Source organism: Paenibacillus sp. JT31N17, assembly GCF_056269255.1.
In genome coordinates this window covers 403701-461371 of sequence record NZ_JBWDNP010000005.1, presented here as the reverse complement: position 1 = coordinate 461371, position 57671 = coordinate 403701, and the positions used below count along the sequence as shown (strand labels likewise).

The window sequence follows — 57671 nt, the reverse complement described above, 5'->3', positions numbered from 1 at the left end:
GGGAAAATTGAACTGATGTATTACAATAAGCAGGATTTGGAACGTCTTCTTGAATTACTGCAATAAATTATCGGATTTAATGGGTTACTGATCTAAGCACTTCTGACATTGAATAAGGCGGCTAGATGAATAGATATAATGAGGAAAGTAATTGCTGCCATACGATGATGTTGTGGCCAATGATATACAGGAAGAGCCAAAGCAACAGATTGCATTGATTATCGATTTTACACGGTTTCGGGTTGATGTTTTGTTATTCACCCTGAGGTCAGCAATCGGACAATAATAGCGCGGCCTTTATAGCATACTTGAGCGGAGCCTTGAGATTTAAGGTTGATGCTTAAGTATGCTATTATTAAGAGGAGGGGCATGTAGTTCTTAAATAACAGGCGGAATCAGGCCGAACCTCAGTATTCTGATGGTTAAGAATAAAATGACCCTGTCGCCAGAGGATAGCGACAGCCGGTGCTTTTTTGGTTTCAATTCCTATCATTTTCTATGAGGATTGAGGGAAAATTAACGCTGCAGACAAAGGTGTGACAGAACAGGTTCTTCTTGAAACATATGAAGTATATTATCAGTATCAGGTTATACTTTGTATATTGTCGAGGGTGAAGAAGCCTGCTGTGCCTGAGAAGCAAGTTCCTAACAGTTCCTTCTTTGATGTTCCTATATAATAGAAGAATATAATCTACGATAACTTTAATAAAAGGAGTGGTACTGCCGATGCGCGCAGATGATCAAGATCCCGTCATCTATTTGGATCATGCCGCCACCTCATGGCCTAAGCCGCCAAGCGTTATTGATGCGGTTATCAAGGCAATGGAGCATGATGCGGCCAATCCGGGCAGAGGCAGTCATCAGATGGCTGTACGGGCCAGTAGAATCCTGTTCGATACCAGAAAGACGATTGCTAAATTGTTTCATATATCCAACCCCAATGATATAGCATTTGCGATGAATACAACCATGGCATTAAATACGGCTATCAAAGGTTTCGTGAAACCAGGCGATCATGTCATTGCTACCGGCGTTGAACATAATTCAGTGCGCCGTCCCTTGGAGCTGTTAAAGAAGACATTGGGCATAGCCGTCACCTATGTGGAAGCTGACGAGCAGGGTGGAGTAGCTGCCAGACAGGTGGAGCAGGCTATCGTGCCTCATACAAGGCTTGTTATTGCCAATCACAGCTCCAACCTGACAGGGGCGATTTTGCCGGTTGCAGAGATTGGGGAAATCACAAGGAAACGCGGTATCAAATTGCTTGTGGATGCTGCGCAGACAGCAGGGGCGGTTGAAATTGATGTTGAGGCGATGGGAGTGGATATGCTCGCGTTTCCGGGCCATAAAGGGCTGCTGGGGCCTCAAGGAACGGGCGGGCTGTATATTCACCCCTCAGTGGATCTGGAGCCGCTCCTGCACGGCGGTACGGGCAGTCAATCGGAGTCACCGGAACAGCCAACCGTGCGGCCGGACCGATACGAGGCAGGGACGCAAAACACGCCTGGACTGGCAGGACTTAGAGCGGGTGTGCAGTATGTTCACCAGGAAACTGCAGCCAGGATTTATCAAAAGGAATGGCAGTTGGCCCAGTTAATGATGGAAGGACTGATTGCCGTGAATGGCGTGAGGGTGCTGGGGCCGGATGCAGGCAAGCCCAGAACGGGAATTGTCTCATTTGTCCTTGAGGGTGCCGATCCTTCCGAGACAGCGTTTATTCTGGATCAGCATTATAAAATAGCGGTTCGCTCCGGTTTTCATTGCACGCCTCTCGCGCATCAGGCTGCCGGCACGATGGAGACGGGCGCAGTCCGAGCAAGTGTAGGCTGCTTCACAACGGAGCAAGAGGTTGAGGCGTTCATTCAGGCGATCAAGGAAATCAAGCAGCATTACAACTGACAGGACAGCTCTTATGGGCAGACAAGTGGGGGAGCGAAGTTTAAGATGGAAGTAGTCATACAACGGCCGATGGATTGGGTAACGGTCGCATTGGTCCTTGCCGTCCTGTTTCTTTTCATTAGAACGTTACGTTTAGGCAGCAGATTGAAGAAGCTTACAGCCAGCTATGCCCGGTTTATGGGTGAGACCGGTGTAAATGATCTGGAACAGGTTATTATAAGCATTAAGGAAAGACTCGACCTGCAGGAGCAAAATAGCACGGCTGTGCGTGCTGCTCTTCAAACGTTCGAGCACGCGCTCAAAATGAAAAAGGGCAATATAGGCTTGCAGCGCTATAACGCCTTTGCGGAGAGAGGCAATGATCTTAGCTTTTCACTTGCCATTGTGAACGAACAGAATGACGGTATGGTCATGACCGGTCTTCACAGCCGCGATCAGACGTTTATGTACGTCAAACCGCTGAAGCGGGGAGAGTCTCCCTATCCATTGACTCCGGAGGAGCAGCAGGCGATTACTCTGGCGTCGCAGCCGGAATAGAAGCGGATCGAACGGATTTGACAATAGCCGAGAACAGGCATTGCGCGATAATATCCGCCATACGCACAACCAGATGAAGCCGGGTATTTTGCAGCACAAAATATTCCATGAAGCCGCCAACGTTGACGATACCCGTAATATGGATGTCACCAACAGGCGGCAGTTCTTTATTTACCCCGGCTCCGGGGCGAACGGGTCCGCTGCCCACCTGGATGCATCCGACGCTGGTAGATTGGCCAAGGCAAGCATCAATTCCAATGACAAAGGGTTTGTGGACGAAACGGTTGATGTCCTGCAGAGTCTCATCCAGATTCATCGCGTGTACTGGCTCTTCAAGCGTGCCGTAGAGGTCGAAGTACGGACTGCGGTACTTGCTGAGCGAGGCGCCTACCAGAGGGCCCAGAGCGTCGCCTGTGGAACGGTCAGTGCCCACGCAGACAACAACCAGCCTGCGGTCTGAAGGCACATGATCAAGAAGATACATCAGTCGATTGACGAGCATGACGGAGACGTTCGGCTCGGTATAAGGCACTTTCAAAGGGGTATCTTTCGTTCCTGCTAATTTCATAGAATCTCCTCCCGTCTATCTGTGTTACTAGTATATGGATGGGACAACCATTTTATACTTGAAACATCAGAAAGGTGCGCATTGCATAGCATCGTTCCGTTGTACGGGATGGAGGGCGCTTGCACTGCCTGCAGAGGAATCTAGAGCCGGTTCATCATACCACTAATAAGGATAAAAATGAGCGGAGGCGCAAGGCATGCTGATTGCTTTTGATTCTACACAACAGGCGCTGCGGGCGGAGATGCTGCTAGAATATGCCGATATTGAGATAGACCTGTTTCCCACTCCGAAGGAAATTACAGCCGGATGTGCGCTGACGATTCATTTTCCAGATGAAGAGCTGATCCAGGTGAACCAGATTCTTGTGAATGAGCATGTGGAAATAAGGGGATTGTTTGAGCAGGTGGAGGGCGGTTATAATCAGGTTCATATTTGAGGATTTGCAGCAGTAGAGGATAGTTTGAAAAAAATCAGTTGAAACAGAAAAAAGAGTGGAGAGAATGCGGATGGAGCGTAAACAATTTGAGCTCGGCGATGTTGTACAAATGAAGAAACCGCATCCTTGTGGAACCAACGAGATGGAGATCATCCGGATGGGAATGGATATTCGAATCAAGTGCGTGGGCTGCAAGCACAGTATACTGATCCCCCGGGCAAAATTCGAGAAAAACATGAAAAAAGTGCTGCGTTCAGCCGCAGCTCCGGATGGGCCGGTCGGGGAGCAAAGTCACTAATATTTGGCTTGCAATCGGACGGGCATCATGATATGATAATTCTCGCTGACGCAAATGGAGAGGTACCCAAGAGGCCCAAGGGGGCTGACTCGAAATCAGTTAGGCGTGTCACAGCGTGCGTGGGTTCGAATCCCACCCTCTCCGCCATAACTTACCTAAGATGACGGTTCATCCATGAATCGTCTTTTTTATTTTCATCCTGCAGTATAAATATAAAAGAAGAGCTCTTGCGAGCTCTTCCTGACGGTGGTTCATTGAATAGGCACACGTATTACACTTCATGCTTTTGGTTAGAAACCTCGGTACGCCGTTTTTATCCGGCGCATGTGTGTTGCAGACAATGTCTTTGGCACAACCCTTTGCTTCTAAGCTGAGTGAACAACATTACCTTGCGGTCCTTGCTCCATAAGGTCCAACGGAACCACACCTCTCTTTACACCGTCAAACCTATGATGCTCCACCGGACGATTTCTTATGCATGAAATTTTTTAAAATATAAGAAAGTACAATTTCGATCTATACTTTGCTTATATTTATAAAGGTAAAACCTTGGCTCATTCGCCTAAAGACGGCATTAGCCGGTTCTTCCAGCTTCGATTAATGAGTCATCTTCTTCCACTTGCGGTCGCTGTTGGATGTGCTTGGAAATTTCTCGCCTTTATCCAAATGTACCTTCTTGGGGTTGTTGATTCCCATATGGAAGGAAGCTTCTCCTACCTCAATATAAGTTCCTTCATTAGGAGCGCGGTCACCCGGTCTGAACTCGGTCCATTCACCCATTGTCTTTGGCACCACCTACATAAGATTTGGCCGGCTGTACAACCCGGCACATTAGTGTGTGAATGCGGCGAGCAGAACATGAACGGAAGAATACGGAAGAGGATGCAGCCGAAATGCTTGCTTGCCAGGAGCCCTGTAAATTGATATAGTAGTTAGGTATGCGAGTTAAAACTCGCTCCTTGCTCCCATTCGGGGGCCGCTAGTCCAAGAGGAGGTGAAACAAATGCGCAAATATGAAGTGATGTATATCATTCGTCCAGATGTGGAACAAGAGGCGGTTCAAGCAATCACCGACAAGTTCCAAGGCATCATCGGAAACGGCGGAGAAGTCACAAAGCATGACGTGATGGGCAAACGCCGACTTGCGTATGAGATCAACAAGATTCGTGACGGTATTTATGTTCTGGTCCATTTCAACGCAACTTCTGAAGTTATTGCTGAAATTGACCGCGTCATGAAAATTACGGATGAAGTTATCCGTTACTTGATCGTCAAAGACGTTGCTTAATCAAGCGATACGTTAACGCAAGGATTGTTCGATTGGAGGCGATAAACGATGTTGAACCGGGTTATTCTCATTGGCAGATTAACAAAGGACCCCGAAATGCGCTATACACCCGCAGGCGTTGCGGTAACGCAATTTACGCTTGCTGTGGATCGTCCTTTTACCAGTGGTGGTCAAGGCGAGAGGGAAGCGGATTTTATCCCGATTGTCACATGGCGTCAGCTGGCTGAAACATGCGCCAATTACTTGCGCAAAGGCCGTTTAACCGCGGTCGAGGGCCGTATCCAGGTCAGGAACTATGAGAACAACGAAGGCAAGCGCGTCTATGTGACGGAAGTTATTGCTGATAACGTGCGTTTTCTGGAGTCTCCTAACCGCGATGGCGGAAATTCGCGTGAGGAAGGCAGCAGTGGAGGCGGCGGCTATGGCGGCCAAGGCGGAGGAAGCTCGCAAGGTGGCGGCAATCAAGGCGGCGGCTACGGCGGCGGAGGTTCGCAAGGCGGTGGAGGCCGTTCCGGAGGATCACCGAGGAACGACAATCGCGATCCGTTCTCAGATGACGGACGCCCGATCGATATATCGGAAGATGATTTGCCATTCTAAATGAAAGGACGGATGAACAATGAGTTTCAAACAAAGAGATAGTGGTGGCGATGAGCGTCCAGAACGCAAATTCGGCGGCCGTAAAGGCCGTAACAAGCGCCGTAAAGTATGTTACTTCACTGCTAACAAAATTACACACATTGACTATAAAGATACGGACTTGCTTCGTAAATTTATCAGCGAACGCGGGAAGATCCTTCCGCGTCGTGTAACCGGAACAAGTGCGAAGTACCAACGTCTGCTGACCATTTCCATCAAACGTTCGCGTCAAGTAGCTTTGCTGCCATACACAACGGAATAGATTGGAAACAGCATGTTCACAAACAAAGAAGACAGTCGCTTATGGCGGCTGTCTTTTTTGTTTGTCATACATATTCATGACGAAGAAGGTAGGTCTTCACATCAATCATAGATAGTACAATACAGTTCACTATAATTCCGATTATAAATAGATACAAATTAGTTGCAAATTATAGACGTTGCGGAGATATCTGAGGTTTATAACTTAAGAGTAGCTTCTATTCCAACTGGCGTTAGCTAAAAAGGAGTCACTCGAATGAGAATGAACCGAATGAATCGAATGAACAGAAGGCAGCTCAGAATCGTCCCCTTTTTATTCCTCATTTTTATAATCAGTGGAACTATAGTCGCGTTTGGAGATAACTTTTCCGGTAAAGAGGAAAAGACGGCCCCAATTGCCGCAGCTCAGCCGGAGAAGCCCCGACAGGAAGAGCCTGTCGTCAATAAACCGGCTGTTATTCAACCAAGCCCCCATAAAATATTTTATGACGGGCCGTCTGAAGGAAAGAAAGTGGCTTTGACCTTCGACGACGGCCCCGATTCGATAGCCACTCCGAAAATTCTGGACATCCTGAAGAAAAACAACATCAAGGCTACTTTCTTTATTATTGGAACCCAGGCGAAGGCACATCCGGATATGGTGCGCCGTATTGAGAAGGAAGGTCATGCGATCGGCAATCATTCATGGTCACATCCGCATTTTGACAAAATCCCAACAGAGGAAGCGCTGAAGCAGATAGACGATGCGCAGGAGGAATTGAAATCCATCGTTGGTTACTATCCCAGCATAGTCCGCCCTCCCTATGGGGCGCTTTCCAAGGAAGAGGAAAAAGCTATTCACGGGAAGGGGATGGATATCATTGATTGGTCCGTTGATACTACGGATTGGTCGGGCACTCCGACAGATGAAATCATGACATTAATTCATAAAGAGCTGTATCCCGGTGGTATTATTTTGCAGCATTGTTCGGGCGGCAAGGACCATTTATCCAACACGATCGAAGCACTCAAACAATTAATACCCGATTTGACCAATCAGGGTTATACGTTCGTTACTGTTCCCGAGCTGCTGAATTTGCCTGACAAGCTCCCGGATTAAATAAGCATTTGGCCGCACAGGCTCACTGCCCGCGGGAGCGGATTGCTGTTACCATGGCACCGCTGAAGGAACTTCATGCATCTTTAAAATTTTCCGGCTTGATCCTGTGCATAGTCACCAATTAGGGGTAACTTAAACCAACGGCCCTGCAAAGCAAACAGCATGAGCGCGATCCATAGCACGAAGGTGGCCGGTGTAAGAAGAAGTCCGATAAGCCAGCCAAGTACGGGAATAAAACCAAGTACAATATTAATAACAATAAGAGCAACAGTGGCAAAGATGGACTGCAGGGCATGAAATTTAACGAAGCGGCTTTTTTTCTCGAGAATGAGAAATAATATCCCGGTAACGAAGCAGCCAAGGTAACAAAGCAGTCCGGCTACTTTGGGGTCAAGTCCGGTTGAAGACGGATCCGGCGCCATGAATAATCACCCTTCCCAACTAAAGTCTCTATGTAATGTATTCTACTACTACCAAATCTATGCTATTCAGCGGCAGAAACAGGCATTGGAGAATGATTATCCGGCAGCATTCACAAATCGTTAATGAATTGTAACTTTCGGTCGAAAATAATCGTTTAAACTAGTGAAGGAACAGTTTATCTTTAAGGATAAGGGGACTATTATGCGCCTCATTCAGGAATGCCGATCTTAATGAATAGGAGTGCTTGAAGCACATGACACAACCAACAGGTCGATTATCTCGAAAAGGAAAATGGTTGATCGCCATCCTTACTTTTGTAATAGTTGCCGGGATTGCCGGGTACTATAACCGGACCGCTCTGGCTCTGTGGGGATTTGATGCCTTTCTTTCCAAAAAGGTGGAAAAGAAGCTGGAGAATTCCTATAAGCCGCTCGAAGGCCGGCCGGTACCGCAGCCTGTCGTGTATAAGAAAGAGGATCCGTTTTCCCTGCTTTTGCTGGGGGTGGATCAGCGGGATAAGGAAATCGGCCGCTCCGATACCATGATCTACACCGTGATCAGGCCGGCGGACGGAGCCATTCTGATGATATCGATTCCCCGTGATACGTATACGGAAATTGTGGGTAAGGAAACAAAGTCAGGCGATATCTATGAAGATAAAATAACGCACGCTTACGCATTTGGCGGAGCCAAAATGTCCGTGGAAACGGTTGAGAAGTTGTTTGGCGCCAAGGTGGACCATTATGCTACAATTAACTTTACAGGCTTCCGTGATGTCATTGATGCGATGGGCGGTATTGCCCTGCCTATTACGGAGGATCTGGTCAATAAAGAAGCTGATCACGAGAAGTTTGTCGTTAAAGCCGGGCAGGATTTGTACAACGGCAAGGACGCGCTTAATTATGTGCGCTACCGGGAAGACGCCGGTGGTGATACAAGCCGTTCCGGACGGCATCAGGTGTTCCTGAATGCCATTATGGACAAAGCGGCTCAAGTAGGGCAGTGGAGCCAGATACCTGAACTTATTGATATTATGGGCAAGAATTTCAGCACAGACCTGACGCCGGAGCATATGATTGATTTGGCCAAAAATATGCTTCAATCGGATAACCGCACGATATACAGCCATACACTCAAAGGGGAAGGGCGCCGGTTGACCGACCATGGAATCTGGTACTTTTTTGCTGATGAAGATGATCTTGCAAGCAGTAAAGGATTGATCGAAGCTTGGCTGAACCCTGCAACGCAGAAGGACCAGCTGCCGCTTCCTGAAGAATATCAGAACAAGACGGAGAAGCCGGTGAAATCATTGTCCGCATCGACTTCCTCGGCGTCCACTGATGCTTCCCCCGCGGCTGGAGAACAGTAAGTTTAGTGCCCAAGAGCGATCGATCCGCAGTTTAGACCGACTAGTACGAAAGTGGGCGAATGATGGAATGAATATTGCATTTTTCTTACTTCCAAAACAAGAAGTTGTCTGTATGACATTAGACGCAACGCTGCGCCAAACGCTGGAGAGAATGGAGCATCACCGGTACACGGCAGTTCCAATCCTTGATAATCACGGTGGATACGCCGGTACATTGACCGAGGGTGATCTGTTATGGTTTATGAAGAATAATCCGAATGTATCGTTTGATCAGACCCATAAAGTGAAGCTTGCGGATATCGATATGCGCCTGGCCAATAAGGCAGTCAGCATCGATGCCAATATGGAAGACCTGGTTTCCCTGGCAAAAGTACAGAATTTCGTACCTGTTATTGACGATATGAACCGGTTTATCGGAATTGTCAGACGCAGCGACATTATTGACTATTGCGAGAAAATAATCGTAAGCGGCAAATCCGTGGATGAAGAGGAAATGGCTGCAGGGTGAGCGTGGAGCGAATTGCGTTCGGACCTGAAGCATAGTACGATATAGGAAACAGTTGGTAAACGGGCACCGTCCTCCTGTGGGGGACGGTGTTTTTTATTATATAGATAGAGCGGGGGCACGCGTAAAATGAACAGGAACGAACAACATAGGCGGGGCGGCAGGGGGCCGTTCCGCGCGTTTATGGCCATTGCGGCCATATTGATTATTGGATTGGCCGGCTATCTCGTCTACTCTTATTCTCAACCTGATGAAGGTTCACCGGGGAATGCCGCAGACGGGACAAGCCAAGAGGGCGGGCAGGCAGGAAAGGACAACTCATCTCCCAATACCGGCGGCACGGGAGGCGTCAAAGAAAATGCAGCAGCTGAACCGCCAAGTCCGGCCGAAGCCCTTGAACGTGAAGTAACCGATGCCGATACCTCTATCCTGTATGACATAGTCATTGCAGGAGGCAGAGTCGTCAATCCGGAGACGAAGCTGGATCAGGAAGGGCTGAACGTGGGAATCAAGGATGGGAAGATCGGTATAGTCACATCCAGGCCGCTGCAGGGGACGCGTGAGATTGATGCCAAGGGTCTTGTGGTTTCTCCCGGCTTCATTGACAATCTCTCGTATGACCCGAATCCGCTTGGGGTATGGCAGAAGATCGGAGACGGCGTTACGGCGAATATCGCGATGCATGGGGGAACGCTGACGCCCAAGCAGTGGTACAGCTACTACGAACGCAATGAGACACCGGTCCATTTTGGAGCCTCATTCTTCTATACGCAGGCGCGCAATCAGTTCAAGCTGGGCCGATATGACGCGGCGAAGCCCGAACAGGTGCAGGAAATCCGCAAGCAGGCGGAGCAGGCGCTTAACGATGGGGCGCTGGGCATCTCCTTCAGTCTTGAATATGTGCCGGGGATCTCTGCGGAGGAAGTGGTGCCGCTGATGGAGCTTGCCCGTGAATATAACGTTCCCGTCTATTTTCATGGCCGTTATTCCGACATGGAGCAGCCGGGAACGGAGCTGGAAGGCACGCAGGAGCTTGTGGATTATGCCATGAAAACGGGAGCTGCCGTACATATTGATCATATCAACAGCACCGGCGGAACTTTTACGATGCCTCAGGCGCTGGCTATTATCGACAAGGCAAGGGAGCAGGGCTTCGATATAACGGCCTGTACCTATCCCTATAATTACTGGGGCACTTATCTGAACTCGGCCCGTTTTGACAAAGGCTGGCAGGAGCGCTTCCGCATCACGTACAAAGATTTGCAAATTGCCGGCACGACGGAGCGTCTGACGGATAAAACCTTCAGCATGTATCAAAAACAGGGCAAGCTCGCGGTCGCGTATGCGATTCCGCCTGAAGCCATTGTCGATGCCTTCCAGTCGCCCTATGTGATGATTGGCAGCGACGCGATTCTGGAGCCGGGCTTCAATAATCATCCACGGGCATCGGGCGCCTTCGCCCGGACCATCGGCATGTATGTGCGCGATCAGAATGTAATGTCCTTGATGGACGGGATTGCCAAGCTGAGCCTCCTGCCTGCGCAGCGGCTGGAGAAACAGGCCCCGGCACTGCGCAAGAAAGGCCGGATCGCCAAAGGCATGGATGCGGATCTGGTCATTTTCGATTACAACACGATTAATGACAAGTCTACAGTGGAGCATCCCGATATCATGTCCGCCGGCATCAACTATGTGCTGGTTAACGGGCAGATCGCCCTCGAGAACGGGAAGCTGAACAAAAAAATCCGTGCTGGCAAGCCGGTACGCAGTCATTTTGACCGTGTAGGGGAAACGGCAGGCGCACTGCAATGGGAAGAGCGAAGCTACCCGCTTATCCGCTATAATGATGCGACCTATGTGGATTTGGCCGCACTCGGCGAACACCAATACAGCATCACATGGGACGAGCTGGCTCACACCTTCACCATCGCCAAAGGCGCAGGCGGGGACACTTCAGCCGATCCGACAAAGCCGCCCGCCAAGGGCGAGCTTATGCTGGATCGCGGCTATCTGGCGAAATCAGAAGCGGCCACGTTTGAGCTCTTGTCCATCGGAGCACGTGCGTTCGTACCCTTATCATTCCTTGAGTCCATAGGCTTGAGGCCTGAAAACGACGGTGATACCTGGTCTATTGAAGCGTAAGGATCAGCTCCTGAGCGAGTTTGGACCATTCGCGCGCGAGGAAATGAGAACGCCCGGACAACGCACTCTGTGTTGTCTGGGGTTTTATGTTATAATGTGGAGTAAAGCTAAAGCTGTGTACAAGTAACCAAGCAAGAGGTGAACGGTTTGAAAACCGGCATAAAATCTATTTTATGGAGCGCAGCGGCGCTTCTCTTATTACTAGCGATCGCAGTTCCGCTGTTCAATGCTTTAATTGTTGCCGTGATGATGGTGCCGACCGTTATTTTGTACACCACATTGTCCAGGCGGGCGTTCGCGCTGCATATGCTGGTTGTATATGCTGTCGCAGTCGCGGTAATCGGTTATGCGGCACTAATCGTAGGTCTTTTCTTCCTTGTACCGGCAATCGTGATGGGACATATGTATCTCAAAAGGGCATCGGCCCGCAAGGTGCTGACAACGACCTTGTTAACCCTGCTGGGGTTACTCCTCTTGGAGCTGGTTCTGTTTGATGTGCTGCTTGACTTCTCGCTGCTTCGTGAAATCCGTCAATTAATTATGGATACGGTAAGCGAGCTCAGTGCGAATGGTCTGCTTCCGGCGGGATGGAATGCGGAACTGACAGAGTCGTACATTCAAATGCTGATCCACTCCATTCCTATGGCGTTTATTACCGTTTCGTTCGTGCTGGCGGTCATTGCGCATGCCATTGCAAGGCCTGTGCTGCGGTCCTTGGGCGTATCGGTACCCAAGCTGCAGCCCGCCAAAGACTGGATGCTTCCGCGAATTTTTGTTTTTTATTATCTCATCGTACTCCTGGTCGATATGGCGACACCGGACAGAGGAGATTCTTTTCTGACGGTTACACTGCTTAATCTGGTTCCGCTTATGCGTCTCGCCTTTTCCATTCAGGCGATGGGCTTCTTCTTCTTTATCGCCCATGAACGCAAATGGAACAAGGCGGTGCCGCTGCTGCTGTCGGCGCTTGTTGCTTTTTTCCCGCCGCTTAGCTTGATCGGTGTAATTGATGCCGGTTTTCCGATCCGCAAAGCGTTTAAGAAACCTTGACAACAGGGGCGAATGATGAATGCCGAAGTTTCTAATTAAACGATGGCATGGAATGCACCAGCTATGGGCATTCGTGCTGATTATTGTGCTTACAATAACGCTGGCTTGGTATGATTGGTTGTATGGTTTGATCAGCCTTGTATTTGCGGCTGCGGTTGGCGTCTATTCGGTTCTGGCCGAGCGCGCTTTTCGCCGCGACTTGAAGACCTATCTGGGAACATTGTCGTACCGGGTCAAAAAAGCCGGGAGCGAGGTGACAAGCGAGCTGCCGTTTGGCATCATTCTATACAACGAGGACAACAAGGTGGAGTGGCATAACAGCTTTGTCAGCCGGATGCTGGAGAAGGAATCTGTCATCGGAGAGTCGATGGATGAACTTTTTCCTACGTTGTCGCAGGCGAAGGAGCGGGAGGGCACGCTGGAGACGGCAATTGGCGGCTCGGTCTATGAGCTGATGTTCCGGTTCGATGAGCGTTTGCTCTATATTCGCGATATCACCCAGCGCTGGCAGCTGGCGAAGCGTTATGAGGAAGAGAAAATTGCGCTTGGCATTGTCATGATGGATAACCTTGAAGAGGTGACCCAGGGCATGGATGACCAGCAGCGCAGCGCGCTTCTCTCCAGGGCAACCGCGGAAATTACAGATTGGGCGAGCAAGTTCCATCTGTATTTGAAGCGCCTCACCTCCGACCGTTTTCTGATTATTACCAATCAGAAGACCTTGAAGCAGCTCGAGCTATCGCGTTTTGTCCTGCTTGACGAAGTACGGGAGATGTCCGCCGAGATCAAGATTCCCATGACGCTCAGCATCGGGTTCGCCGCAGGTGCGGAAAGTATTGTCGAGCTCGGGCAGTGGGCCCAGACGAGTCTGGATTTTGCGCTTGGACGCGGCGGTGATCAGGCGGCGGTTAAGGTCGGGCAGCGCCAATCCTTCTACGGCGGCAAGTCCAACGCGGTGGAGAAGCGGACGCGCGTCCGCGCAAGGGTAGTCGCCCATGCGCTTCGGGACTTGATCAAGGAGAGCGAGAATGTGGTGATTATGGGCCACAAGATGCCGGATATGGATTCCATCGGCGCGGCTGTCGGTGTTCTGAAAGCGGCTCAAATGTTCAACAAGGAAGCTTTTATTGTCATTGAGGGCTTCAATCCCGCGGTTCAGAAGATGATGGAGATGCTGAGGGAAGAAGAGCGGATCTATAAACGGTTCATATCCCCCGAGCAGGCAATGGGACTAATTGATTCGGGAACGCTGGCTGTTGTAGTCGATACGCATAAATCCTCCATGGTCAAGGAGCCCAAGCTGCTGACGCTGACAAGCAAGATCGTTGTCGTCGATCATCACCGCAGAGGCGAAGAGTTTATTAATAACGCTATTCTGGTCTATATGGAGCCCTATGCGTCTTCCACCTGCGAGCTGGTAACGGAGCTGCTGCAGTACATTCATGACCGGGTCATGCTGGATGTCCGCGAATCCACCGCGCTGCTGGCAGGCATTACAGTCGATACCAAAGGCTTCTCCATGCGTACCGGTTCCCGGACGTTCGAGGCTGCGTCATTTCTGCGCCGCAACGGAGCCGATTCGATGCTCATTCAGCGGATGCTGAAGGAGGATTTGACCGAGTACATCAAGAAAGCGGAGATTATCAAGCATGCGGAGATCGTCTATGAGCATATTGCAATTGCGATAACCGAGCAGGACCGGCAGTATTCACAGCTGCTTATTGCCCAGGCGGCAGACACGTTGCTGAACATGACAGACATATTGGCCTCGTTCGTGATCGGTCAGCGGCAGGACGGCTTGATCGGTGTCAGCGCCAGGTCGCTTGGCAGTATGAATGTTCAGCTCGTCATGGAGCGGATGGGCGGCGGCGGACATCTCACCAATGCCGCGGTGCAGCAGGAAGGCACCGTTGCGGAAGTGGCAGCGCGGCTTAAACAGGTTCTGCAAGAAATCGAGAAGGAAGAGGGGTTATTCGAATGAAAATTATTTTATTGAAGGACGTTAAGGGGCAGGGCAAGAAGGGCGATGTCAAGGATTTATCTGAAGGGTATGTACGCAATTTTTTGCTTCCGCAAGGGCTGGCCAAACTGGCTTCGGACGGCAATTTGAAGACGCTTGAACTGCAGACGGCATCGGAACAAAAGCGCAAGGACAAGGAAAAGGAAGACGCCAAGACGCTTGCGGCGAAGCTGGAAGAGCTGACTGTCGTCGTCAAGACCAAGGCGGGTGAAGGCGGCCGGTTATTCGGCGCTATTACAAGCAAGCAAATCGCTGAAGCGCTGGAAGCGGGACATGCGGTCAAGGTCGATAAGCGGAAAATTGAGCTGGATGAGCCGATTCGGACGCTTGGCGTCACCCAGGTGCTGATCAAGCTGCATCCGGAAGTGAAAGCGAAGCTGAAGGTTCAGGCGGCAGAGGAATAATAACGGGTAAAGGGGTTCAACAAGCAGATGAGCAATGAGCTGATGTTTGACCGTGTTCCGCCGCAAAATATCGAAGCGGAGCAGGCCGTAATCGGCGCTATTCTGCTGAATGCGGAAGCGCTGATCACGTCCATGGAACGGCTGCGCAGCGAAGACTTCTATTCCCCGGCTCATCAGCTGATTTATGAGGCGATGGTTGAAATCGGCGAGGCCAACCAGCCGATTGATCTGGTGACGCTGACGGCATATTTGCAGGACCGGCAGCAGCTGGAGGAAATGGGCGGAGTCAGTTACTTGTCTAAAGTAGCCAATTCGGTTCCAACGGCGGCGAACGTCGATTATTACGCGCAGATCGTGGAGGAGAAATCCATGCTGCGCCGCCTGATCCGGACGGCAACGCAGATTGTTTCCAACGGATATGCGGCCGCGGACGATGTTGGCATGCTGCTCAATGAAGCGGAGCAGCGGATTATGGAGCTGTCCAACCGCCGGTCCAGTACGGGGTTTATCTCCATTCGCGATGTGCTGATGGAAGTATTCGAGCGCGTCGAGCATCTCTATACCAACAAAGGCGGACCGAGCGGGATACCCTCGGGCTTCAGTGATCTGGACAAGATGACGTCAGGCTTTCAGCGGAATGATCTGATCATCGTGGCTGCCCGGCCTTCCGTCGGGAAGACGGCTTTTGCGCTTAACATCGCTCAGAATGTGGGCGTGCGTGCGCGCGAGACCGTTGCGATCTTCAGTCTGGAGATGTCGGCGGCGCAGCTGGTACAGCGGATGATCTGCGCGGAAGCCAACGTCGATGCGGGAAGAATGCGTACCGGATATCTGGAGGGCGATGACTGGGAGAAGCTGACCATGGCAATCGGTTCGCTCTCCGAGGCTCAAATTTATATCGATGATACACCCGGGATTACCGTAGCCGATATCCGCGCCAAGTGCCGCCGTCTGAAGAAGGAGCGGGGCCTCGGCATGATTCTGATTGACTATTTGCAGCTGATTCAAGGCCGGGGCAAGGCCGGAGAGAACCGCCAGCAGGAAGTCTCCGAAATCTCGCGGACACTGAAGCAGATTGCCCGCGAATTGGAAGTGCCGGTTATTGCACTCTCACAGCTAAGCCGGGGCGTTGAACAGCGGCAGGATAAGCGGCCAATGATGTCCGATCTGCGGGAATCCGGCTCTATTGAGCAGGATGCGGATATTGTGGCTTTCCTCTATCGGGATGATTATTACGATAAGGAATCGGAGAAGAAGAATATCATTGAAATTATTATCGCCAAGCAGCGGAACGGGCCTGTCGGCACGGTCGAGCTGGCTTTTCTAAAAAATTATAATAAGTTTGTGGGGCTGGACCGTTCGCATCAGGAACCTGGACAAGCATCGTAATAGGAGGCTTGTGGAAATAAGACAAGACAATTCCGAACAATTATATGGGCAGCCATACAATTGTTCGTTTTTTATTGACTTTGCTGGGAGTGCCTGCTAAACTGAACATGCTGCCTGCGAATGGCGGTAATTTTCGATGTGCGCTTAACGTCGAATGGGGGTATAACTATGTCAACAGTAGTTGTGGTCGGAACGCAGTGGGGAGACGAAGGCAAGGGGAAAATCACTGACTTTCTGGCAGAAGGCGCGGACGTCGTAGCCCGCTACCAAGGGGGAAACAACGCCGGACATACGATTCTTATCGGTAATAAAAAATATAAACTGACGATGATTCCATCGGGTATTTTTAACGAGAATAAAGTGAGCGTCATCGGTAACGGCATGGTCATCAATCCATCCGCACTCATCGACGAAATTAAATATATTCAAGATAACGGCTTCAGTACAGAGAACCTGAAAATCAGCGACCGCGCGCATGTCATCATGCCCTATCATCTGGTGCTGGACGGTCTGGAAGAAGAGCGCAAGGGCGACAACAAGATTGGGACCACACGCAAGGGAATTGGCCCGTGCTACATGGACAAAGCCGCCCGTGCAGGCATTCGGATCGCCGATCTGATGGACCCTGAGGAGTTCGAGAGCAGACTCCGCGTGATTATGAAAGAGAAGAATCAGATGATTGAACAGGTCTACGGCGGCGAGCCGCTGGATTGCGAGGCTATCCTTCAAGAATATCTGGGATACGCGGAGATTCTTCGCCATTATGTGACGGATACGTCTGTTGTACTGAATGATGCCATTGATGCCGGAAAACGCATTCTATTCGAAGGCGCGCAGGGCGTTATGCTCGACATTGACCAAGGCACTTATCCGTTCGTCACTTCATCCAATCCGACGGCAGGGGGCGTCTGCATTGGTTCCGGCGTTGGCCCGTCGAAGATTCAACAGGTTATCGGCGTAGCCAAGGCTTATACAACACGTGTGGGCGACGGTCCTTTCCCGACTGAGCTGAATAATGAAACAGGAGACTGGATCCGTGAACGCGGCCATGAATACGGTACCGTTACGGGCCGTCCTCGCCGCGTCGGCTGGTTCGACAGCGTAGTTGTCCGCCATGCGCGCCGTGTCAGCGGCATTACAGGACTTTCGCTTAACTCGCTGGATGTGTTGTCCGGCCTGGAAACGGTCAAAATCTGTACCGGCTACAAGCTGCGCGGCCAAATCATTGAGACATATCCGGCAAGCCTGAAGCTCATTTCCGAATGCGAAGCGGTCTATGAGGAAATGCCGGGCTGGAGCGAGGATATTTCCAATGTGAAGACACTTGCCGATCTGCCGGAGAATACCCGCCGTTATGTGGAGCGCGTCTCGGAGCTGACAGGCATCCCAATCTCGATCTTCTCCGTTGGCCGCAACCGTGAGCAAACCAACCAGGTACAGCCGATCTATATTTAAATAACATATTGCTGCAGCGGCAATAGCACTCTGGGCGGTACGTTGATCTGACCCTAAAGCCGTGAGCCGCAACCAGCAAACCTGTTGTCATTAGGGGCATTGACCCTATCGCCGCAGCACTTGATCCATATATTCCAAGGACAGCGCCAGAAGCGCTGTCCTTTTTGTATTCTATATAGAATACAAAATTCTCATTCCTGCCTAGTCTGCAGGAATTCTTGCTCCGCCGTTAGAAGAAGGCGTGAGCCGATCGATATCCTTTTTTCAATCCTCCTGATCAGGGACTGGAATTAATAGAGATTTCATCTGAATGTGATTTAGGTCCGGCACATCGTGGTAACTTGAACAAAAGAAGGTTTCTGAATCGCATCGAAAAAGGAGCGAAAATCTATGAAATCTGATCCTCTGACTACCCCAAAGGACGAAGTCCACCCGGCTTCACTCGAGCGCAAAAAGAAAGTGTGTCCCGAAAGGGACGGAAACGCTCCTGGCACGAAGTAACTAAAGCGCGATTCTCTGCGGCTCCAACGTTATTCCACACCCGGGTAAAGTAGGCTCGTTTCATAAACATACTCATCCGATCAACTCAATCACGCCAACGTTACTCAGGGACGAAGTCCACCGGGCGCCACGGGAGTGCAAAATAAAAGTGTGTCCCGAGAGGGACGAAAACGCTCCTGGCACGAAGTAACTAAAGCGCGATTCTCTGCGGCTCCAACGTTATTCTACCCCGGGTGTCCAGAGGGTCGGAGACCCTTTGGGGTCCCCCTCTGGGGGATTTAGGGGGAGCAAACACAAGAGGTAGACCCGCCAGGAAGCTCCACGCTTTTCCCGTCCACCGTGATCCAGGCAGGGGCGGCAGAGGGATTATAAACAATGTGTCCGTTTGCCGAAAATTCCAGATTGCGCAGTACGCGCATATACGCTGCAATCTCCGCATTCGTTGCATACCAGACGGACGCATGTCCGCTCATAAAAGCACAGAATTCCTCCATCAATGCCCAGTTTCCATTGCGTTCAAGATCATGGCTGTGTCCCCAAACGTAAAAGAGACTCATCCGTTCCATCGGTGTTTCCTTCAGAAACCGCTCCGCATGCTCCATCACTTTATCATCATGGTGGCAGGTTGGGGACCAGCGCAGAAAATCATCCGGCATCCTGAACTGGCCATGCGAAGTAACAGTCCGGGCATATTGGAGGCCGAGGTAGGGCAGTCCGGCGGCAAGCTCCTCATTGTAGGTGCCATAGGGATAGGAAATACCTTTGACGGGATAGCCGACAAGCTCCTCCAGCTTCTGACGGCTGTTATACAGCTCGGCTACCCGGATTTCCGGAGGAACGAGCGTCAGATGGGGGTGATGAATAGAGTGGCCCGACACTTCATGGCCAGCGAAGAGAGCGGCGATCTCGCCTGAGGTTAAATATCCGGGGCTGTCCAGCGAGCCGGATACCAGATGAAAGGTACCCCGGATGCCATACCGGTTAAATAGGGCTACCAAACGGCGGTCATGGTCGACACCGTCGTCATAACTCATGGTGAACGCTTTTTGCAGGCCGCCGGGAAAGCGGTTCAGACTTATTTTCATCGCAGATCAGCCTCTCTTTTCATTGAAATTGGACAAAACGGCTCCTGGCCCCTCTGATGAAGCGGTTGCATGAATATGCAGCCCCATTGGCGATAGGATACATTTCGACTCCGGGTTTTCGATTCCTTTATTGCCGGTCAAATTGGACAAAGAAAGACAACAAGGTAAAGATATCAATATATAATAGCGCTTTCAGGGCGTGCTAGAATGAACTTATCTTCAACAAACCCGAGCGAGGGGAGGGACGGCTGGGCTGCTGGCAGGCTTGTACCAGAAGACAGGCAGATGCCGGAATGACCTCAGAACGTAAGGCAGATGTCTTTTACACCCCGCGAAAGTTCTTGCTTAACGCGCATGCCATCTTCAAGGACCAAAAGGATAATAAGGAGGCTATTTACGTATGAGAAAGATTGTTTCGGTTGTGCTGGTGCTGGCGCTTGCTTTCTCCACGGTGATGGTAAGCGCACTGGAGTTTGGTACGAGAAAAGCCTATGCGGCCGACAGTCCGGGCACGAACTGGGCTCCGAAAATCTCCTGGTATTATGTCTACACGTTGAAGAACCGTCTGAGCGGCATGAGGTATTCGGGCGAAGTCGCCTCGGGTAACATAAACGTACGAATCTATAAATTCAAGAGCGCGACGGGAAGCGGCGGGGCTTATGCGGTATGGGCGCCTACCAGCAATAATACGACCGTTAATAATTATCAGCTTACGCTGACAGGCTCGCCAACGAGCGCGACGAAGATTGCGATGGCTTCCGGAGACACCGATGGAGTTCCATCGGCACTTACGATCGCAAGCGGCAAGGTTACGGTTAACGTGAGTGAAAGACCGCAGTTTGTGCTGGTGAATGACATCCAATAGCAGCGTATGCTGCACTGGAAATAAGAAAGAAAGCAATCAGGCAAAGTCTCCTTCCAAGGGAGGCTTTGTCTTTTTTTTGAAATTAAGAATTATAGAGGGGAAGAAACTCGCTGCTTGCTGCTATACCAGAGGATGGGATCTTGCAAAATAGATTAATGACCGTTTTTCGCTGTGAGGTGTTTAGGACCAAAGGGGTAGGTCACAGAGAACTTCATCCCTTTGTTGCCGCTGCTTCTTCTAAATGTGGAGCGGATACGGCCACGCCACCATGAGCGAAGCGTCCTTATAGATTCCATTTTAGTTAAGAGAGTACAAGCTGGCTGCGCTGTTGAAAGCATGATAAACGCTGCTTTTCCTCTCGCTTACGGCAGCTGCAAAAAGTCCTGCTGCCTGTCCATGCCATTCATCCTGCGGCCCGGAGCGGGAATGGAATGAAACATTTTCCATTTTCGATTGAATGGTTCCTATCATGACTGCCCATACTGGAAAGTATAGGTTTCCGGTAGAGTCCATCATAGATTCGAAAGAAGAAAGCAGGTAGAGCATGCGGAGGATGATTACAATGTGGAAAATGGCCGGATGGCTGGGCAGGGCGGTTGCAGCAGGGCTGATTATCAGCTTCCTGTCCATTTGGACGACGGGATATGTGGTGAACAGTTATGTCGAAACGCTGCTGAAGCAGTACAACATCCCTTTGGAGCAAACACCTTTTGCGATGAGCGGGGTTTGGGGCGGACTGTGGGGGGCCGATCAGGCACCGGAGAAGTCTGAGAGCCAGGAAACAGCATCGGGAAATCCGGAATCGGAGAATGAAGAGTCGGATAGCGCAAGCCAGACAGGTTCCGAAGCGGATTCGACAACAGGAACAGATGATTCCGGTATCCCGGGACTGGGGGATTCCAGTTCGAATACGGATAATACCGTGACTGAAGAAGGCTCTACGGCCGAAGCGGGCGACAACAATGAAAGCAGCAGCGATGGAGCGGGCGAAGAAGCCTCTGGAGACAGCAATGTGACTTCGACAGGTGAAACGTCTGGCGGGAGCGGTATGCCGCCGGCTGACGAGGATGCTGCTAGTCCAGGTGGGGAAGATACGCCATTGGCTGTAGACGCGTTCGGCGATGAGCCCGGTACGCTGACCGACATCGGCGGTGGAACGGGGCCCAAAGGCAACAGCAGCGCTTCCAGCGGCAGCTCAAGCCAGACGGGCGAAGCGTCGGAGGAAGGCATGGCGATGACGACGGATCAGTTGAATGCCGCGAAGGACAGCATGAGCGACGAGGACAAGCAGGAAATGTTTAGCGTTATTATGAAAAAACTGCCGGCGGATTCGTGGCAGCGCATCTCCACTTTAATCGAGGGCGGGCTTACTGCCGAGGAAATGACGGAGGTTCAGCAGCTGATCGCGCAAAATCTGGACAGGACCGAATACGACCGGATGATGGAAATTCTGAAAAAATATTAATTTTTGATAAAGAGCGGTTTGGTTGATCCCCGTATATGGCATGTGCTAAAGTAATTCGTAGCCATCCATGTACAATTTTCCAATGTCGGATTTGGTCATTTGACTGAACGAGAACGCGAAAAGGAGCCAATCATGACCGTTTTGAAGCATAAGAAACCACTCGCAATTCTTGGCGGCGCCCTTGTTCTGCTGGTTATTGCAGGATTCAGCGGCAGCCAATACATAAAAGCACATACAGTCGATTTTGTTCAAGTATACAGGGACGGCCAGCTTATCGGCGATTTAAGCTCCCAGGATCAGGTTAATGCGCTCATCAGCCGCAAGCAGGCGGAAATTACAGCCGCCAATCCCAATGTGAATATGGTCGTGGAAACCGGTGAGGTAACATACGAGCATAAAAGCGCTTACAAAGCAGAGCCGCAAAGTGAAGCGACCCTGGCGAAGCTGGAGAGTCTGATAACCAGCCATGCTACCGGAGTTGAGCTTAAGGTTAACGGGAAGACCGTCGGAATCGTGAAGGATCAGGCAACGGCGGATTCGCTGCTGAAGCAGGTGGAGAAAAAATTCGCTCCCCAGGAAGCAGCGAAGGCCAAATTGCCCCAGGTTAAGGCGCTTTCCTTCAACGCCACCAGTACCGAGTCAACCGACAAGCCGACCACGGCGCTCAAATCCGTGAAGATTCTGGAGAAGGTCGAAACGAAAACGGCGGATGTGCAGCCCAAAGACATTGCCGATCCTGACGCCTTATATTTAAAGCTCGTAAAAGGCACAGTTACCCCCACCAAGTATACGGTCCAAAAAGGCGACTGCATCGGCTGTATCGCAGCCAAATTCAATATTTCACCCCAGGTGATCTATGAACGCAACAACTGGATTGAAGATGATATGATCAAAGAAGGCGAAGTGCTCGATCTGACCGTGCTCAAGCCGCAGGTAACCGTTGAGACGGTCGAGAATGTAACGGAAACCTTGATCATTGAACCAAGCACGGTGGTCCAGAAAAACAGCAATATGAAAATAGGCGAATCCAAAGTGATCCGCGAAGGAAAAAGCGGCAAGAAAACATTGCTCTATCAGCTTGTCAAGCAGAACGGCTACCTCATGAAGGAGGTGCTGGTCAGTGAACAGGTGCTGCAGAAAACCATTCCTGAAATCGTCATGAAGGGCACCAAGCTCGTTGGCGAAGGCACGGGAAGCTTCTCCTGGCCGGTAAGCGGACATACGGTTACCAGCAGCTTCGGTGGACGCTGGGGAAGCATGCACAAGGGCCTCGATATGGTTGGCGACAAAGACGTCATGGCAGCAGACACCGGCGTCGTGAGCTTTGCCGGAGAGAAAAGCGGATATGGCAACTGTGTAATTATTAACCATAAAAACGGATATGAAACACTCTACGGACATTTAAGCAAAATTTCCGTCAAGGTGGGGCAGACGCTGGAGAAGGGCGATGTCCTCGGCATCATGGGAAATACCGGTCATTCCTTCGGCACTCATCTGCATTTTGAGATTCATAAAGACGGCGATCTGCAAAATCCGATCAAATATTTATAGGTTTCGCATTTATCGGCACCCTCGGCTTAAACGCCGCAGCGGTGCTTTTTTTGTCGGTTTTTCTGCCTGTATATGGACGGGAGGCATGAGGGAAGTTTCATTTGGGAACAGGGTCGCTCCTATGATAGAATAGAAGGGAGTTTACAATAATGAAACAGGGCAACCCTGATATTACGATAAATAAAAACTAGCCACAAGTGATGGGGCGGTGTGACGATGCACGGTAAAATTCTGGTCGTAGACGATGAACAGCCGATTGCGGATATTCTGAAGTTCAACCTGGAGAAGGAAGGCTACCAGGTCATTTGCGCTTTTGACGGCGGGGAAGCAGTCAGGCTGGCTTTTGAAGAGCAGCCGGATTTGATTTTGCTGGATCTGATGCTTCCAGTGAAGGATGGCATGGATGTCTGCCGCGAGGTGCGGAGCCGGCTCCAGACGCCAATCATTATGCTGACCGCCAAGGATACGGAGCTCGACAAGGTGCTGGGTCTTGAGCTGGGTGCGGATGATTACGTGACGAAGCCGTTCAGCACAAGGGAGCTGCTTGCCCGCGTGAAGGCGCATTTGCGGCGGCAGAAGGCGGACGTTACCATATCCGGTAATACCTCCGGCGGGAGCGCGGAAGACGAGAAGCAGGGACTCGGAATTTTCAACTTGTTCATCGATACGGATATGTATGTGGTGTACAAGGATAACGAGCCGCTGGATCTGACGCATCGCGAATATGAGCTTGTGTATTATTTGGCCCGCAACAGCGGGAAAGTGATGACACGGGAGCATCTGCTGCAGGCGGTATGGGGGTTTGAATATTTCGGCGATGTACGGACAGTCGATGTCACGATCCGGAGGCTGCGGGAGAAAATAGAGGACGATCCGAGTCGTCCGGAATATATTCTGACACGCCGGGGCCTTGGCTATCTGATGCGTAATCCGAAGTCCGGAGGATTCGGGTACGGATGAACGGAATTCGTTTCTTCCGCAGCATCCAGGTGAAGCTGATTATCATTTATGTGCTGCTGATTCTTATTGCGATGCAGCTGATCGGGGTTTACTTCATCAGCACGATGAAGACATCGCTGACAAGTACGTTTGCGAAGAACATGAATGAACAGGCTAACCTGCTCTCGGAGTTTGCGGCCCAGACGTTATCCGGACAACCCGGCAATACGGCAGAAACAAGCGGTCAACAGACGACTGAAGAAGATCTGAATATGCTCGTGCGCAGCTTGTTCAGCATCAATGAAGCGGAAATCCAGGTATTGGATGCCACGGGGAAGGTGCTGGCCACCTCTCTTCAGGCCCACCAGTCGTATATAGGAAAGAAGAATACTTCGCTTACAGTCAGCCGCGCCCTGCAGGGGATCCGCGACAATGAAGAAGATGTCATTGATGAAGACAGGGTCCGCAAGAAAATTATCGCCAAGCCGGTTATGAACGGGGAGAAAATTGTCGGAGCCGTCTATCTGGTGGCCTCGATGAAGGATTTGTACCAGACGGTCGACCGCATTAACCGGATCTTCATGTCGGGCATGATCTTTGCGCTGGGACTGACCGGCGTGCTGGGCGTGCTGCTGGCGCATACGATCACGAATCCGATCAAGGGGCTGACCCGTCAGGCGGCGGCGGTCGCCGAGGGCCGCTTCGACCAGCAGGTTCCGGTGCTTGGGGATGACGAAATCGGGCGGCTCTCCGCCGTGTTCAACGATATGACGATGCGGCTGCGCGATGCGCTCTCGGCCAATGAAGAGGAGAAGGACAAGATTTCCTCCATTCTGGCGAATATGAGCGACGGCGTCGTTGCGGCCGATGAGCATGGCATCGTCATGATCACCAATCGCCGGGCCCGGGAAATGCTGCGCGAGGATGAGTGCGAGGGCCTGCGTCTGAACGAGCTGTTCGGACTGGATGGGGAGAAGCTCTCCGAGCTGCTCAGCGGCAATGAGGAAGTGTCCGTCGTCCACCATCACGTCCAGTCAGCCGGCGATGAGGATGAGCTCATGCGTGTGACGTTCACGCCGATTCACCGGCGGGACAAGGGCATCTCCGGCACCATTGCAGTGCTGCAGGATGTCACCGAGCAGGAGCGGCTGGAGCAGTCGCGGCGGGAATTCGTAGCTAATGTATCGCATGAGCTGCGGACGCCGCTGACGACGATCAAGAGCTACACCGAGGCGCTGGATGACGGGGCCATGGAGGAGCGGGAGCTTGGTCAGCGGTTCGTCGGAGTTATCCGCAATGAGACGGAGCGGATGATCCGGCTTGTCACCGACCTGCTGCATCTCTCCCGGCTGGACTCCAATCAGGCGCCGCTCCGCAGGCAGCAGACCGGGGTTCCCGAGATGCTGGAGGAAGTGGCGGACAGGTTTTCATTTCAGCTGCGGAACAAGTCGATTCGTGCGGAGGTAGATGTCGAGGAAGGCATCGATTCCATCTGGCTCGACCGCGACCAGATCGATCAGGTGCTCGACAATCTGGTTTCCAATGCGATTAAATATACGCTTGATGGCGGGCGGATCGTGATTTCCGCCCGCAGGCTGGACCCGGCCATGGTGGCAATCAGCGTCAAGGATACCGGGATCGGCATTCCGAAGAAGGATTTGAACCGCATCTTCGAGCGTTTCTACCGGGTGGATAAAGCACGCTCCCGCAATATGGGCGGCACAGGTCTTGGGCTGTCTATTGCCCGGGAAATTGTAAAGGCGCATGGAGGCTCGATTTCGCTCGATTCCGAGCTGAATGAAGGGACTACGGTTACGGTCATGCTGCCGGCTCCGCAAGAGGAAGGTGAGCGGGCATGATGGAAAAAACGAAGACCGGGCTGCTTGCCGCGCTCGTTATTATGAGTCTGCTGCAAAGCTATTTGCTGGCTTACAGCATGCCGGGCTTGGGCGTTACGACATCGTCAGCGCAGGATTATGTGCCTACGGAGTCGATGGGGCAGGAAGGGAAGCTCGAAAATCTGATTTTTCCCGAGGATATTGTGCTTCATATGGGTAAAGGAAAACATACGGTTCTTTATCCGGCGATGAATTTCTTCAATCTGATCTATACCAAAATTCAAAGCCGCGAATTCAAAGGGTTTCAGCGCAATACCGTTTCCGTGCTCGATTGGGATGCGGTGCGCGACAATGACCAGGGTGTCGAGCTGCGCTTTGGCACGGGCGTTCCGGTAGAGCTGCTCGGCAAGGTACTGAAGCTCGAGGGCGATCTGCAGTTTCTGGATGATGTGATTGACAGGATCTGGATCTTCAAGAGCAGCGAACGGGAAGAGGTGCGGACGTATTTCTTCAGCGCGAACGGGACGACTGTCTATGAGTCGGTCAAGGCGGATCTGACCGCGCAGGATGTGCAGATGTATGTCGGATTCGGTGAGTTTCAGACCGCTTATACACCGGTTGAGGATGATCTGTACATTCCGGCAGGTCCGATAGAATCCCAGCAGGCGATGGTCAAATACCAGACGTACTCGCCGGAGCAAATGCAGCGTAATCTGTTCTTCGATCCCGGCGTAACACGGGCGATTGTCGATCGCAGCGGTTCGCAGATCTTCACGGACGGCAAGCGAGGCCTGCAGGTGGAGCAGAACGGCAAATGGATCAGCTATACCGATCCTGTCGCCGGCCAGGGCGGGAGCGACAGCGAGAGCGAGAACGTGTATGAATCGATCAAATTCATCAATCAGCATGGCGGCTGGGACGGCATTCACCGGCTGATCCATTCGGAGTCGATGAATACGCTGAGCGTCAGCTACCAGCAGTATTACAGCACGCAGTTCTATGGCGCCTATCCGATTGTGCCGAACTATCCGTTCATGTTCGGAGAGATGAAGCTCAGGCTGCAGCAGGGAGTCGTCTCCGAGTACGCGAGATCGCTTATTACGCTGGATAAGAAGGCGGAATCCCAGGAGGTCAGATGGCTTCCCGGCGGTGAATCCTTGAAGAGCGAGCTGGCACACTACAGCCGGCGGGGCGAGGTTGCTGCACTTTATCCGGCTGTGCTTGCCACAACCGAGGATGACAATGTTCTGAAGCTTGAGCCTGTATGGACCGTCCGGCTGGAAGACGGTACGCAGGAGGTGCTGATCGCCTCATTGACCAGGAAGCCGAAGCCCGGCGAGCCGGGCGGAGCGGCGCTGCCGCCGGTTGACGGCTCTGCCTTGGAATCGGGGAATGGCAAGACCAAATAAGCATGCGAAGGGGGTCAACCGATGGATTGGGGCAGGGCGAAGAGTGTGCTCATATTTGCGTTCCTGCTGCTGAATGTCATACTCGGCTATCAGCTTTGGCTGAACATCCGGGAAGGGCAAAGCGCGAACGCCGGCGCCAATTCCCTGCCGCCTGATACGCTGGCTATAATGCAGCAGAAGGATATATCTTTTGCCGCGAACATGCATATTCCGTCGGATACCCCCAAGCTGCGGGATTTGACCTTCCGTGTGACGAACAAGCTCGGCATCGGCGAGCGTCACGAGCTGGAGAAGCCGGTCGAGAGCAAGATCGTGTTCAACGAGAAGGAGCTGCAGAGCGATCTGGGCGCGGTTATTCCGGATCTGGATCAATATGGCTTCGATTCCGACCGGGATGTTGAATTTGTCTTTAACCGGATGGTCGAAAACCGGCCGATGTTCGATGTGAAGCTTGAGCTGTTCTACAGCAACCAGAAGATTACGGCGTACCGCCAGGATGCGATCGAGCTTGTTACAGGCGAGGAAGCGCCGGCGCAGACTGTGATCTCGGCAACGAAGGCGCTGGGAAGCCTGATTGAGCTTCATCTGCCTAACGGGGCGGTAATCCGGGAGATCAAGCTTGGCTATCACGGTCAGCCTTTTGACTCGGAGACGCAGTTCTGGTCGCCTTCCTGGCGTGTGCTTCTGGAGGATAACAGCGCCTATTATTACGTGGACGCAGTTAGCGGCGAGGTGGAGACGGTCTCGTGATTTTTGGAACCTTCTATAGAATCCATATGTTCACTCTTGTACAGTTCTATAAGCTCTAAGGAAGAAATGAGCTGGGCCGCCGCCAAAAGGACGGCGACAGCCGTTTCTTCTTGGATTACGGAAACAATTCTGTGAAACTATCAGATGAGAAATGTTAGAATTGGGTATCAGGTGCAACCTGGAGTACGGTTGGGTCGTCGAGAAGGATGGGGAGCAGGGGAAAGGACAGGTTCGAGAAGCTATGGGACTTCGATTTACGGTGCTTGCCAGCGGGTCGACGGGGAACGCGACCATTGTGCAATGCGATAGTGCGACCGTGCTGGTCGATGTGGGACTGAGCACGAAGAAGATGGAGGAGCTCATGCGCGAACGCGGTGTTGCCGGGCATCACCTGGACGCGATTCTGGTTACGCATGAGCATTCCGATCATATTAAGGGCTTGGGCGCATTCGCGCGGAAATTTAATTTGCCGATCTACGCCAATCAGGCGACATGGGAGGCGCTGGAGCGCCATGTGGGACAGATCGCCGCCGAGAAGCGGGTGGTCATCGAGACGGGAGAGTCGGTCACCTTCGGGTCGATGAAGACAACCTCGTATGCGATCTCGCATGATGCCGCGGAGCCGGTCGGCTACACCTTCGATTATGAAGGCGAGAAGCTGGGCCTAGCGACGGATCTGGGTTATGTGAGCGATAAGGTGCGGCTGGTGCTGGAGGATTCCGATGTGCTGGTGCTGGAGTCCAATCACGATGTGGACATGCTGCGGATGGGGCGGTATCCCTGGAATATCAAAAGACGGATACTGAGCGATCTCGGCCATCTGTCGAATGAAGCGGCCGGCGAGGCTCTGTGCCAGCTGCTGACGGACCGGACGAAGCGTGTTTATTTGGCTCATTTGAGCCTTGACCACAATTTAATGGATTTGGCCAAGCTCACGGTGAATAACATATTAGAGAGCAATGGTTTCTTCTTCCGCAAGGACGAGTATCCCCTGCGGGAAACCTATCATAATAAGCCTACGCCATGGGATGAAGTGAAGCGTCGATAAGCGATTCAAGCTGAACGTCGAGCATTGCGGCTTTCTGCTCAAGCTCCTCTCTGGTCATCAGGCCTTTCTCGATCAGAATGTCGGATAAGGCGCTGAGCGTCAGCAGGACACGATAATGGTCATTCTTGAGATCGGCGAGCTTGGCGGCCAGATTCAGATGATCCAGCGCGGCGGATGATTTGCCTGTCATATCATTTTTTCGCTCCTTTAAAAATAAAAGATTTTAAATGTACATACAGGGTAATAACGGAGTAGAGGCGTGCAGATGCATTTAACGGACCGTTGCTCTCTTGCCAACAGGACTGCAAATTCGAGTGTGGCTATTACCATAACAGAGGTTAGCACCAACTGAATGTGGCCTATGCCACACTAACCGTTATTGTGTTCCTATTACTATTCTAGTCTATTCTTCCGATATCATTCCTAGATTTGTAAAAAAATGATCTTGATGTCCGAGGCATCGAGAGGAGCGATTATAGATGAGCTTGTTCGACGACGATTTCTATTCCACACGCGTATCCCGCCGCACCCGTTCGGCCAAAAAGGAAGAAAAGCCCTTCTCATCCCGAAGGAGAAGCAGCATGAAGTGGTCCAATACCAGTATTGTCGTAACGTCGTCGCTGGTCAGCGCGATTGCGGTCGTGCTGGTGTTCGGTATGGTTACCGGATTCGACCGGTCCGGAAATACGGTAAGCGGCGCATCGGCTCCGGTCAGTTCCCTGAATGCGGCAGATCCGATGGATAAGACGATCCAGGCGGCGGCGAAGGTGCGCCCGGCGGTCGTAAGTATAATTAATGAACAATCGCTGCCTGCCTTCGGGAACGAAGACGGCGGCGATGCATCCTCGGGGACAGAAGATAGTGACAACGGATTGGCGCAGGCCGCCCTTGGTTCGGGATTTATTTTCGAGAAGGTGAAGGGCAAGGCTCATATCATTACGAACTATCATGTGGTGGCGGATGCGGAAGCCTTGAAAGCCGTGATGAGCGACGGGAGAACGCTTGACGCGAAGGTTGTCGGCAAGGATCAGATAACCGATCTCGCGGTGCTGGAAATTGACGGCAAGGGAATCGACACGGTGGCGGAGTTTGGCGAATCGGACGATCTGCAGGCCGGTCAGTGGGTCATGGCGATCGGCAATCCGCTGGGTCTCAGCGATTCGCTGTCCCTCGGGATTGTCAGCAAGACCAAGCGGGTCATTCCCGTCTCGCTCAGCCAGGATGGCGTGTACGATTGGGAGCAGGAGGTTATTCAGATTGATGCCTCCATTAATCAGGGCAACAGCGGCGGGCCGCTGATTAATCTCGACGGCAAGGTGGTTGGGATCAACAGCATGAAGGTAGCGGATTTCGGCGTGGAGGGTGTCGGCTTTGCGATTCCTTCGCATATCGCGATGCCGATCGTGCAGAGCCTGCTTAAGAATGGCAAGATAGACCGGCCTTATCTGGGCGTCTATACGATGGATCTGGATCAGTATTTTGCCCAGCAGGCGCTGGGGCTGGGGGATCCGAATGCGGACGACTCAGGGGATACCGGAGAAGACCCGGATTCCAGTGCGGATCCAGACACCAGCACGGAGAGCGATGGGGATTCTGCTGCCGATGAGCAGGCGCCAGCCACGGCTGATGAGCTGAAGCTGCCCAAGGACGTGACGGCTGGCGTTATCGTGCTGCAGGCGGTGGGACCGGCTGAGCAGGCGGGCCTGAAGTTCAATGATGTAATCGTGAAGCTGGATAAGACGGCGATCGGGAGCACGATGGACCTGCGCAAATATTTGTACGGGAAGAAGACCATCGGCGACGAGATCGAGATTACGTATTACCGGGACGGCAAGAAGAAGACGGCTGCGTTTAAACTGGGTGAAAATACGGAAAACTAGAGGATAGGCGTGAAGCGGATCAGTTCCTGTGCAGGCGTCCCGGCGTGAGGGATGCTCAGGGTGGGCTGATCCTTTCGCATGTAAGCGGTCGGACAAAAAACGATAGAATCCATCATGGGGGGACAAGCATCGAATGTATTGTGTATGCAAGGAGCATGTTGAACTGGCGATTGATAAATTTGTCGACGATTATGAGGATGCACCGGATATTGTCGATTTGAAAACCACGACGTTCTCGGAGTGGACCAAGCCGGATACCTGCGATCTGTGCGAGCGGGCCGCCGAGTATCTGGTGGTGTAGCCGATGCTGATTCAGATTGCGGCGGTGGGGAAGCTGAAGGAGAAATACCTGGCGATGGGGATCGCCGAGTATGCGAAGCGTCTCGGGCCTTACGTGAAGCTGGTGCTCACGGAAGTAGCCGATGAGCGCGCGCCGGAGACGATGAGCGCGGCGGAGGAAGTGATGGTCCGCGAGCGCGAGGGTGAGCGGCTGCTCGCGCAGCTTAAGCCGGAAGCGCATGTCGTTGCGCTTGCGCTGGAGGGCGAGCTATGGTCCAGCGAGGATCTCGCGGGCCAGCTCGATCGATTAGCCACGTATGGGCGGAGCCACGTGGCTTTTGTCATTGGCGGGAGCACGGGCCTGTCTCCCGCCGTGCTGCGCCGCGCCCAGCAGAAGCTGAGCTTCGGGCGCATGACCCTGCCGCACCAGCTGATGCGGCTGGTGCTGGTGGAGCAGATTTATCGGGCAGTGAAGATAAATCGGGGGGAACCATATCATAAGTAGGGCGAAAAATTGGGTTGTGTGTACCCTGGTTTTAAAGAAATTATGTAGAGGTTCCTAAAGGAATTTAGGACTTTTTTTGATGGATATTAGAGGCTATCGTGATATTCTGCTCTAGTAATGCTCCCACTTGTTTTGCTGTATCTTCTGTGCTGGTGCTAGGTTGACTCAATATAAAGGATTCTACAATGCCTAAAACAGCCATACCTAAAAATTTCAAAAGTATTTCGGTTTCTGTTGTACCGTACCTCTTATGGAACACACGCCCGTCTCCGCACGATTTTGTTAATATTCAGTTCATAAACCTATCGTACCCTATACAACATCGACATTATACGAATAGAGGCGGAGGGATTGAATATGAAGAAAAATGTCTTAGTTAGCGGGGCAAGTTTCGCCGGCATCTCAACAGCCTACTGGATGAATCAGTTGGGCTACAACGTGACCATTGTTGAAATCTCCGAAGGTCTCAAAAAAGGTGGCACACCTGTAAATATCCGCGAGAATACCGTCGACATCGTGAAACGTATGGGGCTACTCGACCAAATCCAGTCGAACAAAATAGACATGGAAGCGATGGAATTCAGAAATTCCGAAGATGTCATCGAAAGATTGGTAATCCGCGAACAGCTTAAAGACGAGGAATATGAAATCGAGCGAGATGTGTTGTTGAATATCATGTTCGAGGCGATCAAGGATGATGTCGAGTTTATTTTCGGAGATAGCATAACGTCGTTGATGGAAGAAGGTAACGGCGTCGACGTAGCTTTTAAAGGGGGCGAAAAGCGCACGTTTGACCTGGTATTTGGCTGCGATGGTATTCATTCGGCCGTCAGAAAATATAGCTTTGGCGAGGAAACGGAATTTTCGCATTTCCTTAAAACTTATTTTTCTATCACGATCGTGGATAAGTTGTTAATCCGGGAGAATACGACGCAGGTGTACAATGAGCCGGGAAGGGCAGTCATGCTGAACGCCTACAACAATAAAACCGATATCGTCCTCTGTTTTTCTTCGGAGAAGGAAATCCCATACGATTACAGAAACGAAGAGCAGCAGCGAAATATCATCTTGAATCAGTTTTTCGGAATGGGCTGGCGAATGCCGGAATTGTTGGAAGAAGTAAAGAACTCGAAAACTTTTTACTTCGACAAGCTCTGCCAAATGAAAATGCCGTCGTGGACAAAAGGCAGGGTAGCGCTAGTCGGTGATGCAGGATATTGCACCTCTCCGGCTGCCGGCATGGGTGGATCGCTCGCAATAGACGGGGCGGCCGCTTTGGCCGATGCTTTTCAAAAAAGCGATGGCGATTTTGAACTTGCGTTCCAAGAATATAATAAGAGTTTCCGTCCATTTATCGAGGAAGTGCAAGTGAACGCGGCAATGTTCGTAGATTTTCTTGTCCCACGAACGGAAGAAGCCATTCGCGAAAGAAATTTGCAAACAGGGAACGATCTGTAAGTCCGATCGAACGTCTCTTTCAGCATCTGAAGAACAGGTTCGTTCACCGTCAGCTTCTTTCCGCCTGCTCTTTCAAGCCATTGTTCCACCTCCTCATCGTGTGCTCCAGCTTGCGTGAAGAATGTCGTCAGGTATTCGTTGTCGTACAGCACAACGACTTTGTACGCCTGGAGTCCGTCGTCTAAGTCGAGCAGTTCGACGTACTCGGGGCAACTGCCCCGCAGTCCGTCGTCTTCGTGACCCATCAAGGCTGTCACGCGACATACTTTAAGGGATTTTTCGCCGATAGCACCGTTAGGCTGAACCCTATCATAAGTAGGGCGAAAGTCAGAATTATATTCTTAATGATCGCATTGCCATCCATGGAACCAACCAAATTTCCTATACTATACCCTAGAATGACTACACCACGACGGATAGTCACAGATCAAACTCGCTGTTGCAATGGAATTAGCTGAAGAGGTTATGAAACTTATCAATTAAACATGGAATAATCAGAATACCACTCCGGCAAGAGTGGTATTTTTTCATCCAAACCCGGGATGCAAATGACTAATTTGATTTCGCCCTGTAAATGCTGCTCTTTTGTAAAAAACCACGCAGATATACCATGATTACAAATAACCGCCGGATGTCTCACAACGAGCATTTGGCGGTATTTGTGCTTTATTCGTTCTTCTTGCTGGGCACTATGATGGCCATGCACAGTTTCGCTGTGATATTTACGAATACTTAACGAGTGCTTTACAAATGACTTCATGTTTTATGCGATATTTTTGTTATTATTTCGAGGGATGCAAGGATATGTATAAAAATAACAATCTAATTTGCAATTATATATACAAAAGGAGGCGTGAGCATCGAACGGTGTAGGGAGTCAGTTGCCAAGTTCCACTGGTTATCTGCACCGAGATTATAGAATGGCTGTTTAAGCAGAGTCTGACGAGAATAATTCAATTTACCGCCTTTCATCATCTGAATTGGCGTGATGGTAAGCAAAACAATGAAAGAACGACATCCAGACACTCACAAGTAGAAGAAGGAGCTAGAGAATATGAAAAGACGCTTTCAGCAGTATCTTTCTTGTCTTTTGGCACTGTTAACTGTTTTTACGCTGCTGCAACCAACGGCCGCATGGGCTTTGGAGACCGATAACGGTTCGACTTCACAAATGATATGGCTTTCCGAAATATTCCCCAATGACATTGCGCGCAATACCACCTACACAGGACTTAGTGGCGCAACCATAGACAGCATGGATTATATCGAGATCTACAACGCTTCGGACTCGGAGTTGGATTTCGGGGCAAACTACAACCTGGTTTATACCGATTTGGATACAGCTGCTAGTGTAGACAAGATCTTTACTTATAATGAAACTGAGTTGAAAATCCCGGCTAAAACGCCTGCTGTGTTCTGGGTACGGCGTGTCGATTTGGAGAATAAAGGGAAAACCATGCCCGACGAGGCTGCTTTCCGTGCAAGCACGGGGGTTCCGGATGGCGTGCCCGTCTTTTCCGTTACGAATCAGACGGCTCTGAAAAATTCAACAGCCAAGTTGGCTATCGTTGCGAAAAGCAATAATGAAACGGTCTCCACCTTTACCTACGTCACGGCTGACGCGGGTACGACGGAGGGCTCGAGCGTCTATCTCCGGGCCGTGGAGGGACAAGCCGCCTGCCTTTCCATTGCTACGCAGGCTCCCGCCTCTGCCGGCCGGGTGAGCGATGAGCAAAAGACGGTCAAGCCCAAGGCGATTGTCACGCCGGGAACCGTCAGCCGCACTAGCGAAAGCGCGGCAACCGTGACGTTTACTACTTATGTAGCCGGTACCTATTATTACGAGGTCGTCGCTGACGGCGCTCCCGCCCCGACAATCGATACTTCAACCGGCGGCGGTACTGCCATCGACGCGAATTCCGAGACGACGATAACGCTGACGACGCTTACCGACAGCAGCGCCAAGGATATCTATATTGTGCTGAAGGACTCGTCGAATATGGTCAGCGATCCGCTGAAGATAGACATTGATGCCTACACGACAGCTGGAAGCCCGGTGCTCTTTCTGACCGAGATCCTCCCCAACGACATTGCGCGCAACAATGAATATACAGGCCTCAGCGGCGCGACCATAGACAGCGAGGATTACATCGAGATCTACAACGCCTCGGACTTTGATGTGGATTTCGGAGCAAACTACGACCTGGTCTATACCGATATGGACACAGCGAGTATTGCAGACAAGACGTTTACTTATAGTGAAACCGAGTTGATCATACCGGCCCATACGCCTGCCGTGTTCTGGGTACGACGCGTCGATTTGGAGAACAAAGGGAAAACGATGCCCGACGAGGCCGCCTTCCGTGCAAGCAACGGGATTCCGGATGGCGTGCCCGTCTTTTCCATCAAGAATCAGACGGCTCTAAGAAATACGAAGGCTAAGTTAGCCATCGTTGCGAAAAGCAATAACGAAACGGTATCTTCCTACACCTACGTCTCAACCGACGCAGGCGCGACGGAAGGCTCCAGCGTTCATCTTCAGGCGGCGCAGGGACAGCCCGAAGCTCTTTCCATCGCTACGCAGGATCCTCCCACCGCCGGCCGGGTAAGCGATGATCAAAAGACGGTCAAATCCGATCCCGGTGTTGTTCCCGTGCTGACGCCGCTTTTTGAACCCGGCCAGTATGACACGGTCCAGGAGGGAACGGATCTCAGCATTCCCTATGGCTATGTGGATTCAACCGGCGTCAAGAGCTTTGTGATCTATTACCGTACGAATGAATCCAGCCCTTGGCGTTCCCTGGCGGGAAACTCGTTTAATATACGGACGCCCGGAAGATTCTACGTTGAAATTGGCGCCGACCGTTATCTGAATAGTGATTACATCGAATATTATCTGGAAGCCAAAAACACGTTCCGCTCGGCGGTTACACCCGTTCACAGAGTCACCGTAATCAGCAACAACGATTTTACGGGCCTGCGTTCGAACCTGTCCGAGGGTGAAACGGTTTCCGGCACCGTCGACGTCGTGGGAAGAGCAGGCGATGACGCTGCTGTAGACATCAGTATCGACGGCACTTCAGTGGACAGTACCCGCAGGCTTGAGCAGGGCGCTTATTTTGCCCTGGACATTAGCGGGCTGGACGGTCCCAAAGATGCTATTACCGCAAACGGAAAGCTCGTACAGGTATTCTCGCGCTGGTATGACGTTCTGCCCTCCCGCGCTGTTAGGATTGACAATAATCTCTTTACGTTTAATCAGAACGGTGACGCTGACGTGACCATCCGTGTCAACGCAGGTACTGAAATCGACGCATTGGATATCACACCCGGCACCGCTACCGACAACTTCAATGTGACGAATTTCTCCTTGGTGCTTTCTAACGGTATAGTTGTATATCCGGACGGCTCCGTCAAGACTTCGGATCTCGTGACGCTGAACAGCAGCAAGCGTTATGTCGAGCTGCATTTCACCGTTCCGCACGGATCTATGAATGCAAACGGCAAAGTCTGGGATACCAAGCTGGTTTCGGACGGAAGTCATACCATAACCATTTCCTCCGGAAACGGCACCAAGGACATTCACGTGAAAGTGGACAACACAGCTCCCGTGATCAGCGCCAATGTTCCGGAACAAATTGACGGTGCGTATGCGTTTTTACCTCAATATACAGATGCTTCGGAAGTCATGATGGATTCGCTGACGCTTGAACTGGATGGGGCGTCTCTGAACGGGACAAGCTTCAATGGCTCTGCACTCGCCCCAGGTACCCATACGCTAAAAGCTTCCGTGCAGGATGCTCATGGGAATACCGGAACGAAAACGTGGACCTTCTCGTCCAGTAAAAATTACCCTGCATTCGCCAATGTATCCTCGTCAGACGTGAACGCAGATTCGGCAACGCTGACGGCTGTCCTGAGCGGCGGAGACGGCGCGGAGGTTTCTTTTCACGAGGCGCAAGCCCTGACCGTGGGCAATGGCATAACAGTCTATCAGGGCCATGGCGACGGTACGGCCAACGCTGAGTCCGGTACCCTCGGCGCGGTTACAAGCGACAACGGCAGTCTTCCGTATCAGATGTACGCCTTCGATGTGCAGGATGCAGATACCTCTCTTCGGGTCTCGCTTGCAGCCAGCACGGATTATGGCAAAGACGTACGCCTCTATGTGCACAGCAGCGCAGCCGACCGGTGGATTCCGCTAACTTCTACTTATGAGGATGGTAAAGTCACCTCGGTAATCGCGACCGGCGACTATATATCGAACGGAAAGGTCTATGTGCTCGCCCAAGGAAGAGGCAGCGAGATGTTGCCAACTACTAAAGCCGATCATGGCAGTACGGTTGCCAACAATTATGTCTGGGACGGCACGGGTGAGCCGACTCAGTACGATTTTTCCATCGCCTGGGAGACCGACACGCAGTATTACTCGGAAAGCTACCCTGCGAACTTCGAAATCCTAAATAATTATATTGCCAGCAATAAGGATCGTATGGACATCCGTTATGTCGTGCACACCGGCGATGTTGTGGATGACATCGATGAGATATATCAATGGCAGCATGCCAATCAGTATATGAAAATACTGGAGGATGCTAAATTGCCTTACGGCGTCCTTGCCGGCAACCATGACATTGCAAACCATAACGCCAAATATCTAAATTACCAGACTTATTTCGGAGAGGACCGCTTCAAGGGCAGCAATGTTTACGGCGGTTCCTACGAAGATAATCTAGGCCACTACGATCTCGTCACAGCCGGGGGTCAAGACCTGATCTTCGTCTATATGAGTTATGATTTTGATCAGAATGCCGCTGCCTGGATGAACAAGGTCCTGGCGGAATACCCGGACCGTATCGCCATTTTGGCCTTCCACAATTACTTGGGTGCGACCGCTGATGTGGACGATGCCGGTGTCTACTGGCAAAATCAGGTGGTCTCCAAGAACCCCAACGTGAAGCTGGTGGTTGGCGGACATTATCACGGAGCCTCCATCAACGTCACGGCGTATGATGACAATGGAGACGGAGTAAAAGAGCGCACGGTCTATCAGATTCTCACAGATTACCAGACCGGAGAACAGGGCGGGAACGCCTACTACAAGACCCTGTATTTTGATCTTGCAAACGGTAAGGTCTATATGAATTCCTATTCTCCAAAATTGAATGATTATAATTACTTCGACACGCCTAAATTGAGCTCTTATGGAGTTGGTGCGAAAGCATACGCCGAGGATATATACGAGCTCAGCCTGGATTTTGACACGGCACCGAAAACACTGACGGTTAGCGCCATGGACGCCGTCATGTTCGACAACGCTGCCCTCGGTACGACGGCGGCCGATAACGCCTCGGCTTCCGTCTCAGTGGACAACCTTGCTTCAGGAACAAACCACACATGGCTTGCCGTCGCGTCTAACTCCGCGGGGAAGGCTTACAGCGAGCTTGATTCCTTTACAACACAAGAAGGCGCATCCGATACGACGGCTCCGACACTGACCGCCGGAACCGTGAGCCGTACCAGCGACAGCGCCGCAACGGTGAAGTTTACTTCCAATGAAGCCGGAACCTATTACTACAAAGTCGTGAGCGATGAAGCCGATGCGCCAACGATCGACACGATCGGCAATGGCACAGCCTACGAAGCCAATAAGGAGGTAATGATTTCACTTACCAGCCTCAACGCGGGTGCGAAGGATATTTACATCGTGGCGAAGGACGCGGCGGGCAACAAGAGCCATGTTCTGAAAATCGACATCCCAGTCTATTCCGCCCCGTCCGGCGGTAATATCGGCGGCGGCTCAGGCGGCAACACGACTACCTCTCCTTTCGTTGAGATTAGCACATTCGGAAATACGGATACCATCAGCTTCACGCTAACCGGTTCCACCGACAGCTCAGGCAAAGCCACGGGCAGCGTCGATTCCAGAACTGCTTCCGCTCTGATAGACGGCGCCAAGGCGGCAGAGAAAGCAGGCAGGAAGGCCGACGTAAAGATCAAGCTGGATTCGGCTAAATCGGCTATGTCGGCGGAGGTTACGATCCTGAAGGATTCGTTCAGCAGCCTCGCCACCGACACAGACGCCGAACTGACGGTAGATGCTGGAATCGGTATCGTGACTTTCGACGCAACCTCGGTTGATACGATAAACTCGGCGTCTTCCTTAGGGGATATCAAGATCAGCGTTGCCAGAGCGGACACCTCGGGTATGTCCGAGGGGACGAAAGCGCAGGTCAGTGGCAGGCCGATCTACGACTTCACGGTCACCGCGGGGGGAACGACGGTTTCCAACTTCGGCGGCGGGAAAGTGAAAATCAGTCTGCCGTACACCCTGTTGCCTAGCGAGGACCACAACGCCATCGTCGTCTTCTACATCCGTGACAGCGGTGAGCTCCAGACCGTTCTTGGCAAATACAGTCTAAAAACCGGAATGGTGGAAATCACAACCAAGCACTTCTCGAGATATGTCGTTGGCTACAACAAGGTAACCTTCAACGACGTGGTTGCGACAGCTTGGTACTATGACGCTGTTACCTTCAATGCAGCCCGTGGGATCACCAATGGCATAGGCAATGGCGTCTTCAGCCCCGATGCGACGCTGACGCGAGGCCAGTTCCTTATCATGCTGATGCGTGCCTATGGTATCGATGCCGCAGAGCAGCCTACGGATAACTTCTCCGATGCAGGCAACACCTACTACACGAATTACCTGGCGGCGGCCAAGCGACTGGGCATCACAAACGGCGTTGGCGACAATAAATTCGCACCTATCAGCCAGATAACCCGGCAGGATATGTTCACGCTGCTCTACCGTGCGTTGGATGTGCTGGGCGAACTGCCTGAGACAACCGGCAGTACAACCACAAGCGATTTCGTCGATGCCGGTCAGATCTCGAATTACGCCAAGACTGCGATGAGCACGCTGGTCAAAGTCGGGATCATCTCAGGAAGCGGCGGAAAGCTTAACCCGACAGGTACCACGACCCGTTCCGAAATGGCCCAGGTGCTGTACAACCTGTTATCGGTCTAAAAGAGAAACTCATCCCGTCAAGTAAACAGCAAAAAAATAAAAATCACTTAAGCGGTCTTAGTCCTGAATGCCAGGGACTGAGGCCGTTTAATTTTGCTGGAATCGCTCGTTATTGTAAAAATGAATGGAGTCATTAAAGTCTCTTTGAAGTTCCTCGAAGGTACGGCAGGCATGTAATAAATACTTTTCGCATTTGAGGGTCCCCACAAAATAGCTTTTCAAATTGCGCCCGTCCTTGACGTGGCACTCCTTCATCTAAACTCGGACTGCAAATTAACAAAAAAAGAGAGGACGAATAACGTCCTCTCCCTTCAAGGGCAACCCTTATTTTTGTTGATTCGAGTACCGTTTCAAAACCTCAAGCACGTGGTTGACCATAGCTTTCGCATCTGCATGGGTAATTCCGTCCTTGGGATTAAACTTGCCGTCTGAGTCCAGTTCCACGATCTTCAAAGCAATCGCCGTCTGAATGGCGCCTTCGTTCAGGACATCGATCTTGTCGTTATCCTTGATCTCCACCGGAATCAGATTGAGCATCGGCAGCTGGCCGCTTGTTTGAAGAGTATGAACCAGCAGGTACGTGAACGACTCGCGGGTCACGCTGGCATTCGGATCGATCTTGATCTGCAGGTCCGCATCAGGACCGGCGGCTTCCTTGATCAACTGAACAGCCTGTTCCGCCGTGAGAGTCGTGCTCTCGTCGCCAGGTGCCGGGTGAGCTTTCAAGTATTCCACGGCTTTGTTGACGATTCCGGTGGCATCGGTACGGGTAATGTTGGCCTTCGGATTAAAGTTGCCGGCCTGATCCAATTTAACGAAGCCAAGGGCAATCGCCGTTTGGATGGCGCCTGAATTCAAGATGTCCATCTGAGCCTCATCCTTGATCTCCACCGGCTTCAGGTTGAGCATCGGCAGCTGGCCGCTTGTTTGGAGCGTATGAACCAGCAGGTATGTGAACGACTCGCGGGTGATGCTGGCGTTCGGATCGATCTTGATCTGCAGGTCCGCATCGGGACCGGCGGCTTCCTTGATCAATTGAACGGCCTGTTCCGCCGTGAGGGTCGTGCTCTCGTCGCCAGGTGCCGGGTGAGCTTTCAAGTATTCCACGGCTTTGTTGACGATTCCGGTGGCATCGGTACGGGTAATGTTGGCCTTCGGATTAAAGTTGCCGGCCTGATCCAATTTAACGAAGCCAAGGGCAATCGCCGTTTGGATGGCGCCTGAATTCAAGATGTCCATCTGAGCCTCATCCTTGATCTCCACCGGCTTCAGGTTGAGCATCGGCAGCTGGCCGCTTGTTTGGAGCGTATGAACCAGCAGGTATGTGAACGACTCGCGGGTGATGCTGGCGTTCGGATCGATCTTGATCTGCAGGTCCGCATCGGGACCGGCGGCTTCCTTGATCAATTGAACGGCCTGTTCCGCCGTGAGCGTCTCGCTATTGGCGGGCGGCGCCGGGTGAGCCTTCAGGTAAGCCAGCGCGTTGCTAATCTCTATGGCTGCCTCGGCCCGGGTAATTTCTTTCTTGGGGTTAAGCTTGCCGTGCGCATCCAGCTTCACAACACCGTAGTTCAGGGCGCGTTGAATCGAAGCGGAATAATTCAATTTGACTTGATTCTGGTCTTTAAATTCCACAACAACGGGCTTCACCATAGGCAGTTTGCCGCTGGCTTCAATCGCATGTATGAGTTGGTGCGTGAATTCTTCGCGCGTCATCTTGTGGTTCGGCTTCAAATCCGCTGGAAGGTCCAGTCCGTTGACTGCAGCGATAATGAGCGCTTTCGCATACCAGGCGGAATCGTTGGCGTTTGCGAAATAGTCCGAAGCCTTGGGCTCTTTTACGAATCGAACCAGGTCCAGATTCAGTCCCAGCGCGTTGACGATCATCTGAACGCCTTCAACCTCCGAGATAGTATTGTGAGGAGCAAACAGGTAGGCGCTGATTCCCTTGATCAGGCCGCTTTGCTGCAGGGCAATAATCTTTTCTTTGCCTTGAACGTTATTGATATCCTTGAAGGATGCGGCGGAAGCCATTTCTTGTCCGGCAAAGCTGAGAAGCAGGGCAGCGGCGGTGGACAGTGTAATTAACTTGAATGGTTTCTTCATTTCATTCACCTCGTGTAGTAGTGTGTTGTTTGTTGTGTCATCATAGACGTGCCTTCTGCAAAAAAGGTTGCTTCATTGCCCAAAATGAAAATTTTATCATGAAATAGAAAGGCCGGAATCCTCCCGCGAAGGGGATTTCGGCTTTTCTATTAGAAGATAAACCTGCGGAATCACACGCCGGAATCGGTTATAGAAAGGAGATCACTTCTGTCATTTTCATTATCAATATACCTCATAGGACGGGGCACATGGACATATGAAATGATTGAAAATAATCGTTTGACAACCATTGGATGAGAATATATAGTATAGAAGGATGTGATAATGATAATCATTATCGTTATAATATTTCTGTAATCCAACACAAGGAGAATTGAACATGAAAAACAAGCTGTTAATCCCGATGATCCTGCTGTTGCTGGTCATATCCAGCGCATGCGGCAGTCAAGCAAGCAATAATGAGAGCGCACCTTCACAGAATGCCGCTTCCGCACCGGCCGCTGACTCCAACGAGTCTGGAAAGATAACCTATCAATCCGAACGGGGTCCTGTGGAGGTTCCGGCGGAGCCGAAGCGGATTGTAGCCTTGACGAATGCGCCGAATGTGCTCGCGCTCGGCGGATCGCTGGTCGGGGTGGATCAATGGACGAACGCGAATCCTCTATTCACGGAGAAGCTGGAGGGCGTTGAGGTCGTATCGGAAGCGGACTTGGAGAAAATTGCGGCGCAGGACCCGGATCTGATCATCGTGGGCACCGAAATGAAAAATATTGACGAGTTGAGTAAAATTGCGCCTACCGTTGCTTTTACATGGGGCAAGCTGGATTATTTGGCCCAGCAGCTGGAAATCGGAAAGCTGCTTAACAAAGAAAAGGAAGCGCAAGCGTGGGTCGACGATTTCAAGCAGCGTGCGGAAGCGGCAGGCAAGGAAATCAAAGCCAAGGTCGGCGAGAACGTCACCGTGTCGGTATTTGAGACCGATACGAAAAACTTTTATGTATTTGGGGACAAGTGGGCGCGCGGCACAGAGATCCTGTATCAAGCGATGGGGTTACATATGCCTGACAGTGTCAAGAAAGATGCGCTCGGACCCGGCTACTATACGCTTTCTCAAGAGGTTCTGCCGGAATATGCTGGCGATTATATCGTTCTTAGCAGAGATCTGGATAGCGAAAAATCGTTCATGGATTCAGAAGTATGGAAGAGTATCCCGGCCGTCAAGAACAATCATGTCATTGAGATCGATACTAAGGCTTCTTCCTACAGCGATCCGATAACACTTGAGTATTTGCTGGGTATTTTCAAGAAAGGCTTCCTAGGTGAAGAGTAGGCCGAAGAAGTATTTTAAACCTGAGAGAGGCGCATGCACAAGCATGCATCTCTCTTTTTTTGATGAGATCATTCCAGATTGATGGGCTGGTCTGTATTTTGCAGGATACGAATGAGAGAAAACTGCTTGGCGAGAAACAGAGGCGTATAGGGCATATCATTGCGAAGCCAGAAGACAATTGTACCGATCAAGGCGGAGGAGCCGTACCAGATTGCGATATCCTTCGGAACGCTCACTGCTGAATCCGATAAGGAAGCATGCCGCTTCTCAAGATTGTTGGTGATCACATCGACAATCAGGTCCAAAAGTCGTTCGGTTAACACCGGTATACGTTTGGAAGCGAGAAGCACCTTATAAAATTTTGAATTTTCTGCGATATGCTCAAGCATTTTGACCAGGATAGGATGCCCTTGCTTGGGCCAATCCATGCCTCTGGAATCGTTCGGATGCGAAATATCCTTCAAGATAAAATGAAGTTTATTAATCATGTCATCCGCCATTCTCTCCAGCATATCCGGAATATCCCGGTAATGAAGATAGAAGGTGACACGATTAATGGTAGCGCGTTCCGCAATACGATTCACGGTTATTTTCTCCAGCTCCATCTCCTGAAGCAAATCAATAAAGGCATCTTGAATCAATTGGCGTGTGCGAAGAACACGCGGATCCGTACGCGGTGTTTTTGTTGACATGCGCTCTCAAGTTCCTTTCCCATAAGTGCTCTGAACGACAATTGCAGCACACTTTGTAAATTATTTTTCTCCTGGACGACAGATGACGTTCGAATGTAAACTAATATACATTTTTCGAAAATGTGTTGCTTGTGAAATGTAAGAGAGATGATTATAATTTTCTACATTACGTTTATTATACAACATTGTGTTTATTAGTTTCATGATGATTTTTGAAGGGATTGAGCAGGATGAGTAAAAGTTTAGCCTTTGACAGTTCTTCCATTAAGAAAGGCCCCCTGTTGTTTGTCATGATTCTGGGGGCGTTCATCGCCGTTTTGAATCAAACCATTATGAGCGTCGCGCTGCCGGAGCTGATGGTCGACTTTGACATTGTGGCGTCTACGGCTCAGTGGCTGACAACCGGCTATATGCTGGTTAACGGAGTTTTAATACCGATTACCGCATTTCTCATGCAGCGGTTTACGACCCGTGAGCTGTTCCAATCAGCCATGATTATTTTTCTTGGAGGAACGATTGTTTCGGCCGTTGCCCCCAATTTCGACGTTTTGCTCGCCGGACGCCTGATTCAAGCCGCTGGCGCCGGCATTATCATGCCGCTGCTGATGACGGTCATCCTGACCGTTTTCCCGGCCGACAAGCGGGGAGCCGCCATGGGAATGGTCGGCTTCGCCATTATATTTGCCCCTGCTATCGGGCCTACAATTGCCGGTTATATTATGGAGAATTATTCCTGGCGCACGATGTTTTATGGAATGACTCCGTTTGCCGTTATTGTTATTATTGTCGCCTTTATTTATCTGAAAAATGTTGCTGAACGAAGCTATCCGAAACTCGACGTTGGCGGTGTCATCCTCTCGACAATCGGGTTTGGCGCACTTCTATACGGCTTCAGCAGTGCTGGAAGCAAGGGTTGGTCGAGTGCAGAGGTGATCGTATCTCTGGCTGTCGGCGTTGTTTCCTTGATTGTGTTCACCTGGCGGCAGCTGGTATCCAAGAGCCCGCTTCTTGATCTCAGGGCGTTCAAGCACAGCATGTTCTCCCTGACGACTATCATTAATATTGCGGTTACGATGGTCATGTATGCGGATATGATGCTGCTTCCCCTGTATTTGCAGAATGCGCGTGGATATACAGCTCTGGAGTCCGGGCTGCTGATGCTCCCCGGCGCACTTCTGATGGGTGTTATGATGCCGGTAACAGGCAGGCTGTTCGACCGGTTTGGAGCGAAGTGGCTGTCTATTATCGGAATGGCAATTACCATTGTGACGACAATCGGCTTCGTTAATCTAACCGATTCCACCAGTTATACGTATTTGGTGCTCATGTCCACAGGACGGCGCTTCGGGATGGCCATGTTCCTGATGCCGATCACAACGGCGGGCCTCAACCAGCTGCCTAAAAGACTGTATGCGCATGGTACGGCCATTTCCAACACCATCAAGCAGGTGGCGGGCGGGATAGGTACTTCTCTGCTTGTCACGATTATGACGACCAGAACCAAGACTCATCTTCAGGATATGGCCGCAGCAGGCGGCGCAGGCACACAGGAGCATATGGTGATGGAAGCCTCTATTCAAGGTATTAATGATGCGTACCTTGTTATTATTGGAATCGGAATAGTCGGTCTCCTGCTTTCCTTCTTTATTAAACGCGTAGGACAGGCCGATGACGAAGAAACCGGAGTCACACTGAAACAAACAAGGGCAGTTGAATCATAGGAAGAGGCAAAGGACCCGGCGTATACGGATGCTCAGTTTCTTGAATGTTAATGTTACAGAAGAGCTTCTCCTCTTCGTATAGCTGGAGAAGCTCTTTAGTATGTTGGGGGAGTTTGACACCGCCGAAGAGTGAATGGAACAGGAAAAAGCTGAAGCGTTCTTCAAACAGTGGTAAAGCGGCGACTTAAATTTAACGGCTCCGTTTGTTGTTGTCCCCTATGTATAAAGTGGACATAAAATATCCCCGTCGTGGTCATTTGACCGCTGACTCGTCTCCGCATCGCCCAACTATGCGGTTTTCGCTCCCATTTTCCCCTTTTCTCAGGAGATGTCTCCTACCCTGCGGGGGGTGAGGCTGGTATATAATCGAATCAGTCTAAATTCATGAAATGGGAGAGAAAGCGATGACCCAACTATGGTGGAAGCAGCCGACTCGCGTCATTCAGACGAATTTGCAGGTTCGCGATACGGCGATGATCGAACCGCGGAGGCTTGCCAGGCAGATGAAGGAGCTGGGAGCGACCGCGCTTGTCTTTAACGTTGGCGGAATTTACGCATGGTATCGTACGCAGGTGCCTTTTCATTATCAGAACGAATTTTTGCCCCCGGATCGCGATTTGCTGGCGGAAGTCATCGAAGCCTGCCACGACGAGGACATCCGCTTCATTGCGCGCTTCGACTTCAGCAAGGCGGACGACGGCATTTATCAGCGCAGACCCCAGTGGTTTGTGAGAAACCGCAACGGTGAGCCTCATATCTCGGGCAGCCTGCGGCCGGGACCGTGGTCCCTGCTCATGTCCACCTGCATCAATACGCCTTATCGAAATGAAAGCGTCGCCATTCCGGTGCTGGACGAGGTGCTTTCCAACTACGAGATCGACGGCATTTTCTTTAATGCGCCGCAGTATCTGGAATGTTACTGCGATTTCTGCCGCCGCAAGTACCGGGAACGCTATGGCCGCGACCTGCCCGGGTCCTCGGAGCAGTTCGAACCCGACTGGGCTTCCGCAAGCCTGAAGGACAACATGAGCCTCATTTACAGCTTCGTCAAAGAGAAAGCCCCCGATCTGCCGATGATTCTGTACTATTTCTACAAGGATGATCTGCATGCGCGCGCCGCGACAAGCGATATCATGTGCACGGAGGCGCAAAACATCCTGTCTCGTGGCCATAAGGAAGCTCCCGAGTTCTGGGTTCCGGCGGCCAACGTCAAGATTGGCCGGACGCTTACCGACAAGCCCGCGGCATTCGGGATCGTGCACTCCAGTCCGGGTATGGATTGGCGGCATACGGGACTGCCGGCCGCGGAGTATTTGTTCTGGATGAGCCAGGTTCCCGCGCACGGCGGCCAAATCTGGCACTCGCTGACCGGGATCCCGGACACCATCACGGACAAACGGATTTTGTCTGCCGTTGCGCAGATGAATGCCATGGTCGCGAAAGTCGAAGCTTATTTGCACGAGGCTGTGCTGCATTCCCAAGTGGCGCTGATGTGGGAATCGGAGAGCGCCAGCGAGGACTGGGCGGACGGACTGCTGAACACGCAAATTCCGTTCGATCTGCTGCTGGAGGAACAAGCGACGGCGGACCGGCTGAGGCCCTATTCGGTGTTCCTTATACCGGACGGCTTCTCGCTGACGCCGCGATTGGTCCGGGAGCTGCTTGCTTACGTCGACAACGGAGGCAGGCTCGTCTTCGAGGGTGCGATCGACGAAGCTTATCCGGAGCTGTCCGATTTGCTCGGGATCGAGCGGGACTCAGCCGCTTCGGGCGAATCGCTGGCCGCCTCGTATCTCCGGTTCGAGGGTGCGGATAATCCGCTGCAGCGGCAGCTGGAGGAGACGGAGCTTATCCCGCACCGCGGACGGGTCGTCTACTGTACGCCATTGCCGGATACGCAGGTGCTGGCGACGCTGGTGCCGCCGTTCTCGCCGATGGAGAGCGTAGGCTCGCCGCCGGAGCGGGCGTCGATGGCGGTCGGCCGCACCGATCTGCCGCTGGTCTGCGTCTCCGCTTATGGACAGGGCAAGGCGGTCTATCTGCCTTTCTCACTGAGCGGGTTAATCAGCCAATATAAGCTGCCCGATCATTATATTCTTCTGGCTAATCTGATGGACATGCTGCTTGGCGGGGACAGATGGATTCGCGTCAGCTCCTATCCGGGGCTGCAGGTTGCGGCGTTCCGCAAAGAGGGGCAGTACCTCGTCAATCTGGTCAACGGAACGGGGCGCAGGCCCTTGGCGGTAAATGTGCCGCTGCGCGGCGTACAGCTCGTCATGCATCTGCAGGCGGCCGAGGCCGAACGGCTGCAAGGCGTACGGCTGCTCATTTCGGAGAAGCCGGCGCCATACACGCTGGAGGACGGCAAATTGACCGTTGTACTGGACGAGCTGACCATCTGGGAAAGCGTGCTCGTGGAACTGGGGAGCTGACAACGCAAGAAGAGGCGGCTCCGCCGTCCTCTGGTATGCGCAGCAAGTTTTCAAGCCCGGCGATTATCCGGCGGAGGCAACAGCGATCGCGACAAGTGACAAGCGGCGGTAGACATGCTTGCAGCGCTTGCGAGTATGTATCGGAAGACGTTTGCGCATGCGTGGCCAGATTTTCTCACCGGATTTTTTAGATGGAGAGGGAGGACTAAGATATGAAGCGGTTTGGCGATGACAGGGATGTGTTTTTTGAGCGGCGGTTCGGGATGTTTATTCATTGGGGGTTGTACGCGATTCCCGCGTGGCACGAACAGATTTTATGGCGCGGCAAAGGGATGATGACGCGCAAGGAATACGAGCAGCTCATTCATCAGTTTAATCCGGCGGAGTTTGATCCGGATGCCTGGATCGATATAGCTCAGGCGGCCGGCATGCAGTATATGTGCATCACGACGAAGCATCATGACGGCTTCTGTTTGTGGGATACGAAATTTACGGACTACAATATAATGAACAGCCCGTACGGCAAAGATATATTGGAAATGCTGGCCGAAGCGTGCGCGCGGCGGAATTTTCCGCTTAGTCTCTATTACTCTTGCCCTGACTGGCACCATCCGAATTACCCCAACCTGGGCCGGCATCATGAGATGTTCGGAGCCCGCGCGGGGGACGACCACGACATCCACAAGTATTATGATTTCGTCCGCAAGCAGGTCGAGGAGCTGTGCACGAGGTACGGGAAAATCTATCAATTCTTCTGGGACGTCAACGTGGCTGAGCACTACGATCCGAGCCTGAACGAGATGATCCGCAAGCTGCAGCCGGGCATCCTGATCAATGAACGCGGACCGGGACCGGGCGATTACAACACGCCGGAGCGGGTCGTTCCTGAAGGCAACGAGTTCGACAAGCCGGCGGAGGCGGTTCAGTCGCTTGGACGGGAAAGCTGGGGCTACCGGGAGAATGAGGACTACTACCGCTACAAATATGTCATGCAGAGCGTGGACAAAGTGCTGGCTATGGGCGGCAACTATATGCTGAATGTCGGGCCGAAGGCCGATGGCACATTTCCGGCGGAAAGCGTCGCGGCGCTGAAGGAAATCGGCGGCTGGTACAACCGGATCAAGGAAGCGTTCGACGGGACTTTTCCGGCGTCCTCGCTGGTGTACAAGGATGAGATCGTCACCTCGGCCGGCCACCGGATCGAACGGGATCATGTGCTGGCAACGAAGAGGGGCCACACGCTGTATATTCATTTGTACCGCGACATGCAGACGACGGCGGTTGTGCTGAAGCCGTGGGATTTCGTGCCGAAGCGGGCGGTTCTGCTGAACGACGGCCGCGAGCTTGAGACCAGCGTCGATTTCACGCCGTGGTACTGGAGGGAAAAGCCGTATTTGCGGATTCGGAACGTTCCTGTCAATGAGTTGTCCGATGAGGTGTTGGTGATCCGGCTCGAGTTCGATGAAGCGTTAAGCGAGTAAAGGTTGAGCAGCGTCCGCGCGGTTGCGGAATATTCCTGCATATATAGCAGCCCGGTCGGCTCCTGTAGAGGAGATTGGCCGGGTTTTTGGTTTGTTCGCCGGTTGCGGTCCGATAAGACGGATCGAAAGCAGAGAAGCAAGCGTGAGCTGAGGCGGTTAGACGGATCGGGACGCTCCTGGGCGATTTTGAAGAATGGATTCGGAGAGAATCCTCCACAAACAGTGTTAAAGTGGACAGTTTTTCGAACCGGATAGAGGATTTGCTTTCATAATAATGAAATAGTATACAAGAGCAAAGCCTCTTAGCTGGAAGACAACTATATTGAAATCATAGTGATACAATGAATCATAAAACCATGGCGTGCTCGCGCATACGGAAGCGGGCTTGACACTCTGGATTGGAGGGGAGGAGGCAGAAGCTTTCAATTTCATATGAATTGACGATCGGAGAGGCGGCTATTAAACTAGGATTAATTATTTGTAAACTAAAATAGGACAAAAGAAAGAGGGTATTGATAATGAAGAGGAAAATGTTGGCGACTCTCGCGCTATCTACTGCTTTATTGCTTGCTGCAGCCGGCTGTGGAGGAGCCAAAGAGGAAAACGCCGGTTCATCCAGTCCCGCAAATACTTCAACATCAGAGAGCCCTGCGGCAACAAACTATTCGATCGGTATCTCCCAATACGCGCCGCATCCTTCCCTGGATGCAACCAAAGAAGGTTTTCTGGCAGCGCTTAAAGATGCGGGCATTGTTGAAGGCGAGAACCTGAAAATCGATGATAACAACGCTCAGGGAGAGTCAAGCAACAACCTGTCAATCGCCCAGAAATTCGGTTCGGAGAAGTTCGATCTGGTTCTGGGCATTGCCACTCCTTCCGCACTGGCTCTTGCTGATAATGTCAAGGATAAGCCTGTCTTATTTGCGGCAGTTACCGATCCGCTTGATGCCCAGATTGTGAGCGATCTGGATAAACCAGGCGGAAACATCACCGGAGCTTCCGATTCGAATCCGGCGGCCATTACGCAATTAATGGATTTCATTGCGGAGAATTTTTCAACTGTTAAATCGGTCGGCGTTGTCATCAACGAAGGGGAATCCAACTCCGTGATTATGGCGAAGCAAGCAGAAACAGCCTTGGCCGCCCATGATATCAAGTTAGTTAAAGCGCCGGTTACCAACACCTCCGAAGTCCAGCAGGCGGCGCAATCCCTGGTTGGCCGGGCGGACGCCATTTACATCACGCTGGATAATACAGTCGTGAGCGCCGTGGATGCCATTATTAAGGTAGCTGCCGATAACAAGCTTCCATTCTTCTCCAGTGACCGGGATACGGTAGAAGCTGGAGCTTTTGCAACGGTGGGATTCAAATACTACGATCACGGATACCAGGTTGGCCAAATGGCTGTCGACATTCTGAAGAACGGCAAAAATCCGGGGGATATGAAGATCACCATACCGGACAAGCTGGATCTGATTCTTAATCTTAAAGCAGCGGAAGCATTCGGAATCACTGTGACGGATGCAATGAAGGAAAAGGTACAGGATAAGGAAAATAATATTATTCAATAATTGCAATCGGGGTGGACGGCTCCTGTCGTTCACCCCTTTTCTCTTTTATTAAGGAGGGCATAACATGATTCTGGCCATACAAGGGGCAAGTGAGCTTGGTCTTTTGTACGCTGTAATGGCACTTGGGGTTTATATTACATACCGCATTCTGGACTTTCCCGATTTGACCGTCGATGGCAGCTTTACGACGGGCGGCGCTATAGCGGCGATTATGATTACACATGGCTACGATTCCTGGATCGCCACCACAGCGGCATTCGCTGCTGGACTGGCCGCCGGAGCGTGTACGGGTCTCCTCCACACGAAAGGGAAAATAAACGGGCTCTTATCCGGAATTCTCATGATGATCGCCTTATATTCCATTAATCTGCGGATATTGGGCAAACCTAATATTGGCTTCTCCAGAATCGACACGATGTTCACAACGATTTCGGAGGATAAATACATTTATATGACCGTTCTGATCCTGGCTGCCTTGATTATCAAGCTGCTGCTGGACGCTTTTCTTCATACGGACATCGGACTTGCGCTTAGAGCGACTGGCGACAACGCCAGAATGATCCGCAGCCTGGGTGCGAATACGGATAATACGACGATTGTCGGCGTGAGCCTGTCAAACGGATTGGTTGCTGTTTCCGGAGCGCTGATTGCACAACAATCAAGCTTTGCGGATATCAATATGGGGGTCGGGATGATTGTCCTTGGACTGGCTTCGGTTATCATCGGCGAGGCGATATTCGGCAATAAAACGGTATTTCGGGCGACGCTTGCCGTTGTTCTTGGAGCCATACTGTACCGAATCATATACGCCTTGGCCTTGCGTATCGAGTGGTTGGAAACTTCAGATATGAAGCTGATTACGGCTCTTATCGTCATAATCGCGCTCTTGCTGCCTACCATCCAACGTGCGTTGAAGCAAAGAGGTCTTGCCCGCAAACGGGCATCTGAATTGTTGACAGCCTCCAGCAAGGGAGGGAGCGCATAATGCTGCAGCTAACGGATATTACCAAGCTGTTTAACCCTGGCACCTCAGATGAAAAAATCGCGTTAATGAATATCAGCTTGCAATTCAAGCCTGGCGATTTCGTTACAGTCATCGGTAGCAACGGAGCGGGCAAGTCCACTTTGATGAACGTGATATCCGGTGTTATGAAGCCCGATCTCGGCGAGGTGCGAATCGAAGGCAATGCCATTCAGCAGCTTCCGGAATACCGGAGAAGCCGTTGGATTGGAAGGGTATTTCAAGATCCGATGGCGGGTACAGCTCCCCGGATGACGATCGAAGAGAATCTCGCTATGGCTTTCTCGCGGGGAAAGAAACGGGGGCTCGGCCGGGGCGTTACTTTCACGAAGCGCGGGATCTTCCGTGAACAGCTGCAGCGCCTTGGCATCGGTCTGGAGAATCGCCTGAACGCCAAAGTCGGGCTCTTGTCGGGAGGAGAGCGCCAGGCGCTGAGCCTGTTGATGGCTACATTCACGAAGCCGCAAATCCTTCTCCTGGATGAACATACGGCGGCTCTGGATCCCGCAAGGGCCGAGCTGATCACCAGCCTGACGGAGAGCATTGTCCGCGAGATGAAGCTGACAACCTTAATGGTTACCCATAATATGGAGCAGGCAATCAGGCTTGGGAACAGGCTGATCATGATGGACAAAGGACGCGTCATACTGGATGTTCCCCAGGAGCGGAAAAGCAGCCTGACCGTCTCGCAGCTGCTTGGCGAATTCGAACGGATCAGCGGACATCAATTGTCGGATGACCGGATCGTGCTTGGCTAGATGAAACCAGACTATAGTGAAATCAAGGGGATACGATGAATCATAAAACGATTGGCATGTTCGCCCATGTGGATGCGGGCAAGACCACCTTTGCCGAACAGCTGCTTTACCATACAAACAGCATTCGGGAGCGGGGCAGGGTCGATCACAAGGACGCTTACCTCGACAGCCACGACATCGAGCGGGCAAGGGGCATCACCGTATTTGCAGACCAGGCCGTCATGTCGTATAAGGGATCAACCTATTATTTGATCGATACGCCCGGGCATGTCGATTTCTCGCCGGAGATGGAACGGGCTGTCCAGGTCATGGATTATGCAATCCTTATCATCAGTGCGGTGGAGGGTGTCCAGGGTCATACCGAAACGGTCTGGCAGCTGCTTCACAAGCATCGCATTCCGACGTTCTTCTTCATCAACAAAACAGACCGGGTAGGCGCGGATGCAGACAGAGTCGTCGAGGAAATCCGCATGCATCTGACAGAGGATGTGTGCAGGCTGACCGGGAATTTCGCGGATGGCGAGATCGGGGAGGCCCTGCTGGAAAGCATGGCGGAGCGGGATGAACAGTTATTGGAGACGTTTATCGCAGGAACGGGCGACCAGGCATTCTGGCTGAGGATGCTGCAGGTTAAGATCCGCGGCCATCAGCTCTTTCCATGCGCAAGCGGCTCTGCTTTGCAGGATATTGGCGTTGTCGAATTTCTGGATCAGCTGCATCTGCTGACGACAGTGGATTATGACAGGCAGGCTCCGTTCGGGGGACGCGTCTATAAAATCCGCCATGACCACAATGGTGTGCGGCTGACCTTCATCAAGGCGTTAAGCGGGACGCTGAAGGTTCGCGATGAGCTGTGCTATAAGGGCGGAGATGTGCAAATTTGCGAGAAGGTGACACGGCTTCTCATTTTCAACGGAAGCAAGTCGCATACGGTCGACCAGGTCTCGGCGGGCGATCTGTTCGCGGTAACCGGACTCTCAAGTGCCGAAGCCGGACAAGGCCTCGGCATCTATTCGGACAAGCTGGCCTATGAGCTGGTGCCGACGCTCACGTCGAAGGTGATTTTCGCCGATTTCCTGAACGCGAAGGATGTGCTGAAAGCCTTCCGGATCCTGGATGCGGAGGACCCGTCCCTGAATGTCATCTGGGAGGAAAGCCTGCAGGAAATCCACATCCACGTTATGGGTCTTATTCAGCTTGAAGTGCTGGAGCAGCTTGTGGCGGAACGATTCGGAATCGGCGTCTCCTTCGGCAGCCCGGAAATTCTGTATAAGGAAACAATTGGGTCGACCGTGAACGGATACGGCCACTTCGAGCCGCTCAAGCATTATGCGGAGGTGCATCTGCGGCTGGAGCCGGGGGAGCGGGGCAGCGGCATTACTTTCGTGAACGCGTGTCATGTGAGCGATTTGAGCGTGGGCAATCAAAATCTGGTCCGAACCCATCTCTATGAGCGGGAGCACCATGGTTTATTAACGGGTATGCCGCTTACCGATATCCGGATTACGCTGTTGAAGGGCGGCGCGCACAATGAGCATACGCATGGCGGCGATTTTCGCGAAGCGGCCTTCCGCGCGCTAAGACAAGGCCTGGAGAAGGCGGAGAACCTGCTGCTGGAGCCTTACTATGATTTTAAGATTAAAGTGGAAGCGGACGATATGGGCAGGGTCTTATCCGATATTCAGCGGGCCTCCGGACAGTTTGATCCTCCGCAAACCACGACCACCCATGCCGTCATTACGGGCAGAGTCCCTGTTGCCACCTTTATGAATTACAGTACGGAGCTCGCTTCTTTTACGCATGGCAGAGGGAGCGTACATTTCGTCTTCGGGGGCTACGATCGCTGTCATAACGAACAAGAGGTCATCGAGCGAAAAGGCTACCGGAAGGACGCGGATCCGCTGTACAGCTCCTCTTCGATTTTTTGCGCCAAGGGACATGGTTACACGGTGGCTTGGGATGAGGCGGAGGCGAAGATGCATCTGTTGTGACGTACAAGCACCGCGGCACATGGGAATCACTGTGTGCCGCAAATGATAGCGGCAGCCGGATGCAGAGGCATGGTTTCTATCGCGTTTGCCTGAATTTTGTCATTTTGCTGCATTTGACAGAGATATACTTGTATCCATAGAGCTGCCGTCAACAGGATTGTTTCAGGAACAGGTGAATGGTTTATTATTCTTGGGGAAATTTACTATAAAATGAGATGAGGAGACCAGGCCGATGGAATCAAAGAAAACGGAACGATATGCGAATATGATCGCCATGGATGAGCTGGACACAGCGGAGAAGAGACTGAATCCGTTCCCTGTATACAACATGCTGCGTCAAACCACCCCTATTCGTTATGATGAAAGCCGTAATTGCTGGGATATGTTTCGCTACGAGGATGTTCATCGCATCCTCAAGGACCCGTCTGCTTTTTCTTCGAATCGGGGAATATCGGGCAAAGGATCCGAAACTATATTAACGATGGATCCTCCGAGGCATACGCAGCTGCGGGCACTGGTGAACAAAACCTTTACTCCAAGGGTTATAGCTGATTTGGCGCCTCACATCGAATCGATTACCAACGAGCTGATGGATGCCGTTATTGCGAACAATGAAATGGATATCGTACACGATCTTGCTGCCCCGCTGCCCATTATCGTCATAGCCGAGCTTCTTGGTGTTCCTAAGGAGGATCGGAATTTGTTTAAAGAATGGTCCGATATTCTCGTCAAAGGGACAGATGTCAATACAGACGAAGCATTCGGGCAGCTCATGAAAGAGAGAGAACAGGCCGTACAGGAGTTGATTTCTTACTTCTCACAGATTACGGCTCAGCGCCAGGCCCAGCCTGAAAATGATCTGATCTCATTATTATTATCCGCCGAAATTGAAGGCCAGAAGCTGAGTCAACAGGAAATACTCGGATTTTCCATCCTGCTCCTGGCAGCCGGGAATGAAACCACAACCAATCTGATCACGAACGCGGTCCGCATCCTTACCGAAGAGACGGCTATCCAGCAGCAGCTGCGTGAGAAGCCTGATTCCATACCCGGTTTTATTGAGGAGGTGCTTCGGTATTACCCGCCCATACAGGCTATTGGACGGGTTGCAGCCGAAGATATTGAAATCGCCGGCAATCAGATCAAAAAAGGGGATCAGGTGGTTTCATGGATCGCATCGGCCAATCGTGACGAATCAAAATTTGCCGAGCCTGATGTTTTTTTGGCCGATCGGCGGCCCAATGCCCATCTTTCATTTGGCTTTGGCATTCATTTCTGTCTGGGTGCTCCGCTTGCGAGGCTTGAAGGCCAGATTGCTTTACGTGCGATCTCGGAGCGTTTAAATGAGATTCGTTATAAAACGGGTGCTCCGCTTTCCTATATTCAAAGTACGTTTGTATTTGGCGTCAAGCAATATCCGGTTACTTTTCAGAGGGCAACGACATAAGCACACAGATTAGTATACTTTGCCAAGCAGCAGTCGGAGACATTATCGATTCCCGAACTGCCGCTTGTGCTGTAATCTCTATCAAATTACTGCTCAATTTTGCCGGAACCGGCCGTGTATAGTAAGATAAATAAAAAAAACCACGTGCAAAGGAGAAAGCCTATGTGCCGGAATATTAAGCCGCTTTTCAACTTTGACCCGCCTGCTACCGAAGATGAGATTCAAGCCGCTGCGCTTCAATTTGTAAGGAAAATCTCGGGCTTCACCAAGCCCTCCAAGGCAAACGAGGAAGCGTTCAATCAGGCCATTATGGAAGTGACGCTGGTAGCCGGCAAACTGTTGGATTCACTGGTGACGAATGCTGAGCCGCGCAACCGCGAAGTTGTAATCCAGCGTGCCCGCGCAGGATATGCGAAAAGGTTCGGGACTGAAAGTAATTGATGGATTTGGGTTATTTCATTTCTGAACGTTCCTTCACCATTAAAGAACCTTACGCAAACCGTATAATCGGTTTGCGTAAGGTTCTTTTTCGATTAAGCTTGTTCAGATGGATGTGAATGTGACTTCGCAGGTACTGGGAACACTTGAGAAAAAAGGCTATATCAAACGAAGTCCCCATTCGATCGACACCCGGGCGAAGGTCATTACGATGACTGCATCCGGCAATGATCTCGCCACCAGGGCTGTACAAGTCGTCGAAGCGGCGGATCGTGCATTTTTCGAGAGCATCGGCGAC

The 57671-nt window shown here is 51.6% G+C and carries 49 protein-coding genes and 1 tRNA gene (2 of these 50 cut by a window edge); 42 read left to right on the top strand and 8 right to left on the bottom strand.

The window, feature by feature from the left end; genetic code table 11:
• From AC0YOB_RS19855 to AC0YOB_RS19845, 3 genes are all read left to right on the top strand, one after another.
• Window positions 1–66: the 3' end of a ParB/RepB/Spo0J family partition protein gene (locus AC0YOB_RS19855; RefSeq protein WP_475794215.1), read on the top strand. It extends 777 nt beyond the left edge of the window; only the last 66 of its 843 coding nucleotides appear in the window; the start codon falls outside the window, past its left edge; its stop codon occupies window positions 64–66.
• Window positions 67–726: 660 nt separating this feature from the next.
• Window positions 727–1899 (top strand): aminotransferase class V-fold PLP-dependent enzyme, encoded by a 1173-nt coding sequence (locus AC0YOB_RS19850; protein ID WP_475794214.1) that lies wholly within the window; start codon window positions 727–729, stop codon window positions 1897–1899.
• Between the two features lie 45 nt (window positions 1900–1944).
• Window positions 1945–2436: a DUF4446 family protein gene (locus AC0YOB_RS19845; protein WP_210046608.1), complete on the top strand. Its 492-nt coding sequence runs from the start codon at window positions 1945–1947 to the stop codon at window positions 2434–2436.
• Here the strand turns inward: AC0YOB_RS19845 and yyaC are convergent.
• Complete coding sequence (gene yyaC / locus AC0YOB_RS19840) at window positions 2411–3004, bottom strand: spore protease YyaC (protein WP_210046609.1); 594 nt, start codon at window positions 3002–3004, stop codon at window positions 2411–2413. The two genes, AC0YOB_RS19845 and yyaC, sit on opposite strands and share 26 nt — an antisense overlap.
• A gap of 196 nt (window positions 3005–3200) precedes the next feature.
• Here yyaC and AC0YOB_RS19835 point away from each other — a divergent pair, with 196 nt between their 5' ends.
• The 3 genes from AC0YOB_RS19835 to AC0YOB_RS19825 all read left to right on the top strand — a co-directional run bounded on the left by AC0YOB_RS19835 (window position 3201) and on the right by AC0YOB_RS19825 (window position 3885).
• Window positions 3201–3440, top strand: coding sequence for a putative Se/S carrier protein (locus AC0YOB_RS19835; RefSeq protein ID WP_210046610.1), 240 nt, complete (start codon window positions 3201–3203; stop codon window positions 3438–3440).
• Between the two features lie 70 nt (window positions 3441–3510).
• Window positions 3511–3738 (top strand): DUF951 domain-containing protein, encoded by a 228-nt coding sequence (locus tag AC0YOB_RS19830; protein WP_475794213.1) that lies wholly within the window; start codon window positions 3511–3513, stop codon window positions 3736–3738.
• A gap of 56 nt (window positions 3739–3794) precedes the next feature.
• A tRNA-Ser gene (locus tag AC0YOB_RS19825) sits at window positions 3795–3885 on the top strand.
• A 450-nt stretch (window positions 3886–4335) separates the two neighbouring features.
• On the opposite strand, the gene AC0YOB_RS19820 is transcribed toward AC0YOB_RS19825, so the two are convergent.
• Complete coding sequence (locus AC0YOB_RS19820) at window positions 4336–4518, bottom strand: YjzC family protein (RefSeq protein ID WP_475769390.1); 183 nt, start codon at window positions 4516–4518, stop codon at window positions 4336–4338.
• A gap of 223 nt (window positions 4519–4741) precedes the next feature.
• On the opposite strand from AC0YOB_RS19820, the gene rpsF reads away from it, so the two are divergent.
• The 4 genes from rpsF to AC0YOB_RS19800 all read left to right on the top strand — a co-directional run bounded on the left by rpsF (window position 4742) and on the right by AC0YOB_RS19800 (window position 7025).
• Window positions 4742–5026, top strand: a complete 285-nt coding sequence (rpsF, locus tag AC0YOB_RS19815; protein WP_475794212.1) for a 30S ribosomal protein S6 — start codon at window positions 4742–4744, stop codon at window positions 5024–5026.
• A 48-nt stretch (window positions 5027–5074) separates the two neighbouring features.
• Complete coding sequence (ssb, locus tag AC0YOB_RS19810) at window positions 5075–5626, top strand: single-stranded DNA-binding protein (RefSeq protein ID WP_475790639.1); 552 nt, start codon at window positions 5075–5077, stop codon at window positions 5624–5626.
• Window positions 5627–5645: 19 nt separating this feature from the next.
• On the top strand, window positions 5646–5927 hold the full coding sequence (gene rpsR, locus AC0YOB_RS19805; protein ID WP_189000309.1) for a 30S ribosomal protein S18: 282 nt from the start codon (window positions 5646–5648) through the stop codon (window positions 5925–5927).
• A 255-nt stretch (window positions 5928–6182) separates the two neighbouring features.
• Window positions 6183–7025: a polysaccharide deacetylase family protein gene (locus AC0YOB_RS19800; RefSeq protein WP_475794211.1), complete on the top strand. Its 843-nt coding sequence runs from the start codon at window positions 6183–6185 to the stop codon at window positions 7023–7025.
• 83 nt (window positions 7026–7108) lie between these two features.
• Here the strand turns inward: AC0YOB_RS19800 and AC0YOB_RS19795 are convergent, their stop codons facing one another.
• Window positions 7109–7447, bottom strand: a complete 339-nt coding sequence (locus AC0YOB_RS19795; RefSeq protein ID WP_210046616.1) for a DUF4870 domain-containing protein — start codon at window positions 7445–7447, stop codon at window positions 7109–7111.
• A gap of 254 nt (window positions 7448–7701) precedes the next feature.
• On the opposite strand from AC0YOB_RS19795, the gene AC0YOB_RS19790 reads away from it, so the two are divergent.
• The 8 genes from AC0YOB_RS19790 to AC0YOB_RS19755 all read left to right on the top strand — a co-directional run bounded on the left by AC0YOB_RS19790 (window position 7702) and on the right by AC0YOB_RS19755 (window position 17782).
• Window positions 7702–8817, top strand: a complete 1116-nt coding sequence (locus AC0YOB_RS19790; RefSeq protein ID WP_475794210.1) for an LCP family protein — start codon at window positions 7702–7704, stop codon at window positions 8815–8817.
• 67 nt (window positions 8818–8884) lie between these two features.
• On the top strand, window positions 8885–9325 hold the full coding sequence (locus AC0YOB_RS19785; RefSeq protein WP_475794209.1) for a CBS domain-containing protein: 441 nt from the start codon (window positions 8885–8887) through the stop codon (window positions 9323–9325).
• Window positions 9326–9451: 126 nt separating this feature from the next.
• Window positions 9452–11464, top strand: a complete 2013-nt coding sequence (locus AC0YOB_RS19780; protein ID WP_475794208.1) for an amidohydrolase family protein — start codon at window positions 9452–9454, stop codon at window positions 11462–11464.
• A 147-nt stretch (window positions 11465–11611) separates the two neighbouring features.
• Window positions 11612–12514: a DUF2232 domain-containing protein gene (locus AC0YOB_RS19775; RefSeq protein ID WP_475794207.1), complete on the top strand. Its 903-nt coding sequence runs from the start codon at window positions 11612–11614 to the stop codon at window positions 12512–12514.
• Window positions 12515–12533: 19 nt separating this feature from the next.
• A complete protein-coding gene (locus AC0YOB_RS19770; protein WP_475794206.1) occupies window positions 12534–14495 on the top strand; it encodes a DHH family phosphoesterase in 1962 nt (653 codons plus the stop codon).
• The gene (gene rplI, locus AC0YOB_RS19765; protein ID WP_210046622.1) at window positions 14492–14938 is read left to right on the top strand and encodes a 50S ribosomal protein L9; all 447 of its coding nucleotides are present in this window, start codon (window positions 14492–14494) and stop codon (window positions 14936–14938) included. The genes AC0YOB_RS19770 and rplI overlap by 4 nt, the downstream gene beginning before the upstream one ends.
• 27 nt (window positions 14939–14965) lie before the next feature.
• Window positions 14966–16327, top strand: coding sequence for a replicative DNA helicase (dnaB, locus tag AC0YOB_RS19760; protein WP_210046623.1), 1362 nt, complete (start codon window positions 14966–14968; stop codon window positions 16325–16327).
• 168 nt (window positions 16328–16495) lie between these two features.
• Entirely contained in the window at window positions 16496–17782 is a 1287-nt protein-coding gene (locus AC0YOB_RS19755) for an adenylosuccinate synthase (RefSeq protein ID WP_475794205.1), read from the top strand.
• Window positions 17783–18561: 779 nt separating this feature from the next.
• Here the strand turns inward: AC0YOB_RS19755 and AC0YOB_RS19750 are convergent.
• On the bottom strand, window positions 18562–19368 hold the full coding sequence (locus AC0YOB_RS19750; RefSeq protein WP_475794204.1) for a polysaccharide deacetylase family protein: 807 nt from the start codon (window positions 19366–19368) through the stop codon (window positions 18562–18564).
• A gap of 400 nt (window positions 19369–19768) precedes the next feature.
• On the opposite strand from AC0YOB_RS19750, the gene AC0YOB_RS19745 reads away from it, so the two are divergent.
• From AC0YOB_RS19745 to AC0YOB_RS19710, 8 genes are all read left to right on the top strand, one after another.
• The gene (locus tag AC0YOB_RS19745; RefSeq protein WP_475794203.1) at window positions 19769–20233 is read left to right on the top strand and encodes a hypothetical protein; all 465 of its coding nucleotides are present in this window, start codon (window positions 19769–19771) and stop codon (window positions 20231–20233) included.
• 562 nt (window positions 20234–20795) lie between these two features.
• Window positions 20796–21698, top strand: a complete 903-nt coding sequence (locus AC0YOB_RS19740) for an ICP22 family protein (protein WP_475794202.1) — start codon at window positions 20796–20798, stop codon at window positions 21696–21698.
• Window positions 21699–21830: 132 nt separating this feature from the next.
• On the top strand, window positions 21831–23249 hold the full coding sequence (locus AC0YOB_RS19735; RefSeq protein ID WP_475794201.1) for a peptidoglycan DD-metalloendopeptidase family protein: 1419 nt from the start codon (window positions 21831–21833) through the stop codon (window positions 23247–23249).
• A gap of 216 nt (window positions 23250–23465) precedes the next feature.
• Window positions 23466–24209 (top strand): response regulator YycF, encoded by a 744-nt coding sequence (yycF, locus tag AC0YOB_RS19730; protein ID WP_475769404.1) that lies wholly within the window; start codon window positions 23466–23468, stop codon window positions 24207–24209.
• A complete protein-coding gene (gene walK, locus AC0YOB_RS19725; RefSeq protein WP_475794200.1) occupies window positions 24206–26047 on the top strand; it encodes a cell wall metabolism sensor histidine kinase WalK in 1842 nt (613 codons plus the stop codon). The genes yycF and walK overlap by 4 nt, the downstream gene beginning before the upstream one ends.
• Complete coding sequence (locus AC0YOB_RS19720; protein WP_475794199.1) at window positions 26044–27435, top strand: YycH family regulatory protein; 1392 nt, start codon at window positions 26044–26046, stop codon at window positions 27433–27435. The genes walK and AC0YOB_RS19720 overlap by 4 nt, the downstream gene beginning before the upstream one ends.
• 21 nt (window positions 27436–27456) lie before the next feature.
• Window positions 27457–28185, top strand: a complete 729-nt coding sequence (yycI, locus tag AC0YOB_RS19715) for a two-component system regulatory protein YycI (protein ID WP_475790625.1) — start codon at window positions 27457–27459, stop codon at window positions 28183–28185.
• A gap of 241 nt (window positions 28186–28426) precedes the next feature.
• Window positions 28427–29233: an MBL fold metallo-hydrolase gene (locus tag AC0YOB_RS19710; RefSeq protein ID WP_210046641.1), complete on the top strand. Its 807-nt coding sequence runs from the start codon at window positions 28427–28429 to the stop codon at window positions 29231–29233.
• On the opposite strand, the gene AC0YOB_RS19705 is transcribed toward AC0YOB_RS19710, so the two are convergent.
• Window positions 29202–29423: a hypothetical protein gene (locus tag AC0YOB_RS19705; RefSeq protein WP_210046634.1), complete on the bottom strand. Its 222-nt coding sequence runs from the start codon at window positions 29421–29423 to the stop codon at window positions 29202–29204. The two genes, AC0YOB_RS19710 and AC0YOB_RS19705, sit on opposite strands and share 32 nt — an antisense overlap.
• A gap of 289 nt (window positions 29424–29712) precedes the next feature.
• On the opposite strand from AC0YOB_RS19705, the gene AC0YOB_RS19700 reads away from it, so the two are divergent.
• The 5 genes from AC0YOB_RS19700 (at window position 29713) to AC0YOB_RS19680 (ending at window position 40385) form a co-directional block, all read left to right on the top strand.
• Complete coding sequence (locus AC0YOB_RS19700) at window positions 29713–31113, top strand: S1C family serine protease (RefSeq protein ID WP_475794198.1); 1401 nt, start codon at window positions 29713–29715, stop codon at window positions 31111–31113.
• Between the two features lie 133 nt (window positions 31114–31246).
• Window positions 31247–31414 (top strand): CxxH/CxxC protein, encoded by a 168-nt coding sequence (locus tag AC0YOB_RS19695; protein ID WP_210046636.1) that lies wholly within the window; start codon window positions 31247–31249, stop codon window positions 31412–31414.
• 3 nt (window positions 31415–31417) lie between these two features.
• Entirely contained in the window at window positions 31418–31897 is a 480-nt protein-coding gene (rlmH, locus tag AC0YOB_RS19690) for a 23S rRNA (pseudouridine(1915)-N(3))-methyltransferase RlmH (RefSeq protein ID WP_475794197.1), read from the top strand.
• A gap of 357 nt (window positions 31898–32254) precedes the next feature.
• On the top strand, window positions 32255–33355 hold the full coding sequence (locus AC0YOB_RS19685; RefSeq protein WP_475790621.1) for an FAD-dependent monooxygenase: 1101 nt from the start codon (window positions 32255–32257) through the stop codon (window positions 33353–33355).
• 1054 nt (window positions 33356–34409) lie between these two features.
• Complete coding sequence (locus tag AC0YOB_RS19680; protein ID WP_475794196.1) at window positions 34410–40385, top strand: S-layer homology domain-containing protein; 5976 nt, start codon at window positions 34410–34412, stop codon at window positions 40383–40385.
• Between the two features lie 87 nt (window positions 40386–40472).
• Here the strand turns inward: AC0YOB_RS19680 and AC0YOB_RS19675 are convergent, their stop codons facing one another.
• Window positions 40473–40640, bottom strand: coding sequence for an IS3 family transposase (locus AC0YOB_RS19675; protein WP_475790619.1), 168 nt, complete (start codon window positions 40638–40640; stop codon window positions 40473–40475).
• A 69-nt stretch (window positions 40641–40709) separates the two neighbouring features.
• The gene (locus AC0YOB_RS19670; protein ID WP_475794195.1) at window positions 40710–42491 is read right to left on the bottom strand and encodes an S-layer homology domain-containing protein; all 1782 of its coding nucleotides are present in this window, start codon (window positions 42489–42491) and stop codon (window positions 40710–40712) included.
• Between the two features lie 379 nt (window positions 42492–42870).
• Between AC0YOB_RS19670 and AC0YOB_RS19665 the strand changes: the two genes are divergently transcribed.
• Entirely contained in the window at window positions 42871–43821 is a 951-nt protein-coding gene (locus tag AC0YOB_RS19665) for an iron-hydroxamate ABC transporter substrate-binding protein (protein ID WP_475794194.1), read from the top strand.
• Between the two features lie 68 nt (window positions 43822–43889).
• On the opposite strand, the gene AC0YOB_RS19660 is transcribed toward AC0YOB_RS19665, so the two are convergent.
• Window positions 43890–44513, bottom strand: a complete 624-nt coding sequence (locus AC0YOB_RS19660; RefSeq protein ID WP_475788971.1) for a TetR/AcrR family transcriptional regulator — start codon at window positions 44511–44513, stop codon at window positions 43890–43892.
• 230 nt (window positions 44514–44743) lie between these two features.
• Between AC0YOB_RS19660 and AC0YOB_RS19655 the strand changes: the two genes are divergently transcribed.
• From AC0YOB_RS19655 to AC0YOB_RS19610, 10 genes are all read left to right on the top strand, one after another.
• A complete protein-coding gene (locus AC0YOB_RS19655) occupies window positions 44744–46234 on the top strand; it encodes a DHA2 family efflux MFS transporter permease subunit (protein WP_475794193.1) in 1491 nt (496 codons plus the stop codon).
• A gap of 404 nt (window positions 46235–46638) precedes the next feature.
• Window positions 46639–48666: an alpha-amylase family protein gene (locus AC0YOB_RS19650; protein WP_475794192.1), complete on the top strand. Its 2028-nt coding sequence runs from the start codon at window positions 46639–46641 to the stop codon at window positions 48664–48666.
• A 212-nt stretch (window positions 48667–48878) separates the two neighbouring features.
• The gene (locus tag AC0YOB_RS19645; protein ID WP_475794191.1) at window positions 48879–50147 is read left to right on the top strand and encodes an alpha-L-fucosidase; all 1269 of its coding nucleotides are present in this window, start codon (window positions 48879–48881) and stop codon (window positions 50145–50147) included.
• Between the two features lie 518 nt (window positions 50148–50665).
• Window positions 50666–51718, top strand: a complete 1053-nt coding sequence (locus AC0YOB_RS19640; protein WP_475794190.1) for an ABC transporter substrate-binding protein — start codon at window positions 50666–50668, stop codon at window positions 51716–51718.
• A 64-nt stretch (window positions 51719–51782) separates the two neighbouring features.
• Window positions 51783–52703, top strand: a complete 921-nt coding sequence (locus AC0YOB_RS19635; RefSeq protein ID WP_475794189.1) for an ABC transporter permease — start codon at window positions 51783–51785, stop codon at window positions 52701–52703.
• Complete coding sequence (locus AC0YOB_RS19630) at window positions 52703–53497, top strand: ABC transporter ATP-binding protein (protein ID WP_475788965.1); 795 nt, start codon at window positions 52703–52705, stop codon at window positions 53495–53497. The genes AC0YOB_RS19635 and AC0YOB_RS19630 overlap by 1 nt, the downstream gene beginning before the upstream one ends.
• Before the next feature lie 35 nt (window positions 53498–53532).
• Entirely contained in the window at window positions 53533–55488 is a 1956-nt protein-coding gene (locus tag AC0YOB_RS19625; RefSeq protein ID WP_475788964.1) for a GTP-binding protein, read from the top strand.
• 232 nt (window positions 55489–55720) lie between these two features.
• Entirely contained in the window at window positions 55721–56935 is a 1215-nt protein-coding gene (locus AC0YOB_RS19620) for a cytochrome P450 (protein ID WP_475788963.1), read from the top strand.
• A gap of 162 nt (window positions 56936–57097) precedes the next feature.
• A complete protein-coding gene (locus tag AC0YOB_RS19615) occupies window positions 57098–57376 on the top strand; it encodes a DUF2277 domain-containing protein (RefSeq protein ID WP_475794188.1) in 279 nt (92 codons plus the stop codon).
• Between the two features lie 118 nt (window positions 57377–57494).
• Window positions 57495–57671: the 5' portion of a MarR family winged helix-turn-helix transcriptional regulator gene (locus tag AC0YOB_RS19610; protein ID WP_475788961.1), read on the top strand. The gene runs 15 nt beyond the window's last position; only the first 177 of its 192 coding nucleotides appear in the window; its start codon is at window positions 57495–57497; its stop codon lies off the right edge, out of view.

What these genes read in the sequence shown, in the direction of transcription:
- AC0YOB_RS19795 (WP_210046616.1), bottom strand. Translation starts at nt 7,447, where the DNA reads ATGGCGCCGGATCCGTCTTCAACCGGACTTGACCCCAAAGTAGCCGGA.
- AC0YOB_RS19620 (WP_475788963.1), top strand. Translation starts at nt 55,721, where the DNA reads ATGGAATCAAAGAAAACGGAACGATATGCGAATATGATCGCCATGGAT.
- AC0YOB_RS19705 (WP_210046634.1), bottom strand. Translation starts at nt 29,423, where the DNA reads ATGACAGGCAAATCATCCGCCGCGCTGGATCATCTGAATCTGGCCGCC.
- yyaC (WP_210046609.1), bottom strand. Translation starts at nt 3,004, where the DNA reads ATGAAATTAGCAGGAACGAAAGATACCCCTTTGAAAGTGCCTTATACC.
- AC0YOB_RS19770 (WP_475794206.1), top strand. Translation starts at nt 12,534, where the DNA reads ATGCCGAAGTTTCTAATTAAACGATGGCATGGAATGCACCAGCTATGG.
- yycF (WP_475769404.1), top strand. Translation starts at nt 23,466, where the DNA reads ATGCACGGTAAAATTCTGGTCGTAGACGATGAACAGCCGATTGCGGAT.
- yycI (WP_475790625.1), top strand. Translation starts at nt 27,457, where the DNA reads ATGGATTGGGGCAGGGCGAAGAGTGTGCTCATATTTGCGTTCCTGCTG.
- rpsF (WP_475794212.1), top strand. Translation starts at nt 4,742, where the DNA reads ATGCGCAAATATGAAGTGATGTATATCATTCGTCCAGATGTGGAACAA.
- AC0YOB_RS19845 (WP_210046608.1), top strand. Translation starts at nt 1,945, where the DNA reads ATGGAAGTAGTCATACAACGGCCGATGGATTGGGTAACGGTCGCATTG.
- AC0YOB_RS19850 (WP_475794214.1), top strand. Translation starts at nt 727, where the DNA reads ATGCGCGCAGATGATCAAGATCCCGTCATCTATTTGGATCATGCCGCC.
- AC0YOB_RS19745 (WP_475794203.1), top strand. Translation starts at nt 19,769, where the DNA reads ATGAGAAAGATTGTTTCGGTTGTGCTGGTGCTGGCGCTTGCTTTCTCC.
- dnaB (WP_210046623.1), top strand. Translation starts at nt 14,966, where the DNA reads ATGAGCAATGAGCTGATGTTTGACCGTGTTCCGCCGCAAAATATCGAA.
- AC0YOB_RS19740 (WP_475794202.1), top strand. Translation starts at nt 20,796, where the DNA reads ATGTGGAAAATGGCCGGATGGCTGGGCAGGGCGGTTGCAGCAGGGCTG.
- AC0YOB_RS19655 (WP_475794193.1), top strand. Translation starts at nt 44,744, where the DNA reads ATGAGTAAAAGTTTAGCCTTTGACAGTTCTTCCATTAAGAAAGGCCCC.
- AC0YOB_RS19755 (WP_475794205.1), top strand. Translation starts at nt 16,496, where the DNA reads ATGTCAACAGTAGTTGTGGTCGGAACGCAGTGGGGAGACGAAGGCAAG.
- AC0YOB_RS19665 (WP_475794194.1), top strand. Translation starts at nt 42,871, where the DNA reads ATGAAAAACAAGCTGTTAATCCCGATGATCCTGCTGTTGCTGGTCATA.
- AC0YOB_RS19710 (WP_210046641.1), top strand. Translation starts at nt 28,427, where the DNA reads ATGGGACTTCGATTTACGGTGCTTGCCAGCGGGTCGACGGGGAACGCG.
- AC0YOB_RS19635 (WP_475794189.1), top strand. Translation starts at nt 51,783, where the DNA reads ATGATTCTGGCCATACAAGGGGCAAGTGAGCTTGGTCTTTTGTACGCT.
- AC0YOB_RS19645 (WP_475794191.1), top strand. Translation starts at nt 48,879, where the DNA reads ATGAAGCGGTTTGGCGATGACAGGGATGTGTTTTTTGAGCGGCGGTTC.
- AC0YOB_RS19660 (WP_475788971.1), bottom strand. Translation starts at nt 44,513, where the DNA reads ATGTCAACAAAAACACCGCGTACGGATCCGCGTGTTCTTCGCACACGC.
- AC0YOB_RS19830 (WP_475794213.1), top strand. Translation starts at nt 3,511, where the DNA reads ATGGAGCGTAAACAATTTGAGCTCGGCGATGTTGTACAAATGAAGAAA.
- AC0YOB_RS19820 (WP_475769390.1), bottom strand. Translation starts at nt 4,518, where the DNA reads ATGGGTGAATGGACCGAGTTCAGACCGGGTGACCGCGCTCCTAATGAA.
- AC0YOB_RS19630 (WP_475788965.1), top strand. Translation starts at nt 52,703, where the DNA reads ATGCTGCAGCTAACGGATATTACCAAGCTGTTTAACCCTGGCACCTCA.
- AC0YOB_RS19670 (WP_475794195.1), bottom strand. Translation starts at nt 42,491, where the DNA reads ATGAAGAAACCATTCAAGTTAATTACACTGTCCACCGCCGCTGCCCTG.
- walK (WP_475794200.1), top strand. Translation starts at nt 24,206, where the DNA reads ATGAACGGAATTCGTTTCTTCCGCAGCATCCAGGTGAAGCTGATTATC.
- AC0YOB_RS19650 (WP_475794192.1), top strand. Translation starts at nt 46,639, where the DNA reads ATGACCCAACTATGGTGGAAGCAGCCGACTCGCGTCATTCAGACGAAT.
- AC0YOB_RS19640 (WP_475794190.1), top strand. Translation starts at nt 50,666, where the DNA reads ATGAAGAGGAAAATGTTGGCGACTCTCGCGCTATCTACTGCTTTATTG.
- rplI (WP_210046622.1), top strand. Translation starts at nt 14,492, where the DNA reads ATGAAAATTATTTTATTGAAGGACGTTAAGGGGCAGGGCAAGAAGGGC.
- rlmH (WP_475794197.1), top strand. Translation starts at nt 31,418, where the DNA reads ATGCTGATTCAGATTGCGGCGGTGGGGAAGCTGAAGGAGAAATACCTG.
- AC0YOB_RS19800 (WP_475794211.1), top strand. Translation starts at nt 6,183, where the DNA reads ATGAGAATGAACCGAATGAATCGAATGAACAGAAGGCAGCTCAGAATC.
- AC0YOB_RS19625 (WP_475788964.1), top strand. Translation starts at nt 53,533, where the DNA reads ATGAATCATAAAACGATTGGCATGTTCGCCCATGTGGATGCGGGCAAG.
- AC0YOB_RS19675 (WP_475790619.1), bottom strand. Translation starts at nt 40,640, where the DNA reads ATGAAGGAGTGCCACGTCAAGGACGGGCGCAATTTGAAAAGCTATTTT.
- AC0YOB_RS19750 (WP_475794204.1), bottom strand. Translation starts at nt 19,368, where the DNA reads ATGAAAATAAGTCTGAACCGCTTTCCCGGCGGCCTGCAAAAAGCGTTC.
- AC0YOB_RS19735 (WP_475794201.1), top strand. Translation starts at nt 21,831, where the DNA reads ATGACCGTTTTGAAGCATAAGAAACCACTCGCAATTCTTGGCGGCGCC.
- AC0YOB_RS19680 (WP_475794196.1), top strand. Translation starts at nt 34,410, where the DNA reads ATGAAAAGACGCTTTCAGCAGTATCTTTCTTGTCTTTTGGCACTGTTA.
- AC0YOB_RS19685 (WP_475790621.1), top strand. Translation starts at nt 32,255, where the DNA reads ATGAAGAAAAATGTCTTAGTTAGCGGGGCAAGTTTCGCCGGCATCTCA.
- AC0YOB_RS19780 (WP_475794208.1), top strand. Translation starts at nt 9,452, where the DNA reads ATGAACAGGAACGAACAACATAGGCGGGGCGGCAGGGGGCCGTTCCGC.
- AC0YOB_RS19835 (WP_210046610.1), top strand. Translation starts at nt 3,201, where the DNA reads ATGCTGATTGCTTTTGATTCTACACAACAGGCGCTGCGGGCGGAGATG.
- AC0YOB_RS19695 (WP_210046636.1), top strand. Translation starts at nt 31,247, where the DNA reads ATGTATTGTGTATGCAAGGAGCATGTTGAACTGGCGATTGATAAATTT.
- rpsR (WP_189000309.1), top strand. Translation starts at nt 5,646, where the DNA reads ATGAGTTTCAAACAAAGAGATAGTGGTGGCGATGAGCGTCCAGAACGC.
- AC0YOB_RS19790 (WP_475794210.1), top strand. Translation starts at nt 7,702, where the DNA reads ATGACACAACCAACAGGTCGATTATCTCGAAAAGGAAAATGGTTGATC.
- AC0YOB_RS19785 (WP_475794209.1), top strand. Translation starts at nt 8,885, where the DNA reads ATGAATATTGCATTTTTCTTACTTCCAAAACAAGAAGTTGTCTGTATG.
- AC0YOB_RS19720 (WP_475794199.1), top strand. Translation starts at nt 26,044, where the DNA reads ATGATGGAAAAAACGAAGACCGGGCTGCTTGCCGCGCTCGTTATTATG.
- ssb (WP_475790639.1), top strand. Translation starts at nt 5,075, where the DNA reads ATGTTGAACCGGGTTATTCTCATTGGCAGATTAACAAAGGACCCCGAA.
- AC0YOB_RS19615 (WP_475794188.1), top strand. Translation starts at nt 57,098, where the DNA reads ATGTGCCGGAATATTAAGCCGCTTTTCAACTTTGACCCGCCTGCTACC.
- AC0YOB_RS19700 (WP_475794198.1), top strand. Translation starts at nt 29,713, where the DNA reads ATGAGCTTGTTCGACGACGATTTCTATTCCACACGCGTATCCCGCCGC.